Annotated in this window: 56 protein-coding genes and 2 tRNA genes (2 of these 58 only partly in view); 31 read left to right on the forward strand and 27 right to left on the reverse strand. The window is 63.8% G+C overall.

The genetic code is table 11. The annotated features are described in order from the left end of the window. A protein-coding gene (locus E4K64_RS09150; protein WP_135163205.1) for a PAS domain-containing protein crosses the window boundary here: on the reverse strand, positions 1-515 show its 5' portion. It extends 40 nt beyond the left edge of the window; only the first 515 of its 555 coding nucleotides appear in the window; its start codon is at positions 513-515; its stop codon lies off the left edge, out of view. Positions 516-965: 450 nt separating this feature from the next. On the opposite strand from E4K64_RS09150, the gene E4K64_RS09155 reads away from it, so the two are divergent. Then, positions 966-1787: a rhomboid family intramembrane serine protease gene (locus tag E4K64_RS09155; protein WP_135163206.1), complete on the forward strand. Its 822-nt coding sequence runs from the start codon at positions 966-968 to the stop codon at positions 1785-1787. A gap of 253 nt (positions 1788-2040) precedes the next feature. Next, positions 2041-2469 carry a CBS domain-containing protein gene (locus E4K64_RS09160; RefSeq protein WP_135163207.1) on the forward strand — a complete coding sequence of 143 codons (429 nt, stop codon included), beginning with the start codon at positions 2041-2043 and terminating at the stop codon, positions 2467-2469. Here the strand turns inward: E4K64_RS09160 and E4K64_RS09165 are convergent, their stop codons facing one another. Continuing rightward, positions 2470-3504 carry a patatin-like phospholipase family protein gene (locus E4K64_RS09165; protein WP_135163208.1) on the reverse strand — a complete coding sequence of 345 codons (1035 nt, stop codon included), beginning with the start codon at positions 3502-3504 and terminating at the stop codon, positions 2470-2472. 247 nt (positions 3505-3751) lie between these two features. On the opposite strand from E4K64_RS09165, the gene E4K64_RS09170 reads away from it, so the two are divergent. Beyond that, positions 3752-4825, forward strand: coding sequence for a hypothetical protein (locus E4K64_RS09170; RefSeq protein WP_135163209.1), 1074 nt, complete (start codon positions 3752-3754; stop codon positions 4823-4825). 322 nt (positions 4826-5147) lie between these two features. After that, positions 5148-5411, forward strand: coding sequence for a hypothetical protein (locus E4K64_RS40230; protein ID WP_235884619.1), 264 nt, complete (start codon positions 5148-5150; stop codon positions 5409-5411). Between the two features lie 137 nt (positions 5412-5548). On the opposite strand, the gene E4K64_RS09180 is transcribed toward E4K64_RS40230, so the two are convergent. Then, on the reverse strand, positions 5549-6541 hold the full coding sequence (locus E4K64_RS09180) for a zinc-dependent alcohol dehydrogenase family protein (RefSeq protein ID WP_167771898.1): 993 nt from the start codon (positions 6539-6541) through the stop codon (positions 5549-5551). 104 nt (positions 6542-6645) lie between these two features. Here E4K64_RS09180 and E4K64_RS09185 point away from each other — a divergent pair, with 104 nt between their 5' ends. Together E4K64_RS09185 and E4K64_RS09195 are read left to right on the forward strand one after the other, a co-directional pair. Continuing rightward, positions 6646-7506 carry a LysR family transcriptional regulator gene (locus E4K64_RS09185; RefSeq protein WP_135163210.1) on the forward strand — a complete coding sequence of 287 codons (861 nt, stop codon included), beginning with the start codon at positions 6646-6648 and terminating at the stop codon, positions 7504-7506. Between the two features lie 1171 nt (positions 7507-8677). Next, positions 8678-11140 (forward strand): putative bifunctional diguanylate cyclase/phosphodiesterase, encoded by a 2463-nt coding sequence (locus E4K64_RS09195; RefSeq protein WP_167771899.1) that lies wholly within the window; start codon positions 8678-8680, stop codon positions 11138-11140. Here E4K64_RS09195 and E4K64_RS09200 read toward each other — a convergent pair. The 3 genes from E4K64_RS09200 to thrS all read right to left on the reverse strand — a co-directional run bounded on the left by E4K64_RS09200 (position 11126) and on the right by thrS (position 15157). Beyond that, a complete protein-coding gene (locus E4K64_RS09200; RefSeq protein WP_135163212.1) occupies positions 11126-12394 on the reverse strand; it encodes a serine hydrolase domain-containing protein in 1269 nt (422 codons plus the stop codon). The two genes, E4K64_RS09195 and E4K64_RS09200, sit on opposite strands and share 15 nt — an antisense overlap. A gap of 63 nt (positions 12395-12457) precedes the next feature. After that, positions 12458-13021 (reverse strand): nitroreductase family protein, encoded by a 564-nt coding sequence (locus E4K64_RS09205; RefSeq protein ID WP_167771900.1) that lies wholly within the window; start codon positions 13019-13021, stop codon positions 12458-12460. A gap of 93 nt (positions 13022-13114) precedes the next feature. Beyond that, complete coding sequence (gene thrS, locus E4K64_RS09210) at positions 13115-15157, reverse strand: threonine--tRNA ligase (RefSeq protein ID WP_164718655.1); 2043 nt, start codon at positions 15155-15157, stop codon at positions 13115-13117. A 186-nt stretch (positions 15158-15343) separates the two neighbouring features. Here thrS and E4K64_RS09215 point away from each other — a divergent pair, with 186 nt between their 5' ends. After that, positions 15344-16516 (forward strand): MFS transporter, encoded by a 1173-nt coding sequence (locus E4K64_RS09215; RefSeq protein ID WP_135163214.1) that lies wholly within the window; start codon positions 15344-15346, stop codon positions 16514-16516. A 90-nt stretch (positions 16517-16606) separates the two neighbouring features. Further along, the gene (locus tag E4K64_RS09220) at positions 16607-16984 is read left to right on the forward strand and encodes a hypothetical protein (protein WP_135163215.1); all 378 of its coding nucleotides are present in this window, start codon (positions 16607-16609) and stop codon (positions 16982-16984) included. Between the two features lie 149 nt (positions 16985-17133). Here E4K64_RS09220 and E4K64_RS09225 read toward each other — a convergent pair whose 3' ends face one another. After that, positions 17134-18411 (reverse strand): alpha/beta hydrolase, encoded by a 1278-nt coding sequence (locus E4K64_RS09225; RefSeq protein WP_235884622.1) that lies wholly within the window; start codon positions 18409-18411, stop codon positions 17134-17136. Positions 18412-18765: 354 nt separating this feature from the next. Here E4K64_RS09225 and E4K64_RS09230 point away from each other — a divergent pair, with 354 nt between their 5' ends. Together E4K64_RS09230 and E4K64_RS09235 are read left to right on the forward strand one after the other, a co-directional pair. Next, entirely contained in the window at positions 18766-20133 is a 1368-nt protein-coding gene (locus tag E4K64_RS09230) for an APC family permease (protein WP_135163217.1), read from the forward strand. A gap of 2 nt (positions 20134-20135) precedes the next feature. Beyond that, a complete protein-coding gene (locus tag E4K64_RS09235) occupies positions 20136-21350 on the forward strand; it encodes a hypothetical protein (protein ID WP_135163218.1) in 1215 nt (404 codons plus the stop codon). On the opposite strand, the gene E4K64_RS41750 is transcribed toward E4K64_RS09235, so the two are convergent. Together E4K64_RS41750 and yidD are read right to left on the reverse strand one after the other, a co-directional pair. Beyond that, on the reverse strand, positions 21351-21575 hold the full coding sequence (locus tag E4K64_RS41750; RefSeq protein ID WP_135163219.1) for a hypothetical protein: 225 nt from the start codon (positions 21573-21575) through the stop codon (positions 21351-21353). Between the two features lie 84 nt (positions 21576-21659). Beyond that, positions 21660-21998, reverse strand: a complete 339-nt coding sequence (yidD, locus tag E4K64_RS09245; protein WP_135163220.1) for a membrane protein insertion efficiency factor YidD — start codon at positions 21996-21998, stop codon at positions 21660-21662. A gap of 246 nt (positions 21999-22244) precedes the next feature. Here yidD and E4K64_RS09250 point away from each other — a divergent pair, with 246 nt between their 5' ends. Next, positions 22245-23138 carry a COG3904 family protein gene (locus E4K64_RS09250; RefSeq protein ID WP_167771901.1) on the forward strand — a complete coding sequence of 298 codons (894 nt, stop codon included), beginning with the start codon at positions 22245-22247 and terminating at the stop codon, positions 23136-23138. A 133-nt stretch (positions 23139-23271) separates the two neighbouring features. On the opposite strand, the gene E4K64_RS09255 is transcribed toward E4K64_RS09250, so the two are convergent. Further along, complete coding sequence (locus E4K64_RS09255) at positions 23272-23727, reverse strand: iron-sulfur cluster assembly scaffold protein (RefSeq protein WP_126257965.1); 456 nt, start codon at positions 23725-23727, stop codon at positions 23272-23274. 253 nt (positions 23728-23980) lie between these two features. Between E4K64_RS09255 and folE the strand changes: the two genes are divergently transcribed. The 4 genes from folE to E4K64_RS09275 all read left to right on the forward strand — a co-directional run bounded on the left by folE (position 23981) and on the right by E4K64_RS09275 (position 27811). Then, a complete protein-coding gene (folE, locus tag E4K64_RS09260) occupies positions 23981-24670 on the forward strand; it encodes a GTP cyclohydrolase I FolE (RefSeq protein WP_135163221.1) in 690 nt (229 codons plus the stop codon). Positions 24671-24750: 80 nt separating this feature from the next. Further along, positions 24751-25173, forward strand: coding sequence for a phosphoribosyl-AMP cyclohydrolase (gene hisI, locus E4K64_RS09265; protein ID WP_135163222.1), 423 nt, complete (start codon positions 24751-24753; stop codon positions 25171-25173). A 115-nt stretch (positions 25174-25288) separates the two neighbouring features. Then, positions 25289-26350, forward strand: a complete 1062-nt coding sequence (locus tag E4K64_RS09270; protein ID WP_167771902.1) for a lytic transglycosylase domain-containing protein — start codon at positions 25289-25291, stop codon at positions 26348-26350. A 285-nt stretch (positions 26351-26635) separates the two neighbouring features. Continuing rightward, positions 26636-27811, forward strand: a complete 1176-nt coding sequence (locus E4K64_RS09275; protein WP_135163224.1) for a DUF2336 domain-containing protein — start codon at positions 26636-26638, stop codon at positions 27809-27811. A gap of 190 nt (positions 27812-28001) precedes the next feature. Here E4K64_RS09275 and E4K64_RS09280 read toward each other — a convergent pair whose 3' ends face one another. The 3 genes from E4K64_RS09280 to E4K64_RS09290 form a co-directional block, all read right to left on the reverse strand. Further along, positions 28002-28580: an Hpt domain-containing protein gene (locus E4K64_RS09280; protein WP_135163225.1), complete on the reverse strand. Its 579-nt coding sequence runs from the start codon at positions 28578-28580 to the stop codon at positions 28002-28004. 28 nt (positions 28581-28608) lie between these two features. Beyond that, positions 28609-29154, reverse strand: a complete 546-nt coding sequence (locus E4K64_RS09285; protein WP_008549760.1) for a response regulator — start codon at positions 29152-29154, stop codon at positions 28609-28611. Positions 29155-29253: 99 nt separating this feature from the next. Further along, positions 29254-30033, reverse strand: a complete 780-nt coding sequence (locus E4K64_RS09290) for an NAD kinase (protein ID WP_135163226.1) — start codon at positions 30031-30033, stop codon at positions 29254-29256. Positions 30034-30273: 240 nt separating this feature from the next. Between E4K64_RS09290 and E4K64_RS09295 the strand changes: the two genes are divergently transcribed. Beyond that, a complete protein-coding gene (locus E4K64_RS09295) occupies positions 30274-31839 on the forward strand; it encodes a S10 family peptidase (protein ID WP_135163227.1) in 1566 nt (521 codons plus the stop codon). On the opposite strand, the gene E4K64_RS09300 is transcribed toward E4K64_RS09295, so the two are convergent. Both E4K64_RS09300 and E4K64_RS09305 read right to left on the reverse strand, forming a co-directional pair. Next, entirely contained in the window at positions 31829-33214 is a 1386-nt protein-coding gene (locus tag E4K64_RS09300; protein WP_135163228.1) for a serine hydrolase domain-containing protein, read from the reverse strand. The two genes, E4K64_RS09295 and E4K64_RS09300, sit on opposite strands and share 11 nt — an antisense overlap. Before the next feature lie 110 nt (positions 33215-33324). Then, positions 33325-33867: a tetratricopeptide repeat protein gene (locus tag E4K64_RS09305; protein WP_135163229.1), complete on the reverse strand. Its 543-nt coding sequence runs from the start codon at positions 33865-33867 to the stop codon at positions 33325-33327. A gap of 250 nt (positions 33868-34117) precedes the next feature. Here E4K64_RS09305 and E4K64_RS09310 point away from each other — a divergent pair, with 250 nt between their 5' ends. The 4 genes from E4K64_RS09310 to E4K64_RS09325 all read left to right on the forward strand — a co-directional run bounded on the left by E4K64_RS09310 (position 34118) and on the right by E4K64_RS09325 (position 36654). Then, on the forward strand, positions 34118-34525 hold the full coding sequence (locus tag E4K64_RS09310; protein WP_135163230.1) for a His-rich protein BRANT: 408 nt from the start codon (positions 34118-34120) through the stop codon (positions 34523-34525). A gap of 203 nt (positions 34526-34728) precedes the next feature. Further along, the gene (locus E4K64_RS09315) at positions 34729-35163 is read left to right on the forward strand and encodes a hypothetical protein (protein WP_135163231.1); all 435 of its coding nucleotides are present in this window, start codon (positions 34729-34731) and stop codon (positions 35161-35163) included. Between the two features lie 286 nt (positions 35164-35449). After that, positions 35450-36157 (forward strand): outer membrane protein, encoded by a 708-nt coding sequence (locus E4K64_RS09320; protein ID WP_167771903.1) that lies wholly within the window; start codon positions 35450-35452, stop codon positions 36155-36157. A 254-nt stretch (positions 36158-36411) separates the two neighbouring features. Continuing rightward, on the forward strand, positions 36412-36654 hold the full coding sequence (locus tag E4K64_RS09325) for a DUF6719 family protein (RefSeq protein WP_135163233.1): 243 nt from the start codon (positions 36412-36414) through the stop codon (positions 36652-36654). Between the two features lie 27 nt (positions 36655-36681). Here the strand turns inward: E4K64_RS09325 and E4K64_RS09330 are convergent, their stop codons facing one another. Both E4K64_RS09330 and E4K64_RS09335 read right to left on the reverse strand, forming a co-directional pair. Continuing rightward, positions 36682-36936 carry a hypothetical protein gene (locus E4K64_RS09330; protein ID WP_135163234.1) on the reverse strand — a complete coding sequence of 85 codons (255 nt, stop codon included), beginning with the start codon at positions 36934-36936 and terminating at the stop codon, positions 36682-36684. Positions 36937-37266: 330 nt separating this feature from the next. Beyond that, positions 37267-37641 (reverse strand): hypothetical protein, encoded by a 375-nt coding sequence (locus E4K64_RS09335; protein WP_135163235.1) that lies wholly within the window; start codon positions 37639-37641, stop codon positions 37267-37269. A 99-nt stretch (positions 37642-37740) separates the two neighbouring features. Between E4K64_RS09335 and E4K64_RS40235 the strand changes: the two genes are divergently transcribed. Continuing rightward, complete coding sequence (locus E4K64_RS40235) at positions 37741-37902, forward strand: hypothetical protein (RefSeq protein ID WP_167771904.1); 162 nt, start codon at positions 37741-37743, stop codon at positions 37900-37902. 3 nt (positions 37903-37905) lie between these two features. Here the strand turns inward: E4K64_RS40235 and E4K64_RS41755 are convergent, their stop codons facing one another. Then, a complete protein-coding gene (locus E4K64_RS41755; RefSeq protein WP_347338622.1) occupies positions 37906-38268 on the reverse strand; it encodes a hypothetical protein in 363 nt (120 codons plus the stop codon). Positions 38269-38323: 55 nt separating this feature from the next. On the opposite strand from E4K64_RS41755, the gene E4K64_RS09345 reads away from it, so the two are divergent. The 3 genes from E4K64_RS09345 to E4K64_RS09355 all read left to right on the forward strand — a co-directional run bounded on the left by E4K64_RS09345 (position 38324) and on the right by E4K64_RS09355 (position 41567). Beyond that, complete coding sequence (locus E4K64_RS09345) at positions 38324-39037, forward strand: class I SAM-dependent methyltransferase (RefSeq protein ID WP_135163236.1); 714 nt, start codon at positions 38324-38326, stop codon at positions 39035-39037. 94 nt (positions 39038-39131) lie between these two features. After that, the gene (locus tag E4K64_RS09350) at positions 39132-40964 is read left to right on the forward strand and encodes an outer membrane protein assembly factor BamB family protein (RefSeq protein ID WP_167771905.1); all 1833 of its coding nucleotides are present in this window, start codon (positions 39132-39134) and stop codon (positions 40962-40964) included. 189 nt (positions 40965-41153) lie between these two features. Continuing rightward, positions 41154-41567 carry a GFA family protein gene (locus tag E4K64_RS09355; protein WP_135163238.1) on the forward strand — a complete coding sequence of 138 codons (414 nt, stop codon included), beginning with the start codon at positions 41154-41156 and terminating at the stop codon, positions 41565-41567. Positions 41568-41580: 13 nt separating this feature from the next. Here the strand turns inward: E4K64_RS09355 and E4K64_RS09360 are convergent. Together E4K64_RS09360 and E4K64_RS09365 are read right to left on the reverse strand one after the other, a co-directional pair. Further along, a tRNA-Thr gene (locus E4K64_RS09360) sits at positions 41581-41655 on the reverse strand. Positions 41656-41817: 162 nt separating this feature from the next. After that, complete coding sequence (locus E4K64_RS09365) at positions 41818-42276, reverse strand: hypothetical protein (RefSeq protein ID WP_135163239.1); 459 nt, start codon at positions 42274-42276, stop codon at positions 41818-41820. A 284-nt stretch (positions 42277-42560) separates the two neighbouring features. Here E4K64_RS09365 and E4K64_RS09370 point away from each other — a divergent pair, with 284 nt between their 5' ends. Both E4K64_RS09370 and E4K64_RS09375 read left to right on the forward strand, forming a co-directional pair. Beyond that, positions 42561-43043 (forward strand): hypothetical protein, encoded by a 483-nt coding sequence (locus E4K64_RS09370; RefSeq protein ID WP_126257985.1) that lies wholly within the window; start codon positions 42561-42563, stop codon positions 43041-43043. Positions 43044-43087: 44 nt separating this feature from the next. Further along, positions 43088-43561, forward strand: coding sequence for a hypothetical protein (locus E4K64_RS09375; protein WP_135163240.1), 474 nt, complete (start codon positions 43088-43090; stop codon positions 43559-43561). A 206-nt stretch (positions 43562-43767) separates the two neighbouring features. Here the strand turns inward: E4K64_RS09375 and rlmB are convergent, their stop codons facing one another. Beyond that, entirely contained in the window at positions 43768-44598 is an 831-nt protein-coding gene (rlmB, locus tag E4K64_RS09380) for a 23S rRNA (guanosine(2251)-2'-O)-methyltransferase RlmB (protein ID WP_167771906.1), read from the reverse strand. A 207-nt stretch (positions 44599-44805) separates the two neighbouring features. Here rlmB and E4K64_RS09385 point away from each other — a divergent pair. Continuing rightward, positions 44806-44891, forward strand: a tRNA-Tyr gene (locus E4K64_RS09385). A 1104-nt stretch (positions 44892-45995) separates the two neighbouring features. Here the strand turns inward: E4K64_RS09385 and E4K64_RS40240 are convergent. The 3 genes from E4K64_RS40240 to E4K64_RS09400 all read right to left on the reverse strand — a co-directional run bounded on the left by E4K64_RS40240 (position 45996) and on the right by E4K64_RS09400 (position 48005). Further along, the gene (locus tag E4K64_RS40240) at positions 45996-46538 is read right to left on the reverse strand and encodes a hypothetical protein (protein ID WP_167771907.1); all 543 of its coding nucleotides are present in this window, start codon (positions 46536-46538) and stop codon (positions 45996-45998) included. Between the two features lie 330 nt (positions 46539-46868). Beyond that, the gene (locus E4K64_RS09395; protein WP_135163242.1) at positions 46869-47171 is read right to left on the reverse strand and encodes a hypothetical protein; all 303 of its coding nucleotides are present in this window, start codon (positions 47169-47171) and stop codon (positions 46869-46871) included. Positions 47172-47789: 618 nt separating this feature from the next. Continuing rightward, on the reverse strand, positions 47790-48005 hold the full coding sequence (locus tag E4K64_RS09400) for a hypothetical protein (RefSeq protein ID WP_135163243.1): 216 nt from the start codon (positions 48003-48005) through the stop codon (positions 47790-47792). Between the two features lie 718 nt (positions 48006-48723). Between E4K64_RS09400 and E4K64_RS09405 the strand changes: the two genes are divergently transcribed. From E4K64_RS09405 to E4K64_RS09415, 3 genes are all read left to right on the forward strand, one after another. Next, entirely contained in the window at positions 48724-48966 is a 243-nt protein-coding gene (locus E4K64_RS09405) for a hypothetical protein (RefSeq protein WP_235884623.1), read from the forward strand. A 187-nt stretch (positions 48967-49153) separates the two neighbouring features. After that, positions 49154-50272, forward strand: coding sequence for a PqqD family peptide modification chaperone (locus E4K64_RS09410; protein WP_135163244.1), 1119 nt, complete (start codon positions 49154-49156; stop codon positions 50270-50272). Continuing rightward, a complete protein-coding gene (locus E4K64_RS09415; protein ID WP_135163245.1) occupies positions 50259-51332 on the forward strand; it encodes a nucleotidyltransferase family protein in 1074 nt (357 codons plus the stop codon). The genes E4K64_RS09410 and E4K64_RS09415 overlap by 14 nt, the downstream gene beginning before the upstream one ends. A gap of 126 nt (positions 51333-51458) precedes the next feature. Here the strand turns inward: E4K64_RS09415 and E4K64_RS09420 are convergent, their stop codons facing one another. After that, positions 51459-51842 (reverse strand): H-NS histone family protein, encoded by a 384-nt coding sequence (locus E4K64_RS09420; protein WP_135163246.1) that lies wholly within the window; start codon positions 51840-51842, stop codon positions 51459-51461. Between the two features lie 720 nt (positions 51843-52562). Between E4K64_RS09420 and E4K64_RS09425 the strand changes: the two genes are divergently transcribed. Further along, the gene (locus E4K64_RS09425; protein ID WP_126257996.1) at positions 52563-52931 is read left to right on the forward strand and encodes an H-NS histone family protein; all 369 of its coding nucleotides are present in this window, start codon (positions 52563-52565) and stop codon (positions 52929-52931) included. 51 nt (positions 52932-52982) lie between these two features. On the opposite strand, the gene E4K64_RS09430 is transcribed toward E4K64_RS09425, so the two are convergent. Together E4K64_RS09430 and E4K64_RS09435 are read right to left on the reverse strand one after the other, a co-directional pair. Further along, complete coding sequence (locus tag E4K64_RS09430; RefSeq protein ID WP_135163247.1) at positions 52983-54449, reverse strand: exopolysaccharide biosynthesis polyprenyl glycosylphosphotransferase; 1467 nt, start codon at positions 54447-54449, stop codon at positions 52983-52985. A gap of 168 nt (positions 54450-54617) precedes the next feature. Continuing rightward, positions 54618-55005 carry the 3' portion of a hypothetical protein gene (locus tag E4K64_RS09435; RefSeq protein WP_135163248.1) on the reverse strand. It continues 1592 nt past the right edge of the window, so the window shows 388 of its 1980 coding nt (coding positions 1593-1980); its start codon lies beyond the right edge, outside the window; its stop codon occupies positions 54618-54620.

The raw sequence follows: 55005 nt of genomic DNA on the forward strand, positions 1-55005 counted from the left end.
TGCAGTTTCCGGATCGCGCGCGGCAACAGTTTCTCCGGCTGGTGCAGATAGCGCCAGGAGGTGAGGGTGAAGGCTGAAAGCGCGCCGCATTCGTCGTCGAACGGCGCGAGCACGCCGGTCACGCTCACCGGCGTATGCGGGCGGGCGTTGAACGGCAGCAGCAACAGCTCGAGATAGGCCTTGCTGCCGTCCGCGCGCGTGGCCGTGACGCCGGCGATCGCACCCAACGCCTCGTCGGCGACGATGGTCGTGATCTCCTCGATCTCGCTGCGGCTCGCATCGTCGAACAGCGCCGCAAAGCTCGCGTCCTTGAGGTCACGCCCCGCCAGCGCGCAGACGCGCGTGCCGGCGACGCGGAACGGGAAGCCGAGGTTCGGCTCGCACGAGAGCACGAAGATGTCGCCGAGCAGGCCGCGGACCGCGCCCGGATCGATGTCGGCCCGGTCAGGGGCCCGTGCGGCGCCACGCTTGTCGTCCCAATACGCGAAGAACGCGCGGCTCGACGGATGTTTCATGTCTGAACGCTTACCCCGGGGTGCAACCTCGAAGGGACAGACCTGTCCCGCTTCAGTGCACCCGCGATCCCTTGTGTTGTTGTGCAGGAGGGGATTTGCAGCGTCCATGCCGCAGGCGCGTTTTCGCCTGCCTTAAGCCCGTCTTTGCGTCGTTAACGTTAAGTTAACTATGCGCTTTGAGCCGGCAGCGGCCCTGTTATGGTGATCCCAGTCGCAAGCCCCGCCGCTTTTCTCCAGGTTCTCGGCGAGGTCTGTACACAGGGCGTCAAACAGTTTGGCCACGGGCCGGGGAGGGGTGGGGATACACCTTCATTCCGGGCATCGGAAGGCCGACACGGACAGGCAGGGCTTTCCCAGGGCCCTGCCTTTTCCTTTTGTGCACTTGCGCAAGGCCGGGAAAGGCGACTATCTGCACGTGGATCGCTCCGATCGCCTGAAAGCGAAGCTGCCTTGGATTCCCCGCCGCACAATTCGTCGCAAGATCCTCCGCTCGACCTGCCTGCGGCCCATGAGGAGGCTCCGCGCGAGCCGGTCCTGACGCTGCCGCCGGCGCTGACCGCCTATGTCGTCCTGCTGGCGGTGATCCATCTGCGGGTGCTGCTGCCGCCGGAGCTCGAGAACTGGACCATCGACGTCTTCGGCTTCATCCCGAAACGCTACGATTCCTCCCTGCTCAATCTGCAGATCCCCGGCGGCACCGGGGCCAAGGTCTGGACCTTCGTCACCTATTCGCTGCTGCACGCCAATCTGACCCATCTCGGCTTCAACGTGCTGTGGCTGCTGCCGTTCGGCAGCGCGCTGGCGCGGCGCTTTGGCGCGGTCAGGTTCTTCCTGTTTCTGGCGGTGACGGCGGCGGCCGGCGCGCTCGCCCATCTCCTCACCCATGAGCACGCGGTGGCGCCGATGATCGGCGCCTCGGCCTCGGTGTCGGGCGCGATGGCAGCCGCGATCCGCTTCGCGTTCGTCCGCGGCAGCTTCCTGTCGTTCAACCGTTCGGACGCCGATACCGCAGCACGGGTCCCGGCGCTGCCGCTGTCGCGCGCGCTGCGCGACGGGCGGGTGATCGGCTTCCTCGCGGTGTGGTTCGGCGTCAACATCATCTTCGGCGTCGGCGCGATCGGCATCGATGCCGAAACCACGAGCGTCGCCTGGCAGGCGCATATCGGCGGCTTTTTCGCCGGCCTGTTGCTGTTCACCCTGTTCGATCCCGTGCCGCGCGTGCGAAACGATGCTGCGGATGCGTCATCACAGGACGTTTCAGACCGTATTTGAAGCAGCGCTTGCGGCGCGGCCCGAATTCATCCATCATTCCCGCGAAGAATGCTTCGAAGCGACAGGCCGCTCGAGCATGATCCGGAAAAGCGTCTAGCGGTTTTCCGGCAGGATCGTGCTCAAAATAGAACCTGGCCGCGACTCGCAAAGCGCGCGAGCGTGAAACCCGCGCCAAGCAAAACTGTTAGTTGAAGACTCGAAGAACAGGTCCGGACCGCCGAGAGGCGGGCGGCTCGGATTCAGGGAGGCGACAATGACGGTACGTTCCATTCTCAACACGAAGGGGCACCAGATCGTAAGCGTCGAGCCCGACGCCAAGCTGGCTGCCGCGGTCAAGCTGCTCGGTGAGAAGAAGATCGGTGCGGTGCTGGTGATGAACCAGAGCCGGCTCGAAGGCATCCTGTCGGAGCGCGACATCGTCCGCGTGCTCGGCGAGCGCGGCGCCGGCGCATTGGAGGAGCCGGTGGCTCAGGTCATGACCCGCAAGGTCGTCACCTGCAAGGAGACCGACACGGTCGCCGAGCTCATGGAGATTATGACATCGGGCAAGTTCCGCCATCTGCCCGTCGTCGACAACGGCAAGGTGGTCGGCCTGATCTCGATCGGCGACATCGTCAAGCGCCGGGTCCAGGAATACGAGTCCGAGCAGGAAGCCCTGCGCGACTACATCAAGACCGCCTGATCAGGCCTGATCGTCCGCTTTCGGCGCGGTTCCCGCCGGCGCCGGCGCGAGCACATGGATCGCCTCCTGGATCGACTCCAGCGCGCGCTCGGCGGCGCGCGTGCCATGTGCGATCAGGTCTTCAGAGCGGTGGAAGTCGAACCAGCCGAACTGGCCGACCCGCGGCGTAATCAGAAGGTCCGGCGGATCGCCGGCGAGACGGGCGCGGGTGATGCGATCCTGCATGATGTTGAAGGCGTCGACCATCACCGAGGAGATGCCGGGCCGTCCGTTGCCGCCGAAAAACTCGCGCTTCACCGTCTTCTCCGGCGAGAACAGCCGCGGGAAGCGCCGCTTGGCCGTCCGTTCCTCCGGCTCCGGCGCGACCGGGGTGGGCTGTGCGCCGTGCGAATAGATCGTCGTGGAATGGGTGAAGATGTCGCTGGAAAGGTTTGCCGCGATGACGATTTCGGCGCCGAGCGCGCGGGCGGCCGAGACCGGCACCGGGTTGACCAGCGCACCGTCGACCAGCCAGCGGTCGCCGATCAGGACGGGCGCGAAGATGCCGGGCAGGGCGTAGGAGGCGCGCATCGCGTCGACCACGCGGCCGCGCGTCAGCCAGATCTCGTGGCCGGTGCGCACCTCGGTCGCGACGCTCGCGAACTTGATCGGGAGGTCCTCGATCAGGATCTGTCCGATCGCCTCCTCGAGCCGGGTCGCCAGCTTCTCGCCGCCGAGCAGGCCGGAGCCGTTGAGGCGGATGTCGAGATAGCCGAGGATGTTGCGCATCCCTTGCAGGCTGCGCCCCCATTCCTCGAACGTATCGAGCCGGCCGGCAGCATGGAGACCGCCGACTACGGCGCCGATGGAGGTGCCGACCACGACATCGGGCACAATCCCGTTGGCAAGCAGGGTCCTCAGGATTCCGAGATGGGCAAAGCCGCGCGCCGCGCCGCCGCCCAGGGCAAGGCCAATGACCGGCTTGCGGATACTGCCGAGACCGACCTTCTCGCCATTCGAGCCGTTCGCGCCCCGACCTTTCAATCTGTCCAGCACCGAAACTCTCCTACGCCGGGGCCAGCCCCTATCTCAGACTAGGCATCGCACTCGCGCTCCGCCAGAACCAGGGCGAAGCATGGTTTATGCCGCTTTGGAGAGGGCACGGGGCAGGAGTATGGCGAGGGGGCGTTGCCTCCGAGGTAATCACGCAGGCGTCAACCGGGTTCCACAGAACCGTCCGGACCGTATTTCCTGGGGTTTCAGAGGCTTGAATTTGCCGCGTTTTCGGTGAAAAGCAGGAGGCATGACACGAGGGGGTGACGGCATCATCGGATGGCGGCGCAGCTTTAGGCTGCTGCCGGCGCTGATGCTCGTCGCGGCCCTCGTTACCTCAGGCCAAAACACTGCCCAGGCGCAGCTTTTCTCCGATCGTCCGCCGCCGGTCCCGCCGGCTTCGGTGCCCGACCCCGGCGGCGCCGTCAGCCTGGCGCCGCCCTCCGGGCCAGGCGCCGGTCCCCTGAGCCTGCCGCCGACCCTGATGCAGCCGGTCACGCCGAGCATGCCGCCGCCCGCGGTCACCACCGTGCCGCCGGCCGCGCCGCTCAATGCGGCCGTGCCCGGACAAGGCGTGCTGTCGCTGAGCGCGAAATACGGCAAGGACACGCCGGCGATCACCAGCGGCCTGGTCTGGCGTGTGTTTGCCGACCGTCCCGACGAGAACGGCACCTTCAAGCTGATCCGCGAGGATCGCAATGCCTCGCCCAACATCGTGCTGCCGCCGGGCAATTACGTCGTGCACGTCGCCTTCGGCCTGGTCAGCGCGGTGCGGACCGTCAGCCTGAAGGCCGAGACCGACCGCGAATCCTTCGTGCTGCCGGCCGGCGGCCTGCGCATCGAGGGCCGGGTCGGCACCAGCCGCATTCCGCAGAACCAGATCTCGTTCGCGATCTACAAGGGCAGCCAGTTCGAATCCGGCGAGCGCGCCTCGCTGGTGCCGAACGTCGCCGCCGGCGACGTCGTGCTGATCCCGGAAGGCACCTATTACATCATCTCCAATTACGGCGACGCCAACTCGGTGGTGCGCTCGGACATTCGCGTCCAGGCCGGCAAGCTCACCGACGTCACCATCACCCACCGCGCCGCCGTGATCACGCTCAAGCTGGTCAGTGACAGGGGCGGCGAGGCGCTCGCCAACACCGCCTGGTCGGTGCTGACCCCGGGCGGCGACGTCATCAAGGAATCGATCGGCGCCTTTCCGCGCGTGGTGCTCTCCGAGGGCGAATACCGCGCCATCGCCAAGAACGAGGGCAAGGTCTACGAGCGCGGCTTCAACGTCGTGAACGGCGTCGACGGCGAGGTCGAGGTCGTCGCGCGGTAGGGCTTGGGCGGTGATGCCGCCCGGCGGGACACCGGACCGATGCCCCTCGCCCGGCGCTTCTCATGCCGTGCACAATCGATCCATCTCCTATTACCACTCGCCCGGCGCGCTGGTGCACGGAGGCTCGTCGGCAGCAAATCCAGTATTGTGTTCTGAATACCCGTCAGCGCTCCAGGCTTCGTCGGGAGTCCATTAACACCGGCACCGTTGGCTTATTCCTGACGCCTCGCGCGTTCACCACGGCCGGTGGAAGATACCGATTTCCGATCATCAATCTTATTCTCTTTCCATCCCGCTGCGTTATATGTCGGGCCTCCGTCGAATGGAGAAGGCCGGAGCAGGTTTGTGCGTCTGCGAGACCGGCAGGGAGCAGGGGACCAAGCTCGTCGGCATGTTCGAAGTGATCCTCACCAGACGTAAGCGGTTCGGCTGGCGATGGCGCGTGTGCGACCAGTCCGGCAAGATCTTTGCCGACGGTTTCGAGCGCACCCGGCCATCGGCGAAATATCATGGCGAGCGCGCGTTGTTCTTCCTGTTGTCGCAGGCCTATTTGCGCAACCGCTCGGCGGCGTCCAGCGAGGACTAAAGCGCGATGCGATTAGGATGAATCGTCATCGCGCTTTAGGTTGTTGTTTGAGCATGATCTTTTCGGAAAACCGCTGCGCACTTTTCCGGATCATGCTTTTGCAGCGGGCGCGCTAGCTTCCGACCACCGGCTTCACCTCAGATATCGACGACCAGCTTGCCGTTCGTCGCGTGCTCGCGGATCAGCGCATAGGCATCGCCGACGCTCTCCATCGTAAAGCGCCTGGGATCGAGCAGCGGCACGAGCTTGCCGGCTTCGACCAGGCGTGTGGCTTCCGTCAGGATCTCCCCATGGTGCGCGCGGCCTTCGCCGGACAGCAGCGGCAGCAGCGTGAACACGCCGGAATAGGTGGCGGCGCGGAACGACAGCGGGGCAAGCGCATGCGTGCCCCAGCCCAAGGCACTCACCACATGACCGAAGCGGCGCACCGCTTGAAAGGAGGCGTCGAGCACCTTGCCGCCGACGGTGTCGTAGACGATGTCGAAGCCGCGGCCGCCGGTATGCTGCGCAACGTAGGCTTCGACCGCGCTGTCGCGGTCGATGAACACCGCGCCAAAGGCTTCGATGGTGCCGCGCTGCGGCGCCGAGCCCGTGGCGAACACGTCCGCCCCGAAGCCGCGCGCGATCTGAATCGCGACATGACCAACCCCGCCCGCGCCGCCGTGGATCAACACCTTCTGGCCCGCCTTCAGGCCGGCGCGGTCGATCAGGCCTTCCCAGGCCGTGATGACGATCAGGGGCAGGGCGCCGGCCTCCCGCATGCTGAGATTGGCGGGCTTCGATGCGAGAAGATCGGCATCGACCGCGGCGAATTCGGCCAGCGATCCCGGTACGCCGCCGACCCCTCCGGTCATGCCGTAGACCTCGTCGCCTGCTTTGAACCGCGTCACCTCGCTCCCGCTGCGCTCGACGATTCCGGCCAAATCAATGCCCGGAATCGCCGGCAACGGATGGCGCGCATGCGCGGCCGTACCGGCATGAATCTTGGTATCGAGCGGATTGACCCCGCTCGCCCGCACCCGCACCAGCACCTCGCGCGGGCCGATCTCGGGTCTGGAAATCGTCGAGAGGCGTAAGGGGCCGTTGTGAGCCTCCAGCACGCCGGCACGCATCGTCGATCGCGTCATCATGACCGTCTTGCTCCGTTGACGGCGCCCAATATGCCCATGAAATTTTGCATGGAAAGGAACGATCATGTACGGTCGACATGCAATTTTGTATGGATGGACTTGTGATGGACTGGAGCGATCTGCGCATCTTCCTGGCGATTGCCCGCGAAGGCACGCTTGGCGCCGCCGCGCGGAAAATCGGCCAGACCCAGCCGACGATGGGGCGTCGGCTTCGCGCGTTCGAAGCAGCGTTGGGGCAGACGCTGTTCCAGCGCACGGCAGATGGCTTCGTGCTGACCGACGAGGGCGCCGCCGTGCTGCGTCACGCCGAGCGGATCGAGGACGAGGCGCTCGCGCTGGAGCGCCAAGCCTCCGGTGCGACGACCCAGCTCGACGGGCTGTTGCGGCTGTCTTCGTCGGACTGGTTCGGCACGGTGATGCTGTCGCCGGTGATCGCCGCGTTCGGCAAGCGTCACCCCGCCGTGACGGTGGAGCTACTGACCGATGCGCGGCTCTACAGCCTGCCGCGGCGCGAGGCCGATCTGGTCTTCCGCATCAAGCCGTTCAGCGAGCCCGAGGTGATCTCCAGACGGCTGCTGCACATTCCCTACGCGCTCTATGGCAAGAAGGGCAGCAAACCGCCACGCGCCGGCGACGGAAGCGGCGTTCGCGTCGTGACCATGAATGCCGAGTTCGCCGACATGCCGGACGCGGTCTGGCTGAAGCGCATGCTGCCGAATGCGGACGTCGCCTCGCGCAGCAACAACAGGCAGGTGCAGGCCGAGCTTTGCGCGAACGGCGGCGGCCTTGCCGTGCTGCCGCGGCCGCTCGGCGACAGCGACCGCCGTCTGGTCGCGCTCGACATCGGCACGCCGCCGCCCGGCCGCGACACCCATGTCGGCTATCATCGCGACCTGAAGCGCCTCGCGCGTCTGCGTGCGCTGCTCGATCTCGTGATCGAGCGGCTGGCAGAACCGCGGTCGTAGCCGCTCCATCGGGGCTACAAGGCCTTGCGATGCCCGTCGGGCAAAACACCCGAGGCCTAGGTCAACGCCCGTCACCGAAAATATTCCGCTTTACCGAAATTCGGAAATGACGTATGTGTCGCGCAACCCGGCCCAGGAAAGAGGGGCGTATCGCGATCGTCACGAACGCGGGCCGGGGGGCGGTGGACGCCGATGGCATCGGCGCGAAGAGTTTTGCAGGGCGGAGAGCCGTGAGCGAAACGTCTCGCGCACACGACCGGTGCGATCGGCGTACGGCAAAATCGTGTGGTCCTGACGCCCGGGGTCTGGCGTCAAGTGTTGCGGTGATGTGGCGGCCCGACCGGGCACGCGCATCGATCAGCCGCAAGGCGACGGGGGCAATAGTGTCGCTCCCCGGGGAGAGCACGACATAAGCCGTCAAACCACTGCGCAGGGAAGGCCGGATGTTTGGCTCCACCTGTATGCCGCTGTGCAGCTTTTCTTAAGCACACGCTTTCGCACAGTGGACCGTGGGTGCCCGGCCGGCACCCGGTCTTCCCTGCGCCCTCTTTCAATTGAGGGTGAGGCGACCAAGCAAAGCTCGGGCGAAACAAGCCGCGAGGATGCGATGCTGTGTCCGCATGAAGGCGAGTACGTTGCAAACCCTATGCATCACCGTCACCCTGAGGTGCGCGCGCTGCGGCGCGATAGCGTCGCAGAGCAAGCCTCGAAGGGCGACGGCCCCGCCGCACCAGCTCGGCCGTTCATCCTTCGAGGCTCAGCATGCGATGCATTCGCATCGCACGCCTCGCACCTCAGGATGACGGATCAATTATTGTCGCGGCGGAGAGATTCTGACGATGCTGAGGCAGTATGCGCGAGGACTCCGCTCTCGTGCCCCGGACGCAGCGCAGCGTCCCTTCGACGATGCGCTGCTGAGCCGGGGCCCATGCACCAGCGAGCTCGCGGCTTGCTGGGTCTCGGCTCTGCGTAGCAACGCGAAGGGCGTCGCAGCGCGTCCGGGACACGCGAGCATCGCCTTCGCATCACCGTCATAGTCGCTAACACGCACTAACCAACACCCGACTTAAAACTGTCATAATCGCCGAACGGAACCCCTGCCTGCGCACTTTTTACAGGTCGTTAAGTGCGCCTGCATTGGATACGCCGGGAAAGTGCGTTGGGGACTGCCATGAATGCTGCGAAGAAAGTGTCGGGAAAACCGGCCGCCGAGATGTTCGACGACATCCCGGTGCTTCAGCGCAAATGGCGTGCGGCGTTGAAGGCGGGCGAGCGGCTGCCGCGCTACGAGGACGTCATGCTCGGCAGCCTTGGGCGGCTCGCCGATCACATCGCGCTCCTGAAGAACGACGGTGTGCTCGAACTGTCGCGCAGCGGACGTTACGTGCAGAAATGGCTCGGCGAGGAGCGCTGGGACATTCCCGTCGCAGAATTGTCGCCGGATTGCGCCACTGCGCTGTCGGAAGCAGCGACGAGCGCGCTTGCCAACGGACGACCGCACCATGCCAGCGCGCATTGCGTGCGCGACGGCATGGTGCGGACCTACGACGTGCTGGCGCTGCCGACGGCCTCGCGTTGGGGCGCCACGCTGGTCGGCGCCTATGTCAACGAGCGCGGCGCGCAGTACAATCTGCTGGACGCGATCTTCGCCTCGACCGACGACGCGGTGATCTCGCTGGTCACCTTGCGCGATGCCGGCGGCAAGCCGTTCGATCTCCAGATCGTGCATCACAATAGTAGCGCGAGCACGCTGCTGAAATTCGCGACCGGCAGCCTGCTGTGGCGGCGGATCGGCGAGGGAGCGACGCTGCTGGCCCTGCCCGAGATCATGGACTTTCTGCTCAAGGCCGTCGCGGGCGGCCGCGGCGAGCAGCTCGAGATCGAGAGCGAGGGCCGGCACCTCCGTCTCAGCGCCACGGCCTTCGCCGACGTGGTCTCGCTGACGATCTCCGATGTCACCGCGCTGAAGCGGCGCGACGCCTCCTTCCGCCTGCTGTTCGACAACAACCCGATGCCGATGTGGGTGTTCGATGCGCAGACCAGGCAATTCCTCGGCGTCAACGACGCCGCGGTCCAGCATTACGGCTACAGCCGCGCCACCTTCCTGCGCATGAAGCTGCACGAGATCTGGCCGGAGGACGAGTGGGACAGCCACGCCGAGGCGCTCGAACGCCTCGGCGAAGCCTACCATTCCTCGCGCAACTGGCGGCACCTGCGCGCCGACGGCAGCGAGATCGAGGTGCTCACCTTCGGCCGCCGCGTCGCCTTCGACGATCGCGACGGTTATCTGGTCGCGGTTGTCGACATCACCGAACGGCGCAAGGCCGAGGCGCGCATCGCGCACATGGCCCACCATGACGGGCTCACCGACCTGCCGAACCGCGAATATTTCCGGGAGCGCCTGAAGCAGGCCCTGGATCAGGCCGGGGACAAGCGCGTCGGCGTGCTCTACATCGATCTCGACCTGTTCAAGAACATCAACGATTCCTTCGGCCATCCCGTCGGCGACCGCCTGCTCAAGGACGTCGCCGGACGCCTGACCAAGGCGGTCCGCGGCGCCAATCTGGCGGCCCGGCTCGGCGGCGACGAATTCGCGGTGATCCTCGGCGCCGATGTCTCGCCGAACGAGGCCAGCGCCTGCGCGACCTTGCTGATCGACACGCTGAAGGCGCCTTATGACCTCGACGGTCAGGAGATGGTGATCGGCGCCAGCATCGGCATCGCGCTGTCGCCCGGCGACGGCACCACGCCGGAGGAGCTGATGCGAAATGCCGACATGGCGCTGTACCGGGCGAAGTCCGACGGCGGCGGCGTGCACCATTTCTTCGAGCGCGAGATGGACCTGCAGGCGCAGAAGCGCCGCGACATGGAGCTCGATCTGCGTCGTGCGTTCGCCAATGGCGAGTTCGAGCTGCACTACCAGCCGCTGGTGACGATCGCGTCCGACCGCATCTCCGGCTTCGAGTCGCTCTTGCGCTGGCGTCATCCGGACAAGGGCATGATCTCTCCGGCGGAGTTCATTCCTGTCGCCGAGGACATCGGCCTCATCACCCAGTTGGGGGAGTGGGTGCTGCGCGAAGCCTGCGCCGAGGCCGTCAAATGGCCTGGCGATATCAAGGTCGCGGTCAATCTGTCGCCGGCGCAATTCCGCAGCCGCAACCTGGTGCAGGTCGTGATCTCGGCGCTGGCGCAGTCCGGACTGTCGCCGCGACGGCTGGAGCTCGAAATCACCGAGTCGATCTTTCTGGCCGAGACCGATGCCAATCTCGCCATCCTGCATCAGTTGCGCGAGCTCGGCGTCGGCATTTCCATGGACGATTTCGGCACCGGCTATTCCAGCCTCAGCTATTTGCGCAGCTTCCCGTTCGACAAGATCAAGATCGACCGTTCGTTCGTCAAGGATTTGGCGCAGCGACCCGATTGTGGCGCAATCGTGCGCGCGATCTCGGGCCTTGGCCGCAGCCTCAACATCACCACGACTGCGGAGGGCGTCGAGACCGAGGACCAGCTCGACTGGCTGCGCGCGGAAGGCTGCAACGAGGTGCAGGGTTTTCTGTTCAGCGCGGCGCGGCCTGCGGCCGAGATCGCAAAGCTGCTCGCCGAGTTCGGCCAGCGCGCCTCACGGGCGGCGTAGCCGCTCGGGATAGCAGTCGTAGACCAGCGCCTTGAACGCGGGCGTGATGCGGCCGCGCTCGGTCTGGGTCTGCTGCATCATGAGGTAGACCATGTCGAGCTTGGGATCGACGCCGAAATAGGTGCCGCTTCCCGAGTCCCATTTCAACTCGCCCAGCGAGCCGGGCGGCGGCGGTTTTGCGTTGCCGGGATCGGTCCGTACCGCAAGGCCATAGCCATAGCCGAAGCCGTCCCCCGGAAAATAGAAGTAATCGCGTCCGACGCCGGAGCCGGGCCCGATGTGATCCGTCGTCATCGCCTTGAACACGGCAGGGCTCAGATAGCGTCTGCCCGCGAACTCGCCGCCGTTGAGCAGCATCTGCGCGAAGCGCTGATAGTCGGTGATGGTCGAGAGCAGGCCGCCGCCGCCGGACTGCCATTCGGGATGGTCGAGACGCTCGCGCTCGCCGGCAAGCAGGATGAGGTCGTTCGGCAGCGGCCGCGCCATCCGCGCCAGCTCGCCCTCCGTCGCGAGCACGAATTTGGTGCTGGTCATGCCAAGCGGATCGAAGAGGCGTGCTTTCAGGAACTCGTACAGCGTCTGGCCCGATACGATCTCGATGACGCTGCCGAGCACGTCGGTGGAATGGCCGTAGCGCCACAGCGTTCCAGGCTGACGCGCCAGCGGCAGTTCGGCGATGCGATCGGCGAACTGCCTGTTGTTGAAGTGACCGTTGAAAATGTTGGCCATCCTGTAGGCGTGCTCGACCCACTGGCTGCCGATGTAATCGTAACTGATGCCCGAAGTATGCCGCAGCAGGTCCTCGATGTTGACGGGGCGGTCCGGTGGGACGAGGTCCAGCTCGACCATGCCGCCGGGCAGGGTCACCTCGCGGCCCACCTTGGTCCCGGCGAACAGCGGGACGTATTTCGACACGGGGTCGGTCAGCGCAAGCTTGCCCTCGTCGATCAGCATCATCGCGCCGAGGCATGTGATCGGCTTGGTCATGGAGTGGATGGCGAAGATCGTGTCCGGCGTCATGGCAAGGCCGGTCCTGGTGTCGCGCACGCCGAAGCACTTCAGATAGACCGGCTTGCCGTGCTGCTGGACCAGGATCGCCGCGCCCGGCAGCCGGCCGCTTGTCACCTCGTTGTCGAAAAACGCCGTGATGCGATCGAGCCCCTCGGATGAGGGAGCGGGAATATCGGCAGCACGGCTTCGCGCCATCGCACCGGCGAGCATCGCGGCCCCGACAAGAAATTCACGCCGTCGCATCCGAGCTTCCTCCCTCGCCGGGATCAAAGCCGCACAACGTTCGGGACGTCAACAAGCCTTCGGTTAAAAACGCGTCACGATTTCCGAAAGGAACGGTCGCGGACGGTCTTCGCTCGGCTTGGTCGGCGTGCCGATATGGATGAAGCCGGCGAGCTTCTCATCCGGCTTGAGGCCGAGGCCATCGAGCACGTCGCGGTCGAACGAGAACCAACCGGTCAGCCAGCAGGCGCCGTAGCCGAGCGCGGTCGCGGCCGTGACGATGTTCATGGCGCTGGCGCCCGCCGACAATTCCTGCTCGAACGCCGGTACCTTCGGATGCGGCTTGGTGAAGCTGACGATGCCGATTACCAGCGGCGCGTCCATGAGTCGCTTACGCTCGGTCTCGACGTCGGCCGCCGGCGCGCCGGGATTCTTCCGCGCAAAGACCTTTGCGATCACCTCGCCGGCGCGCTGGCGGGCCTCGCCCTCGAAGACGATGAAGCGCCAGGGGACCAGCTTGCCGTGGTCGGGCACGCGCGCTCCGATGGTGAGGATCGTCTCGAGCTCGGCCGGAGAGGGGCCGGGCCCGGTCATCTCGCGCGGCTTGACCGAGCGGCGGGTTTTCAGGAGTTCGATGGCGTCGGGCACTGCGATATCCTCTTCAACGGGTCTGCGGGCGTGCCATGCCGAGATAAGCATGCACGCCCGCAACCGGAAGCGAGTTTAGATCGATTTCAGGGATCAGAAGGCGCCACGCGCCCGCCGGACATCCGGCGGGGTTGCCTCGTCGACCAGCGCGGCGATCGCCTCGGCGGTCGTCATCACCTTCTGGCCGTCGCTGCCGAGCCGGCGGACCGAGACCGAATGCGTCTCGGCCTCTTTCTTGCCGACCACGAGCAGCGCCGGGATCTTGGCCAGCGAGTGCTCGCGGACCTTGTAGTTGATCTTTTCGTTGCGCAGGTCGATCTCGACCCGCAAGCCCGCGCGCCGTGCCTGCTCCAGCACCTGCTTGGCGTACTCGTCGCCTTCCGAGGTGATGGTGGTGACCACCGCCTGCACCGGAGCCAGCCAGAGCGGGAAATTGCCGGCATAGTGCTCGATCAGGATGCCGATATAGCGCTCCATCGAGCCGCAGATCGCACGGTGCACCATCACCGGCGGCTTCTTGCCGCCGTCATGGTCGATGTAGAACGCGCCGAACCGCTCCGGCAGGTTGAAGTCGACCTGCGTGGTGCCGCACTGCCAGTCGCGGCCGATGGCGTCGCGCAGCACATATTCGAACTTCGGCCCGTAGAAGGCGCCTTCGCCCGGGTTGATCTCGGTCTTGATGTGGTTGCTCTGCGACTGGATCTCGCGCAGCACCGTCGCCATCACGCGTTCGGCGTGATCCCACATCTCGTCCGTGCCGACGCGTTTCTCCGGCCGGGTCGACAGCTTCACGGTGAGATCGCCGGTGAAGCCGAAATCGGCATAGGTCGACAGGATCAGATCGTTGATCTTCAGGCACTCCTCGGCGAGCTGGTCCTCGGTGCAGAAGATGTGCGCATCGTCCTGGGTGAAGCCGCGCACGCGCATCAACCCGTGCATGGCGCCGGACGGCTCATAGCGATGCACCACGCCGAACTCGGCGAGGCGCAAGGGCAGGTCGCGGTAGCTCTTCAGGCCGTGCTTGAAGATCTGCACGTGACCCGGGCAGTTCATCGGCTTGAGCGCAAACCAGCGCTTGTCCTCGGCCTCGTCGCCGGCCGATTGCGCCGCGAACATGTTCTCGCGATACCAGCCCCAATGGCCCGAGGTCTCCCACAAGACCTTGTCGAGGATCTGCGGCGCGTTGACCTCGCTGTAATCGCCGGTCAGGCGGCGGCGCATATAGGCGATCAGCTGCTGGAAGATGGTCCAGCCCTTCGGGTGCCAGAACACGACGCCCGGACCTTCCTCCTGGAAGTGGAAGAGGTCGAGCTCGCGCCCGAGCTTGCGATGGTCGCGCTTTTCGGCCTCCTCGATCTGCTTGAGGTAAGCGTCGAGGTCCTCCTGCTTGGCGAAGGCGGTGCCGTAGATGCGGGTCAGCATCGGGTTGTTGCTGTCGCCGCGCCAATAGGCGCCGGCCACCTTCATCAATTTGAAGGCGTTGCCGACCTTGCCGGTCGAGGTCATGTGCGGGCCGCGGCAGAGGTCGAACCAGTCGCCCTGGTAGTAGATCTTGATCGGCTCGGTGCCGGGAATGGCGTCGACCAGCTCGACCTTGAACGCCTCGCCCTTGTCGCGAAACACCTGCTTGGTCTTTTCGCGGTCCCAAACCTCTTTCGTGAAGGGTTTGTCGCGCGCGATGATCTCGCGCATCTTTTTCTCGATCGCGGCAAAGTCTTCCGGCGTGAACGGCTCGTTGCGGAAGAAGTCGTAGTAGAAGCCGTTCTCGATCACGGGACCGATGGTGACCTGCGTGCCCGGCCACAGCGTCTGCACGGCTTCGGCCAGCACGTGCGCGCAATCGTGGCGGATCAACTCGAGCGCGCGCGGATCGTCACGATTGACGAGCTCGATCTTGGCGTCGTCCTCGATAGGATCGTTGAGGTCGGTCAGCACGCCGTCGAGCGCCATCGCAACCGTGCGCTTGGCCAGCGACGGCGAGATGCCCTTGGCGATGTCGAGGCCGGTGATGCTCTTGTCGTATTCGCGCCGGGCGCCGTCGGGGAAGGTGAGGGTGACTTTGGCGGCGGGGGTCACGGGCTTGAGATTGGACAGGCTGTACTGGAAGCCGGACTCGGATTTGGGCTGATCGGTCATTGCTTTTCTCCTGAGGCTCACTCCTGCGAACGAGCGCAGGTAAGCGGGAACGAGCGATATAACAGGCGATTCGGCCTGCGCAATCCGGCAATTCCAAGAAAGTGGCGCGCAAAAGCCGGGACCTTGCACCAACTATTTCGAGCCGCGGCCTTTAACGGTTGGCGGGCGCGCTCTACATGCATCTGCATGGAAAAATCCCCTGCCTCCGGCCGTTTCGCGCCAACCGCCCTGATGCTTGGCAATCTCGTCACCGGCTGCTCGGTGCTGGCCCCGGCGGGCATGCTGCCGGAATTGGCAAAGGGCCTCGACGTCAGCATTCATGCCGCCGGGCTGCTGATCACCTTCGGCGCGGTGACGCTGTGCATCGGCTCGCCGCTGACGGCCTGGCTCACCAGTCGCATCGAACGGCGGACGCTGCTCACCGCGACGCTCGCCGTGCTCGCCTTGGGCAATCTCGCCTCGGCCTTTGCGCCTGACTACACCAGCCTCCTCGTCATCCGCCTCGTCATGCTCGCGGTCGGTGCGCTCTACACGCCGCAGGCCGCCGGCACGGCGGCGCTGATCGTGCCGGCCGAGCGGCGGGGCAGCACCATTGCGTATATCTTTCTCGGCTGGTCGCTAGCCGCCGCCGTCGGTCTTCCGCTGATCACCTTCATCGCCAGCCGCTATGGCTGGCGGGCAGCCTATGGCGAGATCGGCGTGCTCGGTTGTCTCAGCTTCGTGCTGTTGCTGCTGCGATTGCCGGCGGGCTTGCAGGGGGTGCCGGTGGATTTGAAGACCTGGCGCGACGTCGGCCGCGACAAGACAATTCTGCTGCTGCTTGCGATCACCATGCTGCAAATGTCGGGACAGTTCGTGGTGTTCACCTTCATGGGCCCGCTGCTCAACAAGCTCACCGGCGCCGGCCCCGACGCGATCGGCACGGTGTTCGCGCTCTACGGCGTCTGCGGCTTCCTCGGCGTCGTCATCGCCACCCGCATCGTCGACACCTCGGGGCCCTATCGGACCTCGTTGCTGTTCACCTGCCTGCTGCTGGCGGGGATCACGGGCTGGGCGCTCGGCGCCGGTACGCTTGCTTTCATGACGTGCGGGGTCGCGATCTGGGGCCTCGGCTTTGCCTCGACCAATTCGATGCAGCAGGTCCGGCTGGTCGCCGCCGCGCCGTCGCTGGCATCGGCGACCGTCGCGCTCAACACCTCGGTTCTCTATATCGGCCAGGCGGTCGGCTCCGCCATCGGCGGATTGTTGTTCGCCCGCGAGCTCCTGCACACGCTCGGCTTCGTCGCGGTCGGTTTCGTCGTGCTGGCGCTGATCCTGGTGGTCCTGACCCGGCCCCGTCGGGTCGCTGCCCTGGCCTGACTCCCGCTTCTGGCGTGCGCAAGGTGCTTGGCAAACAGCGCGCCGGAGCGCTAGAAGGCCGGTCATGGGGACCAAAGAGAGTTGACTGAAATGAGGATGATTCTGGCGGTTGCCGCGGTGCTCTATTCAGCCTCCGCGTTCGCGCAAGCCGACAAGCCACCGATGGTCGGGGACAAGCCCTTGGTGCAGGTCAAGCCCAAAGGAGCCAAGGAGGCGGCGGCGAAGCCGGCCGCGGCGCCGAAGGGCAAGCCGCAATCCATCGCCGTGCGGCTCCAGGCCTGTCTCGAGATCGACGACGGCACCAAGGACCGCCTCAACTGCTACGACGCCGTGATCCCGCCGGCCCCGAAGCCGAAGCCTGCGAAGGCCAAGGGCTACGCCGATTGCCGGTTCTTCAAGGAAGAGGACGAGCGCCTGACCTGCTTCAACGGTTTTGCCGAGAGCATTCCGAAGCTGCCCAAGAACTGATGCTGTGCGGGACATGCTCAGCTGCTGATCCGGCTGAGCGCCGCACGGCTAAAGCATGATCCGGAAAAGTGCGCAGCGGTTTTCCGAAAAGATCATGCTCAAACGGCAACCTAAAGCGCGATGACGATTCATCCCAATCGCATCGCGCTTTAGCGGCTCGAGGCCACGCGCGTCAGCGCCAGCGACGGCGTCGCCGCCATCTTCACCAGTACGTCCTTGAGCGGATCCTGCGTCCAGGCGCGGGTGACATAGTCGCGATGGGTGATGCCGTCGGCGGTCTCGACGAACACCACGCTGCCTGGACGAAGCGGCTGATCCATGTCCTCGGCGACGCCGATGCCCTTCTGGCGGAGCATGCTCATCAGCTCGCGGTCGCGCCGCGCGGTGTGGCGGGTATAGGCGCTGACGAAGAAGCCGGAGCGGTGGCTTTCGATCCAGGACGCGAACTTGTCCAGTTCGCCATAGACGGCATCGAGCAGCACGACGCCGCGGACGCGGTCGCTGATGCCGCCGACCTCTAGGCTCCAGGCCGTCGGCAGGAAGCCGCCGCTATAGCCGACGATCACGATCGGCATGTTGGCGAAGGCGCGCGTGCTGTTGGGATCGCCGGTGAGGCGGGCCAGGTGGGTCGCCGACTCCTCCATGAAGCGCTTGAAGCCGCCCGGTTGCCAGAACTTGCCGGCGCTGGAATCGGCGGCATTGACCGCCATCTGCGGGGCGAGCAGCACGGCGTTGACGCCGGAATCGGTGATCTGCTTGGGCACCAGCTGGCGATCGCGCACGTCGCGTTCGAGCGTTGCGCCGTTGCCGTGGAAGAACACCACGATCACGCCCGGCTTGCGCACGTCGAAATGCTCGGGCACGTGCACCAATACGCGGCTGTCATTATAGGTCTCGTCCTGCCAGAACACGCGACCGGAATAGCTGCGGTGGCCGCGACGGTCGCCCTTGGCAATGTTGAGGAACGGTGCGTCGGAGGCGGGGTTGTTGCCGAAATAGGGAAAGGCCGACGACTTCATGCTGACGAGGGTCGTCAGGTCCTCGCGGGCGGGGCGCTTGTAGGGCACCTGCGGCTCGAGCGAGGCGACCTTGTAAGGTGCCTGCTCCGGCTGCTGCTGCACAGCGCGCTTGGGCGAGAAGTCCGACATCTGCCGCTGCAGAAGGCTCTCGCTCGCCGACGGGAAGCGCTCCTTAAACTGCGGGGCCGGAAAGCGATCCTCGAACGTGTCGCCGCTCGCCACTTTCTGGTTTGTCTGGTTTGTCTTCGCAACGACCTGGACGTTCGCCTGCGAGTTCGCCGCGAGCGCCGCCGGGTTTGGCGCCTTGCCGCATTGAACCAGCGTCAGCGACAGCGGCACCAAGGCTGAGATCAGGCCGCGCCGGAGCGCACGACCGCGCGCATCGGAGGGTGTCCGATCGGCACGCATGTCAGCTCTCGGTTTCGGAACGGCCCCGACCATCCACCCATGACCCCAAAGTCACGTCCAATCGGCATCTCTAGACAATTGAGCCGACCGACGTTTAGGCGACGTTAAGCGTCCGGAGAAACTTCCCCACATCCGGAACGCTCAAAAGGACCATGCAATCGTGTCCTGATTGTGGGGAAGGGGGACGGGACTTTCCGGGGCCTATGCCGCTTTTTCTCTCGGCAACGGGAATAGTGGTGCTCAAATACCCCGTTTCCGTTGCCTCATTTAACCCTTGTTAACCCTGCTTGAATTCACTGGGGCAAACTGCACGATGCGCCCCGCGAGGCACCACGCCTCAGGTTAAGGACCCCGATGACGGCATCAGATGCGGGAACCGAACCCTGGACTGGCCGGCTGACCGGAAGCGGGACAGGGGTCTCGGTTCTGGTCGCGACCGCCATCGTCGTGGCCGACATGATCGGGGTCGGCGTCTTCACCAGCCTCGGCTTCCAGGTCAAGGATATCCCGTCCGGCTTCTCGATCCTGCTGCTGTGGACCGTCGGCGGCATCGTCGCGCTCTGCGGGGTGTTCGCCTACAGCGAGCTCGGGGCGATGTTTCCGCGCTCGAGCGGCGAGTACAATTTCCTCGGCCGCGCCTATCATCCGGCTTTCGGCTTTCTCGCCGGCTGGGTGTCGGCGACGGTGGGCTTCGCAGCGCCGGTCGCGCTTGCCGCGATGGCGTTCGGCGAATACGCCAAATCGGTCGTGCCCGATCTGCCGCCGATCCCGCTCGCCATCGCCGTGGTGTGGCTGGTCTCGCTCGTGCAGCTGACCGGCGTCAGGCACTCCTCGACCTTCCAGCTGATCTCGACCATCATCAAGGTCGCGCTGATCGTCGCCTTCCTGGTCGCCGGCTTTGTCATCGGCGTGCCGCAGCCGATCGCCTTCACGCCGCAGCCGGGTGATCTCGCCCACATCGTCAGCGCGCCATTCGCGATCGGGCTCGTCTTCGTGATGTATTCGTTCTCGGGCTGGAATGCCGCGACCTACATCATCGGCGAGATGAACACGCCGCAGCGGAGCCTGCCGCGCGCGCTGCTGACGGGCACGCTGATCGTGCTCGTGCTGTATGTCGCGCTGAACGCGGTGTTCCTCTACACCACGCCGGTGAGTGCGCTTGCCGGCCAGCTCGACGTCGCCAGCGTTGCCGGCAGCGCGATCTTCGGCAGTCTCGGCGGCCGGATCGTCGGCGCGATGATCTGCGTCGGCCTGATCTCCTCGATCTCTGCAATGATGTGGATCGGTCCTCGCGTCATGATGACGATGGGGGAGGACATTCCGGCGCTGCGCGTGTTCTCGAAGCGATCGGGGCGCGGCGCGCCGGCCTATGCCATCCTGTTCCAGCTCGCGGTCGCGACGCTGCTGCTGTTCACGCGCAGCTTCGAGGCGGTGCTCGACTTCATCCAGTTCGCACTGTTGTTCTGCTCGTTTTTCACGGTCGCCGGCGTCATCAAGCTGCGCATCACCGACCCCGATTTGCCCCGGCCCTATCGCGCCTGGGGATACCCGTTCACGCCGCTGGTTTTCCTGCTCGTGACTGCGTTCATGATGTACTACCTCTTGACCGAGCGGCCGGTGCAGTCGCTCTCGGGGATGCTCGTCATGCTGTCGGGCCTGTTGATTTATGCCGTTTTCCGCAGGCGGCCGGTCGCCGCCGGCAATTCACACAATCGCGAATAGATATGTTTCGATCCCTCAGAATTGCGGTCGCCGCTCTTGCCCTGCTGGCTGCGGCCGTCTCGTCCGTCCGCGCCGCCGAAGTCACCTTCGATGACACCGCGCGCTTCCTTGCGGGCATGCAGCCTTCGGCGGACTCGCCGCTGCTGCCGCTCACAAGGGAGCCGGGCTGGCAGCGCCATGCCAAGTTCTTCGACGGCGCCTTCGCCCAGCTCGAGCAGCGCCAGCTTTCGAAGATCCGCGACTGGGCCGACGTCAATCTCGCCGCGCCCCGGCCGACCATGTTCTACATGTTCAGCGGCCCTGATTTCCTCTACGCCAACGCCTTCTATTCCAAGGCCAGCACCTACGTGCTCGGTGCGCTGGAGCCGGTCGGTGCCGTGCCCGATTTGACGCGGCTGCCGCGCGGCTCGGTCGGCGCCGCGCTCTACAATATCGAACGTTCGCTCGGCTCGATCCTGAGCTTCTCGTTCTTCATCACCAAGCAGATGAAGGTCGACCTGCACGCCAATCAGGTCAACGGCACCTTGCCGATCCTCTATGTCTTCCTCGCCCGCTCCGGCAAGACCATCCGCAACGTCGAGATGGTCGCGCTCGACGCCAAGGGGGGAATGCATGCCGCAGGCGACAATCCGGGACCGAACGCCACCCACGGCGTCCGCATCACCTTCGCCGGCAGCGACGGCGAGGCGCGCACGCTGTACTATTTCTCCACCGACCTTTCCAATGCCGGTGCGCGCAACACCGGATTCCTGAAATTCTGCGAGACGCTGGCGCCCGGCAACAGCCTGCTCAAGAGTGCGTCCTATCTCATGCACTCCGGAAATTTCACCGTCGTCCGCGACTGGCTGCTCGCCAACAGCGCCACCATCATCCAGGACGATTCCGGCATTCCGCTTGCGAATTACGGCGCACGGCAGTGGCGGTTCTTCCCGTTCGGCCGCTATCTCGGGCCGATCGACGAATTCCCCGGCCGCTACCAGGAGCGCTACGCCGAATTGTTCACACGCGCCCAGCCGATTGATTTTGGCGTCGGCTACCGCTGGCGCATGCACGAGTCGAATTTGCTGCTGGCGGTGAAAGTGCCGGGCAGCGAAACGCCGCCAAGCGGGGAGGCGACCTCGTCGGCCGATCCGACGCCAAAGCCGCCGCGTCCGAAACGGCTGCGACCGCCCGAGTCGATCCCGCCGTCGCCCGGGCGCTTCTACTGGTTCCGCTGATCACCAGTGCACGCTCTGGCTCGGTACGATGAACGCCGTCGTGCTTGGCGGCGTCGCAAGGCTAGATGCAAGGTACCAGCCCGAGCCGAGCACGAGCGCCAGCAAGGCGACGATCGCGAGCAGGTCCATGGTGCGGGGGTCGTGGTGCCGCCTGGAGCCGGGGGCGGGGCCAAGCCTGGTGTGAAAAAGCCTGGTGTGAAGATGAGGGCTGATTTTCCAGCGCATTGTTGTTTCCTCCCGAAGGGGAGCATCAAAACAACGCGGGAGCAAAGTCCAAGGTTCCACTCAGGCTCAGGAGCATCGCATAGCTCAGGATGCGTTGACACCACGCCATCGGCCATAGCGCCATGGCAGATACCAGCGCGCGCCTTTCGGTGCGGCAAGCGGCACGTTGTCGATGCCTGAGGTGCCGAAGGGATTGCAGCGCAGCAGTCGTGCGAGCGTCATCCAGCCGCCGGCCCACAGCCCGAACCGTTCGATCGCTTCGTCGCCATAGACAGAGCAAGTCGGCAGATGCCGGCAATTGTAACCAACCAGGGGCGACAGCGTGTGCCGGTACAGCCAGATCAGCGCGCGGCCGAATCGGCGTGGGAGCCGAAGCGCCCCATCGAGCGAACTGGAACAGTGCGCGCAGACTGAATGCTTCATGTGCACAATGCTGTCATGGTGAGCGAGGTATTGCACGGTTCCGGCGCAGGGAACTGTAAGCTGTTGTTTATGCGCCATATTTTGCATGCTTTTTGGGAGCAGTGCAGCAAGTACTTGTGGACGATCTGTATTCCCACGGATACCATTTTTGTGACGTCCATGTGAGAAACATACGCCTGTATGATGGACTCAGCGGGCGCTACCAAGGATTGTTGGGGACCTTAGGGGCTTGGGGAAGGAACCAGATTGAGACTTCTGAACTCCCTTAATCTTCGCGGTTGGTTGCTGGTGGGAACCGCCGCGTGTGGAATCGTGCTGGCTGGCGCCGTCGCGACACTCGGGTCGTCGGCTCGAGCGGGGAGCGCGCTCGAAGAGCGCAAGCTGCCGATGAAGTTCAGCTGGGTCGCCTGCGAGCCGAATTGCCGCGGCTGGGTCAGCGCGGTCGGCGTCATCACCGCCGACACACCGAAGGATTTCGAAGAATTTTCTCGCGGACGCCAGCTTGGTGGCGCCACCGTGGTGCTCGATTCCAGCGGCGGTTCCGTCAATGACGCAATCACGCTTGGCCGACGTTTCCGCAATCTCGGCCTGCTGACCACGGTCGGCGTGAGCCTGCGCGGCGGGCAGTCGGCCCGCCCGACGGTCGCGCCTGAGGCCTATTGCGAATCCATGTGCGTGTTCCTGCTGCTGGCCGGCAAGAAGCGCTACGTGCCGGAAGCCGCCCATGTCCGCGTCCACCAGATCTGGATGGGCGACCGCGCCGATGATGCTAAGGCGGCGAGCTACAGCGCGCAGGATCTGATGATCGTGGAGCGGGACATCGGCCGGCTTGCCAAATACACCTTCGACATGGGCGGCGCCGGCGATCTGCTGTCGCTCGCGCTCAGCGTTCCGCCCTGGGAAGATCTGCACGAGCTGGACGCCGGCGAGCTCAAGCTCACCAATCTCGTGACGACCGATCTCGTTGCCGACGTGCTGCCGCATGTGGAGATTTCCGCACCGGCGATGGCGGAGCTTGCCGCGAAGACGCAGGCAAGGTTCGGCGTGGAACCGGAGCAGTCTGCGAAGTCGACCAAGACGGCGGAAGCCGTGGTGCCGACGGGCGGTGTGGCCGCGCCGGCTGCAGCGACGCCGAAGTAAGCTCCACCCATTGTCATTCCGGGGCGTCGCAAAGCGACGAACCCGGAATACAGATTGAAGCGCGAGATTCTCAGGTGCGCAATCGCGCACCAGGTTTCGCGCTGGCGCGCGCCCCGGAATGACAATATTGGGCTCAGCCCTGTGCCGCAGCCGGCTGCTTGGCTTTGGCCTCGATCTGGCCGATTGCGTCAACCACGGCATCGAAGGTCAGCAGCGTCGAGGCATGGCGCGCCTTGTAGTCGCGGACGGGCTCGAGGAACTTGATCTCCTCCCATTTGCCTTCCGGAGGCGCACCGTTCTCCTTCAGCATCTTGCGAACAGTCTCGCGTAACTCACGGAGTTCGCTCGCAGTCGAGCCGACAACCCGACTTGCCATGATGGATGAAGAAGCTTGTCCGAGCGCGCACGCCTTCACGTCATGGGCGAAGTCGGTGACGGTGTCCCCGGTCATCTTGAGATCGACCTTGACGGTCGAGCCGCACAGCTTGGAGTGGGCGGTGGCGGAGGCATCGGGGTCCGGCAGCCGCCCGAGGCGCGGAATATTTCCGGCCAACTCGATGATCCGCTTGTTATAAATGTCGTTCAGCATGTGATGGAGTCCAGCGCGTCCATGCCCACTTCGGCACCCGATCGGCCTTGGCGGGCGTCGCCCAGGGTCCTATATAGGGTCGGAACTGGTGGAAATACAGTCCAGCGGTACGGGGCGGTGATCCGGATCTATGCCGTCAGCGTTTTGAGCTCAGGACCCTTTCCGCCGAAACTGTTCTGTTCAGGCGTCCGGCGGCTTGGCCGCCCCGTCTGCCGGTGACACTCCGGCCGCAAGGCCGTCGAACGGAGTCGATATGGACGCTGCAATCAAATCCCTCCGCCCGGGCAAGCCCTCTGACCGGCAGCCCGAGGGCCGTCCGGCCGAGCTTGATCCCGCTGAATTCCTCGCCGCCGCCGTCCGCGCCGACCAGCCGCGCCCGGCGCGCGCCGAGGCGGAAGCGGCGGTGAAGACGCTGCTCGCCTATATCGGCGAGAACACCGAGCGCGAGGGCCTGCTCGACACGCCGCGCCGCGTCGTCGAGGCCTTCGACGAGCTGTATCAGGGCTATCACCAATGTCCGGCCGAGGTGCTCGACCGCACGTTCGGCGAGACCGCCGGCTATGACGATTTCGTGCTTGTGCGCGACATCGAGTTCACCTCGCAGTGCGAGCATCACATGATGCCGTTCTACGGCAAGGCCCATATCGCCTATACGCCGGTGGAGCGCGTCGTCGGCCTGTCGAAGCTCGCCCGCCTCACCGACATCTTCGCCCGCCGGCTCCAGACCCAGGAGCATCTGACGGCGCAGATCGCGGCAGCGATCGACGAGGTCCTGAAGCCCCGCGGCGTTGCCGTGCTGATCGAGGCCGAGCATACCTGCATGTCGGTGCGGGGTGTCGCCAAGCATGGCGCCTCCACCTTCACCAGCCGCTTCACCGGCATGTTCCGCGACAATCCTGCGGAGCAGGCCCGCTTCCTGTCCCTGGTGCGAGGCACGCGCTGACCTCGCGATGGTCATGTTGGGCATGACCTTGTCGGAAAACCGCTGCGCACTTTTCCGGGTCATGCTCTTGCGAGGTCGTCGTGTCCGCTCACTCCCATGAGATCGAGGAAGGCCTGTCCTTCCAGCCGCGGTTCGACGCGGCCGGGCTCGTGACCTGCGTCGCGACCGACGCCGCCACCGGCGACGTGCTCATGGTCGCGCACATGAACGAGGAGGCGCTGCGCAAAACGATCGCGACCGGCGAGGCCTGGTACTTCAGCCGCTCGCGCAATGCCTTGTGGCGAAAAGGTGAGACTTCGGGTCAGACCCAGCGCGTGATCGAAATGCGCACCGATTGCGACCAGGACGCAGTCTGGATCCGGGTCGAGCAGATCGGGGCTGCCTGCCACACCGGGCGGCGGTCGTGCTTCTATCGCAAGGTCGAGGGTGAGGGCGGAGGAGCCAAGCTGGTCTTCGCCGATGCGGCGCGGCTGTTTGATCCGGACGCGGTCTATAAGAAGTAACTCGCTGTTGCGATGGATTCCGGGCTCGCGCTTCGCGCGCCCCGGAATGACACCGGGGCTCAATTAACCCCGCATTAACCATACCTGTCCCACGGTGAGACGACAGGCGTCCGAATTGCCGGCGCCGCTCAACGCCGCGCGGGGCGGGCACTTCATCATGTCGGTCGACAATTCCAGCGCCACGCAGACGGCCGGTCTCGATCCGGCGCGGGCGCGCGTCGCCGGTGCGATCAAACAGGCCTCGAACATCAGCGGCGTCAGCTTCCAGTACATGCTGACCACCGCCAAGATGGAATCGGATTTCGATCCCACGGCAGGGGCCACCACCTCGTCCGCGCATGGGCTCTACCAGTTCATCGACCAGACCTGGCTCGGCACCGTGAAGGAGGCCGGCACCCAGCTCGGCTACGGCACTTATTCCGATGCCATCACCAGGACGTCGTCGGGCAGCTACACCGTCGATGATCCCGTGATGAAGCGGTCCATCATGAAGTTGCGCGACGATCCGCAAGCCGCTTCCAGCATGGCGGCGGCGCTGACGCAGTCGAACAGCTTCAAGCTGACCGGTCTGCTCGGGCGCAGGCCGAGCGACAGCGAGCTCTACATGGCGCATTTCATGGGCGTCGGAGGCGCCGCGAAACTGATCGCCAATGCCGAGGACAATCCGCAGGCGGTCGGTGCGCGGCTGTTTCCGAACGCAGCGTCCGCCAATCGTTCGATCTTCTACGCGAAGGACGGCCGCGCCCGCAGCGTCTCCGAGGTCTATTCGGTGCTGGACGCGCGCTATGCCAGCGCGGCCAATTCGAAAGTGACCCGCAGCGCGATGGCGATGTATGGCGGCACGCTGTCGACCACCGAGGTCGCGAGCGCAAGCGGCGTGCAGCCGACCGCGCCGGTCATCGACAACGCCAGCTATCTCCAGACTTTCCCGAATACACGCGCGGCGACGCCCGTCAGTGCGACATCGCCGACGACGGTCGCGGACAATGCGCCGACCACACCGGCCTTCCGTTCGATCTACCAGCCCGGCGACACCACGCAGCCGGTCTCGACCACGGTGCAGAAATTGTGGGGCAACAACGCCTCGCTGACGTCCGTCGCGTCAGCCGCGCCTGACGTGCGTCCGCCGCAACCGCTCGATCTGTTCAGCGATCGCAGCGGCACGTTCTCGAGCTAGTCGCCGTCTCGTGTCCCGGACGCGCTGCAGCGTGAAACGCGCTGCGCTGAGCCGGGACCCAGTGCTGCGAATTCCTCTCGAAAATTTCTGGGCCCCGGCTCAGCAGCGCATCACTGACGTGCTGCGCTGCGTCCGTGCACGCATCGCGGGCGGTTTTGTTCCCTTAACAAAACGTCAATAAAACCAGCCAGTTATGGTGAACGCTTTGTTAAGCGTCGTGGTTTATTTTGTGTTGCAGGTGACGAGCCGCCACCCTTTTCGTTTGTTGTGTAAGCCGGAAGCAGGATGATTGTTCGGCAGTTCATTAATTGGATCAGGACGGCGTCCGCCGGCGAGCGGGCCGAGGCAACACGGGCGTTGGCCCGGGCCTGGCTGATCTCAGACCTTTCGACAGAGGACCGCGTCGCCGCCGAAGGCGCGCTGTTGATGCAGCTCGACGATCCCTCGCCCTTGGTGCGGCAAGCGATGGCCGAGGCCTTTGCGCGCAGCCTCGACGCGCCGGCATCGATCGTGCGGGCGCTCTCGGCGGACCAGCCGACGGTCGCGCTGCCGGTGCTCGAACATTCCCCGCTGCTGATCGACGCCGACCTCGTCGACATCGTTGCAACCGGCAATGACGAGGTGCAATGCGCGGTCGCCCGCCGCGTCGCGCTGCCGGTCTCGGTCTGCGCCGCCATTGCCGAAGTCGGCTGCGCGGCGGCCGCGCTTGAGCTGATCGAAAATCCCCATGCCGAGCTTGCGCCGTTCTCGTGGAATCGCATCGTCGAGCGCCACGGCCATCTCGCGGCGATCCGCGAGGCGATGCTGGTGCTGGATGACTTACCGTCAGCAACCCGCGCCGCGCTGGTGGCAAAACTCTCCGAGACGCTGGCGCAATTCGTCGTGGCGCGGAACTGGCTGAGCGCCGATCGTGCCGATCGCATCACGATCGAGGCGCGCGACCGCTCCACCATCAACATCGCGGCGCGCTCGCGCGGCGAGGACATGCAGGGCCTGGTGCATCATCTGCGCGTCACGGGCCAGCTGACCGCCGGTCTGATCCTGCGCGCGCTGTTGTCGAGCAATCTCGATCTGTTCGACGCGGCGCTGGCCGAGCTTGCCGATCTGCCGCTGGCGCGCGTCACTTCGCTGCTGCACGATCGCGGCGGCAACAGCCTGCATGCGCTGCTCCGGCGCGCCGGGCTGCCCGAGGCGACGTTTGCGGCGTTCCAGGTCGCGCTCGATGCCTGCCATGAGCAGGGCTTTGTCGGCAGCGACGACGGTGCGGCACGGCTGCGCCGCCGCATGGTCGAGCGCGTGCTCACCCATTGCGAGACCGACCGCGGCGCCACCGAGCCGCTGATGGTCCTGCTGCGCCGCTTCGCCACGGAATCGGCACGGGAAGAGGCAAGACTGTTCTGCGACGAGCTGGTCGCGGACGATGCAATCGATCCGCTCTACGACGACCTGATCGCGGCGTAGCGAGATGCCGTAGGGTGGGCAAAGGCGCGAAGCGCCGTGCCCACCATCTATCCGCGCAGCTCAAAATCGATTGGTGGGCACGCTTCGCTTTGCCCACCCTACGATACTGCCCGTCTGGATGGAGCGGGCTCACATTCCGTCGTTGCTTCGTCGCAAGTGCTGCGCGCAATGACGAGGAGGGAGCTGGAGCTTACTCCCCGGGCGCGATGCTCGGCGCCAGGATCACCTCGAGATGTTCGGGGCGGTCGCGGTTGACGTGCGCGAGATAGTCGTCGGCGATCTTGCGCAGGCGGCGGTTGAGCTCGGTGGAGACGCTGATGCTGTCGAGCCTGGTATTCTCGTGCACGATGGCGAGGATGGCGTTGATGTGGTGCGTGAACAGTTCGGCCGGGACCTTTTCCAGATCGGGCGCGTGCTCGATGACACGGCACAGGCTCTCGGCGATTCCGGCCGCGGCCGGATAGCCGAACGTCACGGCGTCGCCCTTGATGTCGTGAGCGGCGTGAAACAGCTCGTCGCGCCTTTCCTTGGTGAAGCCGTCATTGCGGATGGCGACATAGGCGGCCGACAGACGGTTGACCTCGGTCGTCATCCAGTGCTTGAACTCGCCGGAAAGGCCCGCGAGCGCCTGCTCGGCGCGGCCGATCGGATCGTCCATGTCCTTGTCCTCGACCCGGCGCAGAACCTTGCGCAGCGGGTTCGGCTGCGTGATGATCTGATGCGTGGCGAAGGCCTTGACCTCGATGTCCTTTGCGCTGTTCTTCGCCATGTTGCCTGCCTCGCCTGAAGACGTTGCGCTAGATGCTGGAGCGGGCCTTGTCGAGCAGCGAGGGCTGCTGGAGCACCTCGTGCTTTTCGCCGACGCGGCGCTCGGGACCCATATAGGCGGAATTGGTATTGCGGCGCCGGTCCGGCCCGAAATAGGTCTTGGTCTTGATGAAGGGGCGGGGATTGGCGACGACGTTGAGGATGCGCTGATAGAGCCCCTTGGCCGAGATCGGCTTGGCCAGGAATTCGGTGACGCCGGCATCGCGCGCGACGGTGACGCGGCGCTTCTCGGAATGGCCGGTCAGCATGATGATCGGCGCGTAAGGGTTGCCCTTGGATTCCGGCTGCCGGATCATCTGAGCGAGTTCGAGCCCGTCGAAGATCGGCATCGCCCAGTCGGTGATGACGATGTCGGGCACATAATGGCTGTACATCTCGAGCGCCGTGGCGCCGTCCTCGGCTTCATAGACTTCGCGCGCGCCGAAGGAATGCAGCAGCGTCCGCAGGATGCGGCGCATGTGCGGATTGTCGTCGCAGACGAGGAAGCGCAGCTTGTTGAAGTCGATACGGAACATGACGCCCGGGCCAAAAGCGGTCAACCTTCGTTAACCATATCGCGGCGGAGGTTAACGAAGGGTTGCGACCGAAGCTGCGCGGCCGGCCGCGAGATGGTTCTAGTAGCCGAACTGCTCGCGCAGGATGCGCTCTTCCAGGCTGTGGCCGGGGTCGAACAGCATGCGCATCGAGATGGTCTTGTCGGTCAAGACCTCGACCCGGCGAACGTCGCGCACTTCGTCGTGGTCGGCGACCGCTGCCACCGGTCGCTTGTCGCCCTCCAGCACCTCGATGACGACATAGGCCGTGTTGGGCAGCAGGGCGCCGCGCCAGCGCCGCGGGCGGAAGGCGCTGATCGGGGTCAGCGCCAGCAGCGCCGCGTTGATCGGCAGGATCGGTCCCTGAGCGGACAGATTGTAGGCGGTGGAGCCGGCCGGCGTTGCCACCATGATGCCGTCGGCGATCAGCTCGGGCATGCGCTCGCGCTCGTCGATCATGATCCGCAGGCGCGCGGCCTGGTAGGTCTGCCGGAACAGGGCGACCTCGTTGATGGCGTGGTGCAGGTGGACGCAATCGTTGACGTCGGTCGCGCGCATCAGGAGCGGATTGATCTCGGATTCATGCGCGGCCTCGAGCCGCGCGCGCAGGTCGTGGGTCGAGTATTCGTTCATCAGGAAGCCGACGGTGCCGCGATGCATGCCGTAGATCGGCTTTCCCGTGCGCATGTTCTGGTGCAGCGTCTGCAGCATCAGCCCGTCGCCCCCGAGCGCGACCACGATATCGGCCTCCTTGGGGTCGCAATTGCCATAGTCCCTGGTGAGCTGGTCAAAGGCGACCTGCGCCTCGTTGCTCGAGCTGGCGACGAAGGCGATCCGGTCGTATCGCTGGGGCTTGGTCATGGCTTGTCGGGCACGGCCGCTGCTGGAGGAAGTTCCGCCGGGCTCGTCTATACGAGGTTTGGCTCCATTGTCGAGGATGACCGCCTTTCGAGACAAACGGGCCATTGTCGATCCAGAGAACAAAACGGGTTGATTTGGGCCCGGCGGGGATGCGCTATCCACTGGTGATCCCGCAAACGGTCGCAATTCCTCGCTAGCTTCGCTGCGTCTCGGCTATGACGGCCGGCAGGGAGAACGATCATGCCCACGATCTTGCCGACGCTGCGACGAACCGGGGTCGTACTGGCCGTGGCCCTGGTCGCATTCGCAAGTGTTGCGCGGGCGGAGGATCCGCCGCAGCCGCGCGCCGAGACGGCGGCGCCAACCGGACAGAAGGGTGGGCGCGGCAGCGGTGCGCAAAGCGGGCCGCAGAGTTCGTCCTCGGCCGAGCCGCACCGTCTCCCGCCGGATTCGACCACGAAGCAGACCCTGGCGCTGCCCGGCCGTACCCTCGACTTCGCCGCGACCGCCGGCTCCATTCGCGTGTTCGACGGCAAGGGCGAGCCGCTGGCCGACATCGCCTATACCTCCTACCAGCTCGACGGCGCCGACCGCGCCACGCGCCCGGTCACGTTCCTGTTCAACGGCGGACCCGGGGCATCCTCGGCGTGGCTCCAGTTCGGCGCGGCCGGTCCATGGCGGCTGCCGTTGGATGGCGATGCGCTGTCGCCGTCGGCCTCGCCCGAGGTGAAGCCGAACGCCGCGACCTGGCTCGACTTCACCGACCTCGTCTTCATCGATCCCGTCAGCACCGGCTACAGTCGCTTCATTGCGAGCGGCGAGGACGCACGCAAGTCGTTCTATTCCGTCGACGGCGACGTCAATTCGATCGCGCTCGTGATCCGCCGCTGGCTCGAGAAGCACGACCGGCTGACCTCGCCGAAATACGTCGCGGGCGAGAGCTATGGCGGTATTCGCGGACCCAAGGTCGTGCGCCAGTTGCAGATCCAGCACGGCGTCGGCGTCCGGGGCTTGATCCTGGTGTCGCCGCTCCTGGATTTCCGCGAGTTCACCGGTACCAGCCTCCTGCAATATGTCGCGACGCTGCCGAGCTATGTGGCGGTGGCGCGCGAAGCCAAAGGGCCGGTCAAGCGCGCCGACCTCGCCGACGTCGAGGCTTACGCGCGCGGCGAATTCCTGGCCGACCTCGTCAAGGGCGAGGCGGACAGGGAGGCCACCAATCGTCTGGCCGACAAGGTCGCCGAGCTCACCGGCATCGACCAGGCGGTGAGCCGCCGCCTTGCCGGGCGCTTCGACGTCGGCGAGTTTCGCCGCGAATTCGACCGCAAGAACGGCAAGGTGACGGGACGCTACGACGGCTCCGTGCGCGGTTTCGATCCCTATCCGGATTCGAGCAGCTCGCGCTTCGGCGACCCCTCCGGCGATGCGCTCCAGGCACCGCTGACGAGCGCCGCGGTCGACGTGCTCTCACGCAAGCTCAACTGGAAGCCCGACGGCTCCTATGAGGTCCTCAACGGTGCCGTCGAAGGTCACTGGGATTTCGGCCGCGGCATCAACCCGCCGCAATCGGTGTCGGAGCTGCGCCAGATCCTCGCTACCGACGCGAAGCTGAACGTGCTGGTCGCGCACGGCCTGTTCGACCTTGCCACGCCCTATTTCGGAACCAAGCGGGTGCTCGATCAACTGCCCGCCTTCGTGACGCAGCGCGTCAAGTTCGCGGTCTATCCCGGCGGCCACATGTTCTATTCGCAGGGCGGCTCGCGGCAGGCGTTGCGCAGCGAGGTCGAGCGATTGATCAGGGAGTAGGCCGCCGTTTGCGCGGCGGATATCGGCGGGAGATCTCCTTCGCCACGACGCGCTCCGGCTTCACGTTCGCGCCGGCGATCCAGATGTCACTGACCTTGCCGCGCTTGTCGCGGATCCGGCGCACCGGCTCGCCATGGCTGGAATAGCCGGCGGCCCAGGCCAGCTTGCCGACGTCGCGGCCGGTGACCTCGATCTCGGCGGCGTCCATGAACGGATTGTTGAACTGCGGATTGGCGACCAGCACGCGGTTGCCGGCGGGAACGAGGTCGCTCGCGCCCCAGATCGTCCACCAGCGCCCGGTCCAGTCGCGCAGGCGGCGGTCAGGCGCGCCGCGGGTCTGGAAGACTCGCAGGATCTGCATTGCGCCGTCCATCCAGAACGGCGCGGCACCGTCGATCGAATTACTGAGGATGCTGATCGAAAGCTCGCAAGCCGGGATTGCGCAGGTCCGCGAGATGTAGCCCTGGAAGCCGCCGCCATGGCCGAACCAGTCCCAGCCGTCGGTCTTGCCGGCATTGACGCCCAAGCCGTAGTAGCCCTCGAGGCTCTGCGGGATGCGCCAATGATGCCGCGTCATCTCGCGGCGGCTTGCGACTGACAGCACGCTCTTTCTGGCATTGGGCGCAAGCTGCGCAAAGAAGCGCGCGGTGTCGGCGGCGGTCGCGGCGAAGCCTGCGGCCGCAGCCATCGCCTGCGCCGGATTGTCGCCGGGGATCACGCAGCGTTCGCCCAGCGGAACCTTTCGCGTGTGGCCGCGCGCGAACGGCGCGCCCTTGGCAAGCGGCGCGTCCGGCTCGGTCTCGCGCAAGCCGGCGGGCTCGATGACCTCGCGCTTGATCCAGACCGAGTAGGGCTCGGTCGTCACGGCTTCGATGACGAGACCGAGCAGGCCAAAGCCGTGATTGGAATATTTGAAGCGGCTGCCGGGCTCGATCGCGGTCGGCAGCTTCAATTCCGCGAGGAGCTCATTCGCATCGAGATAGGGGCGGCGGTCGATGAACTGGCCGGAATCGACGCCGTCGCGCGTCAGCCCCGCGCTGTGCGACAGCACCTGCGCGATCGTCGTCTCGGCGACGCGCGGATGCAGGCCGCCGACATATTGGCCGATCGTGTCGTCGAGCCGGAGCTTGCGCTGCTCGCGCAGCTTCATGATGCCGGCCGCGGTGAAGCTCTTGGAATGGGAGGCGATGCGGAAGCGATGGCGCGGGGTGAGCTTCTCGCCGGTGTCGAGATTGGAAAGGCCGAATGCATGCTCGGCGACGATCTCGCCGCGATGGGCGAAGGCGACGATGACGCCGGGCTGCTGGATTGTCGTCAGCTGGAATTCGATCCAGGAGCCGATGTAGTCGATCGCGGATCGCAGCCACGGGTCCATTGCGCTACCAATTTGCGAGGGGGAGGTTGGTGCGGCAGGCTAGCCGAGAAAGCGGAACGGGCACAACCCGTAAAGGTTGTGCCCGTTCGCTCCATGAAGATGCGATGTCTTCAGTACACGAGCGTCGCGCCGGTCGGCTTGTCGAGCGCGGCGGCAAGCGAGCGATATTCGGAGCTGTCGGTGCCGGCGAGCGAAGCGATCTTGTTCAGATGATATTGCGCCTGTTCGCGGTTGCCCTGCTCGAGCTGCCAAAGGCCGTAATACTGCCAGGTGCGGACGTGGTTCGGATCGTCCTTCAGCGCCAGCTCGTAATAGACCTTCGACGACTGGTAGTCGCCGAGCTTGCGATAGGAATAGCCGATCAGATTGGCGACGTCGGCGACGTCATCGCGCTTCAGCGACTTCAGCTGGCCGATCGCGCCGGCGTAGTCGTGGTTGTCGTAGATCGCGGTATAGGCGGTGCGATAGGCGGCGAGGAACTTGGGATCGTTAACGGAAGAGCTTTTCTTCTTGCCCTTCTTGGTCGATGAGTCCGAGCTCGGCGGCGGCGAAGGGGAGTCGCCGCCCGCGGCATAGGCGCTGGACAGCACCGGTGCGGCGGCCAGCGACATGGCGACCAGTCCCGGCACGACAAGCATTGAGAGTTTGCGCATCTAAATTCTCCCGTATGGAACGTGGCGATCCTACACGATTGCCCGAAGACCGAAACACCCGTCTGGCGGAAACATTCCCGCTTCGCACGATCTGTTCGCCCAGCTGCAGATGACAAACTTGTCATCGAGATGAACGGAAGCCTGCCAGGGGCTTCAGACTGGGTTCAGTGCGTCGCCTCTAGGTTCCGACCTACGATCGAAGGGTAGGCGAGAGGGCGCCGCCTCGAGATCCTTCCAAGAGGAGACCACCATGCTGAAGACCATTTCCGCAGCCTTGCTCGCAGCTTCCGTGATCGCAGCCCCGGCCGTCGCCGCCGAGGCCGGCAAGACCACCACGACCGCCCCTGTGATCAAGGCGGACCAGAGCCAGACCAAGGCGTCCACCACCGCCGCAAAACCGGACGCCGGCGTCAAGCCCGACGCCAAGGCCGCTGACGTCAAGCCCGCTGATGTCAAGCCCGCCGACGTCAAGGCGGACGCCAAGGTGGATACCAAGGCGGATACCAAGTCGAAGGCGATGAATGCCAACGCGGCGGTCACGGACGAGCACAAGACGGTGCGCACGCATCGCCATCACCACAAGCATCTGTCGGCCAAGAAGTCGCAGAAGGTGCAGCCGGACCTGACCAAGCCGGCCACCAGCGAGAAGCGCAGCTAACGTCTGATTCCGCGCGGCGGCACCTTGCATTGCCCGCCGCCGTGTACGGACTTCAGGCCCGTCCCGGCGCCTGTGCGAAAGCGCAGGCGCCGGCGGCGGTGCGGTGCGTTGTTGACGGTACCTTCCGCGCAGGACCGAATTCCCTTTGCGCGACCTTGGGGCTAGAACATGACCTGAGTCTGTGCGCGTGGAGAGCGTGAGCTGTGGGGCGATTGGCGAAACGTGCGGTGCGCTCGGCATCGGTCCTGGTATTGCCGCTGGCGCTTGCGGCATGTTTCGGCAGCGATGGTGACCGTCCGACCTTCATGGGCGGGACCCAGGCCGGGGGACCGCAGCCGTTTCCCGACAATTTCCGCAGCGACACGCTGGCGCTGATGCGCACCTATCTGAACAACCCGGTCGGCGTGCGCGAAGCCAGCATGGCCGAGCCGGTCCAGCGCGAGGTCGGCGGCCGGCAGTTCTATGTGAGCTGTCTGCACTTCACCCCGCGCGAGACCGACGGCAGCTACAAGGCCATGCGGGAACGCGCGGTGATCTTCGTCAACGGACGAGCGGACCGCGTCGTCGACCGGACCAGCGAGCTCTGTGCCGGCGCGGTTTACGCACCCTTTCCGGAACTGGAAAAGATGACGCGGTAGCGCAAAGCCGGCCTTCATGGCCTGGTGCTAGAACAAGGATCGCCGGAGTCGCTGGATCACATTTCGGCGAGCTTTGAACGGGGCGATTTGGCGTTGCGACAAATTGGTACAGCAGGTCTTGCGCAGGCGACAAAACAGTCGGCGTGGGGCGGCGGGATGGAACAAAATCGCGATGTTGCCACCCCGTCACAGTAACGAAAGATCAACGTTCCGGCATCGCCGCGAAGCAACCCAATTCACGCCACGTTGTTTCCTGAGTGTCGTACGTGAAAGAACGGGGATGATCATGAAATCGATTTTGCTGGGTGCAGCCGCTCTGCTTGCGCTGGCCGCGCCGGCGGCGGCCGCGGACGTGCAGCCGCGCACCTATACCAAGGCGCCGGCCTATACGCCGCCGCAGGTGATCTATAATTGGACCGGTTTCTATATCGGCGGTCATGTCGGCGGCGCGTTTGCCGGCGACAGCAGCTTCCAGTCCAGCGACGCCCGCTTCATGGGCGGCGTGCAGGGCGGCTTCGACTACCAATTCGCCCCCAATTGGGTGGTGGGTATCGAGGCTCAGTACTCCTGGCTGCCGACCAACAACAACGGTGTCACGTTCCCGCTGGGCACGCAGGTGACCTCCAACACCGACCAGATCGGGTCGGTGACCGGCCGTATCGGCTACACCTGGGGACCGACGCTGCTCTACGCCAAAGGCGGTTACGCCTGGCGTAACAACAATCTCGGCGTCAACATCGCCGGCGTGCCGCAGGGCTTCACCACGACCGGCAACAGCAAGGACGGCTACACGGTCGGTGCCGGCCTCGAATACATGTTCGCGCCGAGCTGGTCCGCCAAAGCCGAGTACCAGTACTATAATTTCGGCAACACCACCTTCACCTCGGGGCCGGCCGACATCGTCGGGGTCCGCGGCCGGGAGGACGAGCATACCGTCAAGGTCGGTGTGAACTACCGTTTCGGCTGGGGCGGTCCGGCAGCCTCGCGCTACTGATCCTCCGCCAGCGATCACGCTCTGACAAAGGCCGGCTCTGCCGGCCTTTCGTTTGTCCGCGAGGCGCCGTCGGCCAGCCCTGCATTTGCAATGCGTGAACCATCTGGCGCGTCATTTGCAGGCAAACATTCCGGCGCGCGCCTTCTCACGCGCGTCATGGGACCTGGGTAAAGCAAAAATAATTTTTGCCGCTTACGGAACTCGTGCTCCGGAAGGCGTTATATGGGAATTACCGGGCTGGTGGGACGACGGACATGCGTATCTTGGTGTCGGCGGCGGTGCTCTCGTGCTTCTTTGGCCTGCCGTGCTCTGCACAGACAATCCTCAAATCCGAGCCTCTGATGTTGGCACCTTACGAGGTGGCTTTCGTCAAGGACGCCGCGTGTCCGTCGGGCAAGGTGCTGAAGGTCACCGGCGCGATCCGCGGGCTGCACCGCCGCAAGGCCTGCGTGGCGATGCCTGGTGAGCAGGCCTCGCTGGCGACCGCGACGCCCTGATCCCCTGCGGCTTCCGCCGGCAGTCCCTCACGAATTCAGCTCAAGCTCGATCCTGGACTGGCGCTCGGCCTCGGCCTTGTTCTTGGCGGGATCCTCGCCCTGGGCAGCCCGGCAGGGTTTGATCTCGTAATCATTATCGAGCACCCGGCGCGGCCCCGGACGATCGTGGTCGGCGCTGACATCCACGACCAGGCCACTCCGCTGCGCGAGCTTCCAGACGTCGGACTCGCTCGGATAGGCCTTGCTGATCTGGGCGTCGTTGCAGAACAGGGCGTAGGGCATCTCTTCCCGCTCCCGGAAAGCCCATTAACGACCTCATATGCCGGCGGGTTCAGGCAGCGGTCGATCACGGACCCGTGATCGGGCTCGCCGGGGCCTGAGTCCTTAACGAGTCCTGAATCGCGAAAAAAAGAATCCCTGGGACTCATTTGGCGGAATCAGGGGATGTTTTCCGCCATGACGAGCGACCTGAACACCTCCTGTGGGCACATGCTCCTGCCGCTGACGCTGGCGCTGTTCGGCGCCTGCGCGGCCAATCTTTGGCTGGTGTGGTCCTGGCTGTAGGTACGGCTGTAGGTCTTTGCTGTAGGCCTTCGGACGGGAGGGGCGGCCTTACTTTTTGGCCAGTGGGCCGGGGGCGTCGCGGAGGGCGGCACGTAGTTTGGTCAGGGTTTCGGCACAATATTCCTCGCGCTCGCGCTCGAACCGCTCCTGATGCTTGCGGAAATTGGCGATGCGGGCCTGCATCTCGGTGCGGAAATCGCCGATCGCCCGCGGCGACGAAAGCTGGGTGGGCTGAGGCTGCGGAGGGGGCTGGAGCGCCTCGGTCTCGACCATCGCAGCCTCGACCGCGACGATCTCGACGGTCGACGCCGAAGCATCGGACGGCGCGCCCGGCCGCAGCAGGTCATCCTTCCTGCCGGTCACCGATTGGACGAAGGCCAGTGTCTGCGCGATCAGCTCGTCGCGTTCCCTGATCCATTTCATGATCCACCTCAGCCGCCGCCATTCCAGCAAAGCGGCTGAGCCGAATCAAGATGGTTGACAAGGGTTGCATATTTTTCCCGGTCGCCCGAAAGTGGGCGCATGGATTCCGGAAAAGAACGTTCGGCCGAAGAGGGCCTGAGGCTCATCCGCGCGTTCCTGTCGCTTCCGCCCGACAAGCGGGCGGAGGTGATCGCGTTCGTGGAGGAGTTGGCGCGTGCCCATGGCCGGCCCGAGGAGGGCTCGGAGGCATCGCCGAGGTGAGCGCTATCGCTCGCGCGGGTTGACGTTGGGCTCGAACGGCGCGCCCACCACCCGAACCGGCGTCTGATCCGATATCCTGATGACGTCGATCACCGCCCGCTCGGCGAGCTGCCTTTCGGGGGCCGGCTGAAACACCGGCTCGAGCAGCGTCAACGTGCCGGCCACGGCGCCACAGCATAGTGTCACCATCGCCAGCAGAATCATGTTCCGGTTTTCTTCCTGAATTCGCATGGGTCGTGAACGAACAACGTGCGTCGTTGGTTCCGAGCGGTCCCATATTCGGGACGCGAGCGCCGTCGACAGCGCCAGCAGAAATCCGATGCGATGACGAACCGCACGGCCGTCATCACGATGGCCGTAACCCATCGGCGGTGTTCGCTGTATAATGTCCCGTATCGCAATTTCGACTCGCGCCCGTCAGATGATCGTCAATCGTCCCCCCGTGCTCGCCCACGAACGCTTCGTCGCCGACCGGGACAATTTCGCGGGCCTCGATCTCGCTGCGCGGTTCGAGCGGATCGAGCGGACCAACCTCTGGGGCGCGGCCAGTTCGGTATCCGGGCTCGGCTCGGAGGACACCGCGACCGCCGCCATTCGGGAGGCGCTTCCGCCATTGTTGCAACGGCTCGGCGCGCGCTCGCTGCTCGATGCGCCCTGCGGCGATGCGGGCTGGATCGGCCGCATCAAGCTCGATCTCGACTATATCGGTATCGACATCGTGCCCTCGCTGATCGAGGCCAACAACCGGCGCGTGGCGGACGGCGAACTGACCGGCCGATTCCTGGTTGCCGATATCACGCGCGATGCCCTGCCGCGCGCCGATCTGATCCTGTGCCGGGACTGCCTGGTGCATCTGAGTTTTCAGAACATCGCCCGCGTCACCGCCCGCTTTCGCGAGAGCGGGGCGCAATTCCTGCTCGTCACGACGTTTCCGGAAGTCGAGCACAATCGCGATTGCGAGGACGGCGACTGGCGCGCGCTCAACATGACGAAGGCACCGTTCGACTGGCCCGCGCCGCGGGAGTTGGTCGACGAGCGCTGCGAGGAGGGCGATGGCGGCTGGCGCGACAAGAGCCTCGCCCTGTGGCGGCTGGACGAGTTGCCGGACCGTGACCGCATGGCGACGGGTGTGTGACGGCTGCGGGCGCAACTCCATTGCGTCCGTGATGGCGGCGGCGGTAGACTTCAGGTTGTGTGAAACAATTTCCTCTCGCATGCCGGAGCTCAGCATGAGCGTACGTGCCGTCTTGGCCGCGTTGTTGATCTGGTGCAGCGCGCCGGCGCTGGCCCAACAGGAGGGGGCCGCGCTCTATGCCGCGCATTGCGCGCAATGCCACGACGGCGATGCGCAGACCCGCGTGCCGGGCCGCGGCGCCATGCAGGCGATGTCGTTCGACCATGTGCTGGCGACCTTGACCTCAGGCAGCATGGCGGCGATGGCAAAGGACCGCAGCGACGCCGAACGCCGCGCGATAGCGTCCTTCGTCACCGGCAAGATCGCGGCTGACGGCATTGCAGCCGACGCGGAAGGCCGCTGCACGCAGCATGCGAGCGGCTTTCCGCAAGCCCTCGACGGTCCGCATTGGAACGGGTGGGGCGTCGACGCCGGCAACAGCCGCTTCCAGCCGGCCGACATGGCCGGACTGACCGCAGCGCAGGTGCCGCATTTGCGGTTGAAATGGGCTTATGCCTTTCCCGGCGCTTCGGTGTCGTTTGCGCCGCCGACCATTGTCGGCGGGATGCTGTTCATCGGCGGTACCGATCGCAAGATGCACGCGCTCGACGCGCGACGCGGCTGCACGCTGTGGACGCTGGCGCTTGATGCGGCGGTGCGCGCCGCGATCACTTTTGCGCCGCTTCCCGGCACCGATCAGTTCGCGATCTTCTTCGGCGATTTGCGCGCCAACGCCTATGCCGTGAACGCGCTGACCGGCGCGCTGATCTGGAAGACGAAGGTGGAGGAGCATGCGGCCGCACGCATCACCGGCGCGCCGACGCTGCATTCCGGCGTGCTCTACGTGCCGGTGTCCTCGATCGAGGAAGCAGCGGGCTCGCAAGCCGGTTACGAATGCTGCACCTTCCGCGGCAGCGTCGTGGCGCTGGATGCGGCGACCGGCAAGGCGGTCTGGCAGGCCTATACGATTCCGGAAGTACCGCATCCGACCGGCAAGAATGCCAGGGGCACGCAGCTGTTCGGTCCCTCCGGTGCCGCCATCTGGTCGGCGCCGACGATCGATGCCAAGCGCAATGCCGTTTATGTGGCGACCGGCAATTCCTATTCCAATCCGCCGGCCGCGACCGCCGATGCAATCCTCGCTTTCGATCTCGCAACCGGGAAGCTGCTCTGGAAGCAGCAGGCGACGCCCAAGGATGCCTTCGTCGTCGCCTGCTTCACTGCAGACAAGACCAATTGTCCCGACGAGCACGGGCCCGATCACGATTTCGGACAGTCGCCGATCCTCGCGACCTTGCGCGACGGCAAGCGCGTTCTTGCCATCGCGCAGAAGTCCGGCGTGGTGCATGCGCTCGATCCTGACGACGGCGGCAAGATCCTGTGGCAGACCCGGATCGGGAAGGGCGGTTCGCTCGGCGGCAGCGAATGGGGCTCGGCCGCGGACGGGGAGCGCATCTATGTCGCCAACTCCGACGTGCGGTTCAAGCGCGACGGCACGCGGCAGCTCGATTCCACGCAAGGCGGCGGCCTGTTCGGCCTCGACCTTGCCAGCGGGAAAGTCGTGATGGAGGTGCCGCCTGTCGCCTGCGGCGAACGCCCCCAATGCAGTCCTGCGCTGTCGGCGGCGGTGAGCCTGATTCCAGAAGTCGTGTTCTCCGGCGGCGTCAGCGGCTTCCTGCGCGCCTACTCCACCGACGGCAAGCTCTTGTGGGAGTTCGACACCGCGCGGGATTTCAAGGCGGTGAACGGCGTCCCCGCCCATGGCGGCGCGATCGACGGCCCGGGGCCCGTGATCGCCGGCGGCATGCTCTACACCAATTCCGGCTACGGCCAATGGAGCGGCGTCGCCGGCAACGTGCTGCTGGCGTTCGAGGTCGGGACCGAGTGAGGATCTTGCCGTCGTGTCCCGGACGCGCTGCAGCGCTTTTGGGGATGCAGCGCTGAGCCGGGACGGCACCGAGACATGCGGCGCAGTGGGCCCCGGCTCTGCAGCGCATCGCCGAAGCGGCGCTGCACTGCGTCCGGGACACGCGTCGCCTTTCCAACTCGCATTCGAAAAACATGGAGAGCAAATTCGATGATCGATGCCAGATGCAGCTGCGGTGCTCTCGCGTTGTCGCTCCCGGGACCACCGCAGCTCGTCGTCGCCTGTCATTGCCTCGACTGCCAGCGACGGACCGGCGCGCCGTTCGGTGTCGGTGCCTTCTATCCGGCTGAGACCGTCACGATCTCAGGAACGCCGAAGGAATACGTTCGGACAGCCGCAAGCGGCGGCAAGGTGCGCAGCTATTTTTGCCCCGACTGCGGCTCGACGGTCTATTGGCAAGCCGACAATCTGCCGGCGATGATCGGCGTTGCCGTCGGCGCGATCGCGGATCCGGATTTCCAGGCGCCGATCAGATCGGTGTTCGAGCAGTCGAAACATGGCTGGGTGGAGATGTCAGGTGCCGAGCACTTCCAGCAAGGCAGCGTGGCGACGCGCTCGGCTTGAGGATGTCAGAAGATGGTGCCGGCTGAGGGGATTGAACCCCCGACCTTCGGTTTACAAAACCGCTGCTCTACCGCTGAGCTAAGCCGGCGACGCCTGAAAGACGCGGGCAGGGCCGGCAGGTGCCGGGGCTGTCCGTGCGCGTCGCAATACCAGACTTGATTGGAAAGTGCCAGAACCCGAAAGGTCGTCGCACCAGCATGAATCAGGCGGCCCTCGGGGCCGCCTGATCTCTCGCATCGATTTGGATCGTCTACTGGCAGATGTGCCGACGGCCGTCTTGTCCCTTGAACCAGGTGCCGGGCGTGCAGACGAAGCCGTTGCGCTGGGCGTAGGTGCGGTTGTCCCAGGAGTTATTCCAGCGATTGTCGTAGGCGTAAGAATTGTCCCAGGCGCGGAACGGCGCGGTCGCGATGGCGCCGGCGGTGCCGATCGCGGCGCCGGCTACGCCGGCCGCGACGTCGGTCGGCCAGAAGCCGGTGCGGCTCCTGTTCCAGTCGTTATTCCAATCGCCATTGGTCTGGCGGTAGGCCACGCGGCGATGGCGATAGCCGCGATCAGTGTGGGGGTTTCCGGGGCCGAGATTCTGGCAGTTGGCGTTGGAAAATTGCGCCGAGCAGCGGCCGGGTTCATTGACGACGGTCTGCGCCATGGCAGAGCCCACCAGCATGGTCGCCGCAATCGCCGTCGCTCCAAGAAGTTTGATCGTCATGGTTGTTGGCTCCCATTTTGTTGACGAGAGCTAAACGCTCACGGCGCCGGACGTTCCGGTGAAACCGGTGAATTTTCGAACGCCAAACGCTCAAACCGAGGTGAGCGCGCGGCGCGGTTCCGTGCGGCCGCGCCCTGCGCCGTTAACGCTTCGCTAGCCCGCTTTGCAGCATTTGAGCGGCGCGCAATCCCTACACGTTAGGCTTACCAGAAGTTGGCGAGCGGGCCTTAACCCTCTCTGCGTCGTGATCGGCTAGGTTGCAGCCGCATAACCGGGGTCTCCTCATGCGCGCTGTAGCGCTCGCCGCCTTTCTGATCGGACTGCCTGCGACGGCGTTTGCCGGCGGCTTCGACGTCGTCATTCCCGGCCGTCCCGGCGTGCCGATCATCATCAACAACATCGACGCGTCCTATGCGGTGGTCGAGGGTGTCTGGGGCCTGGGCAAGAACCAGCAGGTGCAGCCCACGATCTATGGCGGACGCTATATCGCCGAGCGGCAGCCCGACAATGTCGGCCACTATTATCCGACGCTGGGCCTGCGGCCCGGCTACGGCCGGCTCGAGGTCGAGCCCCCCGCAAACCGCAAATTGCCGAAGCCGGCCGAGAGCTATCACCAGAGCTGGGGCGCGCAATCGGCGCCGCTGCCGCCGCAGATGGACGTGCCCGTCGATCCGCCGCCGGTGATCCTCGCGCCCGAGATCAACAATCGTCCGCGGCCACCGCGACCGCGGCCGCATGTCGAAGTCCCCGGCAAGCCGCCGGGTTAAGAAACGTCGAAATCCTACAAAACGAAAATCAACAGGAGAGAGTAATGCGTCAGATGATTTCGGGATTGGTCGCGGCGGCTGCCGTGATGTTCGCCGCCACCGCGCCGGCCGCGGCCTGCGGCTTCAATCCGTGCCAGCCGGTCGCGCCGGTCTATTCCGGCTGCAACACCGGCTGCGGCGGCTATGGGTACGGCTATGGCGCCTATGAGCGTCTCGCCGAGCCGACCACGCAATATTACTACGTCAACCAGGGCCCGACCTACACCGGCCCGGGCGCCTTCGCGCCGTATCCGACCTACCGCGAAGACGCGGTCGTCGCGCCCGCCAATTACGGTTATGGCTATCGCGCCGCCGTGGCTCCCTATCACCGCCCTCACTACCGTCCGTACCGTTACGGCTACGGCCCGCGCTATGGCTATCTGCCGCGCGTGCACTACGGCCACGCTCCGCGCTACGGCTACGCCCACCGCCACGCGCCGTACTACGGCGGCCACCGTGTGCTGCGCCGCTATTACTGATCTCTGATCGGTTCAGTTATGAAACGCCCGTCCGCGATGCGGACGGGCGTTTTGCTTTTCTTCACCTCGCCCCGCTTGCGGGGAGAGGTCGGATTGCATCGAAGATGCAATCCGGGTGACGGCCGTCCTTGTGGAGACTCCCCCTCACCCCAACCCTCTCCCCGCAAGCGGGGCGAGGGAGCGCAGTTGCGTCCGTGGCTCGCGGCCTACCGCTTCATCAGCCCCAGCCGGCTTGCCCCGACATAGAGCGCGAGCACGGCGGCATTCGACACGTTGAGGCTCTTGATCTCGCCGGGCATGTCGAGCCGCGCCACCACGCTGCAGGTCTCGCGGGTCAATTGCCGCAGACCTTTTCCTTCGGCCCCTAGCACCAGCGCGAGCGGCTCGCGCAGCGCGACATCCGAGAGATCCTCGCTGCCTTCGCTGTCGAGCCCGACGGTCTGGAAGCCGCGTTCGTTCAGCTCGGTGAGCGCACGGGCGAGGTTTTGCACGGTGACCATTGGCACCAGTTCGAGCGCGCCTGAAGCGGCCTTCGCCAGCACGCCGGTCGCTTCCGGACTGTGGCGCGCGGTGGTGACGATCGCCTTGACCGCGAACGCTGCGGCCGAGCGCAGGATGGCGCCGACATTGTGGGGGTCGGTGATCTGGTCGAGCACCAGCACCATGCCCTCCTGCTTCAGGGTCTCGATATCGGGCGAGGGCAGGGGATCGGCTTCGGCGAGCAGGCCCTGGTGCACGGCGTCGGGCGAGAGCAGACGGTCGATCTCCTGAGGCCGAACGATCTCGGGCGTGACTGGGGTCGCGATGTTGTCGTCCGCGAGCCGCTTCGCCGCGTTCTCGGTCAGCGTCAGCTTGCGGATCCGCCGCTCCGGATTGGCCAGCGCCATGGTGACGGTGTGCCAGCCATAGAGGATGGCCGGCCCGTCGGGGTGCGAATCGCGGTCCCGCCAGGCTGGCCGGCCGGCCGATTTGCCTGGTCTCTTGAAGGGCTTAGCCCCGCCGCGGGGACCCTTTGGTGCGAATTTTCGATCCTTCATGGGCTCGCTTGTGTCACGGGTCCCGGAATATGGCAATTTGAGTGCCCGCGAGGGCGATTTTAGCTGTTCGCCTCGGTTGACTTTGCCCCACCGCATCGCCCATAAACGCGCCCGGTCGCACCCCCATCCGGGCTGTCGCGGCCTTCACGTTCCATGGCCGTCTTCGGTCCGCCGGCAAGGTCCGGCCCGATTGTGCTGCCGTCGAGCGGGGGAGTGTCCCGAGTGGCAAAGGGAGCTGACTGTAAATCAGCCGCCTCATGGCTTCGCAGGTTCGAGTCCTGCCTCCCCCACCATCTAACTATATGTGAATACGGATATATTTAGATTTTCGGATGTGGTGCTTGAGCGCGGAGCGGTTGACCCGACGACCTAGGTCAGCGCTGTCGCGCCTGGTGCCCTAGTGCTATCGAGCTCCGTGAAATGTAAGCAGGCAGACCGGCGGGCTGAATTTTTCGGATCAGCTCCTAGGATTTTGTATTCCGCACATGGGCTCTGCATTGTTCGATTGACGGCATTTGCGCTCCTCCACGTGGCCAGCCTCAGGAAACCGTTGGGAAGCTCAAAGTTCAATATTGCTCTAGGGCTGTGGTCTTGAAGCAAAGGCTGATATCCGCCCCCTTCAAGAGTCTAGATGCTTTCTCTGAATGACCTCCATTACGCGCTCTTTCAAATCATGGAGCTCCGTAGTCGACATCTGCTGTGCATCGAGGTGCCATAACCTGGCTTGCTCCTTTGGCTGAGCCCCCGATAGCGTTTTGATCTGAATCGACCGGGTCATGGGCGGAAAGAGGTGTTTTAAGGTGCAAACTAGCTTGGAATGAAGGCGCTTTTGCATGCGATCCCCGTTCCGCTGAACAAGCGGCAATCGGGAAAAGTTGGCATATGCCGTCTTTGCAGGATGGTCAATTTTGCTCACTTTCAACGGGCAGACCGGATTTCGCCGGCGCCTGCCGCTCCTGAAACTCCGTGGGTATTCCTCCGCAAATTTTTCAAAAGCGCTTCCTTTGAGCCCGGTCACCCGTGAGCGCCGCTTGCTGACGTGCCGCCGCTTCAAGCCGGCGGAGTTGTGCGGGGGGTAGTCTGCATGTCGCCTGCTTTCATCGCAGCGGCGGAATCTCGTTTCGATCGCGGTGGCGATCGGCATGTCAGTCTGGCGGGCGGCTGCGGCCAAGAACGTCGAGACCTATGGTTCGGCGCGCTCGCAATTGAGCAGTTGCCAGAGTTGTTGCGGCCTCAGCAGCGGCAGTGGCCCAGGACCGGTCACTAGCTGGGCTCGGGGCAACGGGGCCACTGCGCTTTCTTCAATAGCAGGCATTGCAACCCTCGCCCAGATTGAGGGCCATTGGCTGGCGTTAGAGTAGCGACGAGCCGTTAGGCCAACGGTCGTGCGAACTGTTTCAACCCGCACCACGAGGATTGACAACCGTATAGCCACGCAATGATCGTGGATGCATTCTCGTCGCGCGTCCGCCTGAGTTGGCGTCATACGCCATCCAAACATCGCCTTCGAGATGCTGTTCCAGAACGAAGACATGCCCGCGCCGCGCCGCGACCATTCCGGGCGCGGGCGAGGTGCGCGGGAAGCGTAGCCAATTGGCGGCGAGATTTAATTCAGGCACGACACGACCAAACACTCGCAGCGCTGCGCCACAACCGCAGAATGAAGACGGGCAGCCGGCCGGCCGACCGCCGACGATCCGGGTCTCAGCACGGGCATTCACCCCCGCTGCGCTGCTCGACGGGGTTAGTGCGAGTTGCTTTGAGCGATACGCCTGCAGTGAGTGGTGTAAAACTTGTTGGCGGCGCGCCTGCGTGGACGAGAAGTCACATGGCATGATGACATTGCACTCGGGCGCTTGGCTGATGCGGTAAGGTCTTGCTTCTGAACAGATCGTGCTGATGACAACGAAGAAACACGCAGGAAATACTTGTTTGAACATTGCAGGACTCCGAGCTGAGATCCTGCCCCGCCCCAAGCAACAACTAATTTTTGGGCTGAAAAGAGGCTAAAATGACAGCAATCCCGCTACGGGCTTGTCAATCCTCACGGCCAGACGGGAGAACTCGCTGAGGGAGTGCGCCTTGAATCCTTTGCACTGACCAAGCCTCCCGCGGGTCAAAGCGTTGATGCGCTCCAGGCCAGCCAACACCCGGTTTGCTCTCAATCGCGGACACTGAGAGCGCTCAGCTTTGCTATCGGCAGGCGGTCGACTGGAGTGGTTGGCGTGGAAAATTCGCGCGCCTGGCGACTATAGCGCGGCGAATTGCGATCACTGCATTTTTCGCCCGAGGTCTCTCAGCAGCGTGTGGAGAAAGTCGCTGGCATGGTCGTATTGAGCGTTGCCGTTCGTGATTTGACGAACGAGCGGATCCTTTAACCGACCGACGGCTTCGGAGCCGACCAGCTCAGTTCTGTCCGACCACTGCAGCAGTAAAGTATCGGGTACATCCTCTGCAGATCCGAACAGCCTTAAGCAATGTTCGCCCTGAGACTTATGATCGTGATGAGCCTTCGCCGCATAGAAAGCGAGCAGCCCACGGAAAGCATCACGGGAAACAGCAGGTCTTCCCATTTGAAGTACCCCCGGAAAAATAGATTCTCAGTAATAGATTCTCAGTAAAAGCAATCTGCAGCCTCAGCGCGGGAAAATCTAGCAAAAATTCAATTCGCCCAAGGCTCCATTAAAGTACTTCATGATCGCGATTAAACCGAACGGTCAGTGCTCATTACCTGTTTTATAAAAAGCCTCTCTCGAACACATCGGTGCTGGTTTTAATCCAGCCAGCATCTGGGAATCCCGCGCGCCCGATCCCTCGCTGCTCGGGACCCTCGCGCGCGCGGCGACGACGCTGACCGCCGTTCTTCCGAGCGCCGTGCTTCCGCCCTTCGGACTCTCTCGCGGAGTCGCTTCAATTGAGCCAGCAGGCCAACGAGTTCGGTCCTTGTGTCATTCAGAACAACCAGGCTGCACACCTTACCACTCACTAAAACACCCTCTGCCGAATTCCGTGACGGGAAGCTTGGCTGCGTGATGACGGCCAAGAACGTCTAAGCGATGGAGTCTCGAGCGTCCGTTCGCTCTACGACGATACCCCGAAATGTTTCCGATGTTCCGATGCGTTGCAACCGAAATGCCTGCACCGAGAACATGGGAATGAACGCACTCTCTCAAGCGGCTCCGGCATTTGCATCAGCACGAGGGAATAGCACCAAGCACATCCGACGTCCGAACGAATGGCTCGTCGACCCAGGCCTCGCGGGCGAACCAGTTGTGATTGGCCTCACAGATTGGACAACGAGTATTGCCGAAAAAGACGATGCTCCGAAGGAAAGTCTCGCGATCGGACTTGATGCCGGTAGGAATGGCGCGACCCGTTTGCGGACAGTTGACCATGATCATACCCATATGTGCCTCCCTCAAACATATTGCTGAACAAAAAGGGCCGGTCGGCTGGAGTGCGCTTTCGTCGGTGCGGGTGACTTGGGGGGCATCGCACCTGGGGTCGTTGTTCGAGCAATGGGCAGCTTGCTCGTGACGACGCTTCTCCAACCGACCGGATCTCCTGCTTGGCGAATTCCTGGGATACTGCCGACTTGGGGCTCGGCAAGCCTGAATGATGCTTCGACCTCAACCGAAAGCTTCTGGGAGGTCCCTCACAATTATCTTGTCCAAATCCTCGCGACTCGAGATCCCCGCGACTCGAGTCGAATATTCTGCTCGCAACGAAACCATTATCTTCTTGACGGAAAGATCAGCCCACCGGATCACTGGTCGCACTCCCCTCGCACGCGGTTCGTTAATATTTCTCTGTTTGCATTTAATGTGCAAATCAAATCTGCGCTGTCGGTCCGGTTTGCGACTCTCGGCCGATTTATTTTTTGCGGCGGCGCGGGAGCGATGTCATCGATCGAAAACGTCGGCCCATTCCAGCAAATTCGGTATCTCCGATTCTTGGCCATCGGTCCGGTGCGCGCCGATCGAGCCTTTTGGTAGCGGAGGGTCGGTGCGCGGTTCAAATATGAAATAAATTTTGATTATATGGTAAAGCGCGTAAATCTCGTTGTTAATGGCTGCCGTTCACGTAAGCTGAGCTCGTCCCAGGTTCGTTCGGCTGGAGGAGACAATGTGGAATTTAACTCTTGGCGAGTACGACCTCGCCCCTGATGCCCCGCAGTTGGCCCAGATGCGCGCGGAATTGGCAAGTATCGGCGAGAAGGAGCGCATTCTGCGAGAACGCGGTGCCGATCGTGAGGCCTATCGGTATCTCTTGGATGCTCATCGGTTGAGCGCGAGCGAGCTTTCGTTGAGAGCAGGTGTTGAACATTTCTCCGCGGGGAGGGACGAGGGCCGGTCAGCCGCGGCATGACTGACCGGAATTGTTATTTCGAAACGAGACCGATTGGGCGAGTTGTGCCCGGCAGACGGGAATTGCCGGGCCGCGACCGGTCAGATTGTACTTCGTTCGGTGCCGAGCGCCGCGACGACAGCGTCCCAGACGCTGGCGTCGCCGCATCGGTACTGGCGAGGCGGATTTCTTCACATTGGTTGGAGCCATGCTGAATAGATCGTCGGCAGAGCTGGTGTTGAGACCGGCTTCGGATGCAGTGTTCGCGCTGCTGAACGGTCGATCAACGCTCTTCAGCGAAGCAGGGCAGAAAATCTTTGAGCTGGACCGAGTAGGAGCATTCATCTGGTGTAAGCTGGCGCAAGGCGCCTCGTTGGAAGACGCCCATCAGGAGCTTAGGGCGCTAGGCATCGACGAGCACACGGCACGCCAGTTCACGCGACAGCTTGTAGATGTCTGGATCGATCGGGCGTTGCTCGAGGTCGACTGGCGAATGCCGGCCGATTTTGCCTTCTCAGCGGTTCTGGGCTCGCTCAGAATAGGAGTCCGGGCTGCAAATCGGGAGCTCTTAAGCCGGCTGTGTTCGCTGTTTTGTGTTTCCGACCAGAGCGCCCGCGGCGACGACGACATAGCCATCGAGGCGATGATGCTGGACGAGCAAGTGTTGTTGCGCGGAGAGAATTCCAGCATCTCCAGATGTGAAGTCGAAGCACTTGCACCCACGGTCAAAGCTCACATCACCGAGCGGCTTATTCGAAGCAATCGCTGGACCTTCTCTCTTCATGCCGCTTCTCTCGTGAAAGACGGTGTAGGCCTGTTGTTGTGCGGCCAGCCAGGAGCTGGAAAGTCCACCCTCACACTGCAGCTGGTGGACGCCGGACTTCGGTATGCCGGGGATGACGTTGCGCTGGTTGGAGCTGACGGAACGATCTGCGGCATTCCGTTTGCTCTCACCTTGAAGGAGGGGTCGTGGGACTTGCTCTCGCGACTACATGGTGACCGGTACGACACGACGCATTGCCGCGCGGACGGCATTTCGGTGCGCTACGTGCCGATTCCGGATGCGCACAACCAAAGCGTTTCCGCGAGTTGGCTCATCTTCTTGAACCGGGTCGAGAGCGGTCCGGCCGAATTGACCGCGATAGACCAGCTGGACTCGATGAGGCGGCTCATTGGGAACGCATTTGCCGCTGACGGAAGACTTTCGCAGGCCGGCTTCTTAGCTCTGAAGCGGATAGTCACGGGCGCGCGATCCCTTCAATTGACCTACTCCGAAGCCGTGGAGGCTCGGCGCGTGCTTATGGATCTATGCAATGGCAAGGCATAGCGCGGCGCTAACGACCCTCTGCAATTGCCTGCAAGGCCTGCCACCTGTCGATATCGAGTGGACTTCGGTCATAGGGCTTGCAAATCAGACTCTGACGACGCCGGCGCTCATCGATTTTGTCGATAAGTTTGCATCGATCCTTCCGGAGGACGTCAGCCAATACATTCGGCAGATCCACGGCCGAAACGTGCTGCGCAACAATCGGCTCCTCCTTCAACTCGAAGAAGCCGTCGTTGCGTTGAACGGCTACGGCATTACGCCAATCCTGCTCAAGGGGGCATCAACGCTGGCGACCGCGCACGAGGCGCGACGAGGCGTTCGATTGATGTCCGATCTGGATATCATGATCATGCCAGATGAGGCCAGGACGGCAGTCGCCGCTCTATGTGCAATTGGTTACGATATTCATGCCCAGGCCCCGCCCGAAAGCCAGCGGTGGCATGTCGATTTGAATCGCTCGCAGGATGTCGGGGCCATCGACCTGCAAACGGCAGCTCCAGGTCCCGCGTACCTCTATCAGAGCTTCGGGCAGGCGCTGGACCATTGCGTCCCTGCGCCGCTGGGGCAGGGACGCGTTTACATCCCCACGCCTATCTACGGCGCCCTCATGTTGATCATCCATGATCAGTTTCAAGACTATGGTTATTGGCTCGGCGATCTCGACCTGCGGCACCTTGTTGAATTGCGCGATCTAAACAATTCTGTCGGTGGGCTCGATTGGAGGGAGCTTGCCTCTCTTGTCCCGGGCGAATTGATGAAGAATGCGGTTGAAACCCAGCTGCTCGCTCTTGCCGAGTTGCTTGGCGTCGATCTTCCGCGAGAGTTGCGCTCTCGGCTGATTCCCCGTCTGCAGTTCGTGCGACAGTTGATGCAGGCGCGCTTTCCAGCCACTCGTGTGCCCTTCCTCGCGATGATGGTGCTGGATATTGGAAACTACCGAAAGGTGGCGAACGGCGCCATCCCACCCGCGCGCCGGCGCGGGTTGTGGTCCTTGCCGAGGATGGGAACCCTGCAGTTTCTGTTGGAGGCGGCCGTCGCGGTGCGCGCAGGGAAGGCCTAAACCACTTCGTCGTTTGCGGCAGATGCCCTCGGCGGGCGCTTCAATCACAGCGTTCGGAGCAGTTAGCGGGCTTCCAGATCCGTGGGCCGGATATCGCGCATGCCGGCATTTGCCGTGGCAGGGCTATCAATGCTCGTGACCACCAGCATCCCGGTGGGAGGCTTCGCTGTTCTCGTGAATCCTGAACTCGTCCAGCGTGTGCCCCGAGTGGAGCGCGGCGACCAGCCAGCGCGGCTGTTTACCACGCCCAGACCAAGTCTCTGTCGGTTTGAGGGGGTTGAAGTATTTCGGTACGACCTTTGGGTATTTGCGGCGAGGCGGCTGGCCCGAGCCCGTGGCTGTCGCCCCGCCCTCCGCCCCACCGAATTGATCCGGTTGATTGAGTTGCGCCAAGCGCTTCTCCAGCTCCCGCTTTTCGGCTGTGATCTTTTCAGCAAGAATCTTTGTTAGCTCCTCGTGGAGGAGCCATAGCTCTTCGAAATCCATGGCTTCGAGATCCTGCCTGCGCATAACATTCTCGGCACCGTTCGACCATCGCTCCCCTGCCTGTCGTCTCACGCCGAATATCGCTTTTCGAGTGGCGAACAACATTGGCAGGGCAAGGGTTGGTCTTTCAAATTGACGCGACAATAAATAAATAATATATTATTTAATATATATAGCGAGGATTATTTTTATCTGTTTATTTGATAGGTGAGGGAATCTTGCTGGAAGCTCCAAGAGAAACATTGGATATCATCGGCTGCCCGCTGGGGCGTATTCGAGCGGCGGTGAGTCGGTTTATCGCTCCCTCGGCTTCATCGAGCGACATCCGGGCTTTGAAGCTACAAATCCAGCTGCGAAGGCTTGCTCTGAGAGACATCGCAGTCATAAGCGCCCGGTTGCAGCGTGCCGATAGCCGGAGCTCAGGCGGATTGCCAGCAAAGGCCGGCCTGGCGCACCGGTCATATTCGCCGAGAGCGCGGCGTGGCAGATCGATCGCGCGCCCCGTTTAACAGCCAATTTCCGCTTGAGGTGAGGCGCCGGTGCACGTAAAGCGCGTGTTCTTAGTCTGGCTGTTATTAAATTGAGCGGATAATGCATTTTTTGGTCTTGATTGGAACCGGCGGCGCAGCTATGTGGAGGGCGAACTTTCTGCCGGTTCCACATATTTCTGCGTAGAACCCGACACTGGGGGCTTGATTATCGGGCAGGGGCGATATTAAATGGGCGCAACTACAGGATGCTAGCATGTCTACCAAGAAGCTCGAACTAGAAGCGATGTCCATCGACGATCTATGGTCGCTTCATGAGGAAATTAGCGGCATTTTGTCGGATCGGATAAAGGCGGAAAAGCAGGAGCTGGAGAAGCGTTTGGCGGTTCTCGGCGGCGGGATGGCTATGTTGGCCGAGGCAACCGGGCCGGGCGTCTCTCCGACCGGCAAGCAAAGGCGGAAATATCCACGCGTACTGCCGAAATATCGTAACCCGCAGACTTCCGAAACCTGGTCGGGACGAGGCAAGCGGCCGCGTTGGCTGGTCGCTGCCATGAAATCCGGCCGTCGGATCGAGGATTTCCGTATCGGGGAAGCGGCTCCGAAGCTTCGGCAGCGGGCGTGAGAACTTGTTGCGCCAGCAGGCTGGCGCAACTTGGTGTATGGCGATCGGGTCCTAGTAAGCATTGCGCCCCCGCAAAACTTCCAAAGGAGTTCGCAACAGGATTGCGAGATCCAGCCGAAGGCTCCAGTTGTCGATATACCAGAGATCGTATTCAACGCGTCTCTCTACCATGGTCGCTGTAGGCGTTGGTCCACGGCAGCCATGGATTTGAGCCCATCCTGTCAATCCCGGTCTCACTCGACGTCGGAAGGCGTACTTCCGGACGAGCTTGTCGAACTGTCCGTCGTGGGCCAAGGCGTGGGGACGCGGGCCCACCAGCGACATATTGCCCTCAAGAACATTTAGCAGCTGTGGCAGTTCGTCGAAACTCGTCCGACGCAACCATTTGCCCACCCGGGTGACGCGTTGGTCCAGTGGGGTGGCCTGAGCGATTACGCTGCCGTCCTCGAGCACATGCATGGTCCGAAATTTGCGGATTGAAAATATTCGGCCATTGAAGCCGCATCGTCGTTGCTTGAAGAGGATCGGGCCGGGAGAATCCAGTCGGATCGCGACGGCAGCTATCGCGAGAAACGGTGCAAGGACTGTCAAAGCAAGTCCCGCACCGATAATATCAATTGTTCGTTTGCTCGCGCGCTCGATTGCGGTGAGGGGGCCGGGCTGGATCTCTACGCAAGCGGCACTTCCCAAGCTCCTTGCCGGATGTCGAAGCAATTCCGATGCAGCGCCAACCGGGACGAACATGATGGGGAATGGCAGCACTCTCAGATCTGAGATAAAGGCACGAAGGTCGGCCCATCGTGCAGGATTGGCCTCCAGCACGATCTTATCGACTTCGGAGTTACGAATATGTTCGATCACGCGGGAGCTCAGCTGTTTTCTGGAACCGGGGTCTGAGCCCATCGCAGGCAAATCAAAGCGGCCTTTGACGCAATAGCCGAGAACCGCAAGAGTCTCCGACAGACCAGCATGACTCGACGGCGGCTGATCGGTGATGAGGACGAGACTCGTCCGCGCGAACCTCCTGCCACTGAAGCATTTTATCAGAAGTTTCCTGGCAACGCACCGTTGCACAATCAAAGATGCCAGGCCGAGTACCGCAAACAGGAGGCCGGCGCCTCGGAAGAAGCTCGGATTGTCATCGAGCATCTCCACAGTGGCGGCCAGGACATGCAACAAAATCCACGTGAGGCAAATGCCGCGAACCTGGCTTCGGAGTACCAGGAGTTCGGTTGGCCGATACAGTCCCCTGCCTTTCAGAATGTAGACCAAACACACTGCTGCTGCCGCCGCGTAGCCGAATGCTTGGATTAGACCGGCTTGTGCCGGGCCGCCGGGTGAAAGTAGCGCGGAAAGGAAACCGGCGAATAGAATGGTCACGATATCGGCGCAGATCACGACAAGCTCGACCGAGTCGTACCGGACGGGCCATTTTCCTTCATCAGCAATGGGCGATTGTGAGTTGACGAGAGTTAGAGCGCTCCCATCGTCTGCGATATGCCGGTTGATAAAATTCATGGCTAACCAACAAAAAACGCAAGGAAGATTTAATATACTATAATTTTAAATCTAATAGCAATTGAATCCGAGGATTCAATAAAATTAATAGGAGCTATTCATGCTGACGCGATATCAAATAGGCTCGACCTGGGCGCGATCGTCCCGAGGCACGTTGCCGAAAAACGGCTATGGGCTTCGCGAGCGTAACTTCTGAACGTAACCAGGATCGAGCTCCAAAATCGAGCTATCGGCAAACGCCCTGCCGTCTGCCGATGCCGACTGGTATGCGGCGGCGATGGCTGGCTGGAGTGGGGTCCGGCCAGTGATAGCAACCTTAAGGTCGCGCCGGATAAGATCTCGAAGCTCAGGCTCCTTGATCGCCGCATCAGTGCCGAGAGCGACGGAAAGCCGTAGCGGAATAAGTTCCACCGCGTTTGGTGCAGTATAGTAGGACATCTTAAGTAAGCTTGTCGTGTCATAAGGCGCCGCGTGCTGCTTTGAAAGCGCCGCAAGCATGAGCCAAACGTCGCCCCGAAGGGGTGAATATTGCAGCACCGCAGAAAGAGCGTTCAAG

The sequence above is a fragment of the Bradyrhizobium frederickii genome (assembly GCF_004570865.1).
In the GTDB taxonomy this organism is placed as follows: Bacteria; Pseudomonadota; Alphaproteobacteria; order Rhizobiales; family Xanthobacteraceae; genus Bradyrhizobium; species Bradyrhizobium frederickii.

What these genes read in the sequence shown, in the direction of transcription:
- E4K64_RS09160 (WP_135163207.1), top strand. Translation starts at nt 2,041, where the DNA reads ATGACGGTACGTTCCATTCTCAACACGAAGGGGCACCAGATCGTAAGC.
- E4K64_RS09170 (WP_135163209.1), top strand. Translation starts at nt 3,752, where the DNA reads ATGACACGAGGGGGTGACGGCATCATCGGATGGCGGCGCAGCTTTAGG.
- E4K64_RS40230 (WP_235884619.1), top strand. Translation starts at nt 5,148, where the DNA reads ATGGAGAAGGCCGGAGCAGGTTTGTGCGTCTGCGAGACCGGCAGGGAG.
- E4K64_RS09180 (WP_167771898.1), bottom strand. Translation starts at nt 6,541, where the DNA reads ATGATGACGCGATCGACGATGCGTGCCGGCGTGCTGGAGGCTCACAAC.
- E4K64_RS09185 (WP_135163210.1), top strand. Translation starts at nt 6,646, where the DNA reads ATGGACTGGAGCGATCTGCGCATCTTCCTGGCGATTGCCCGCGAAGGC.
- E4K64_RS09195 (WP_167771899.1), top strand. Translation starts at nt 8,678, where the DNA reads ATGAATGCTGCGAAGAAAGTGTCGGGAAAACCGGCCGCCGAGATGTTC.
- E4K64_RS09200 (WP_135163212.1), bottom strand. Translation starts at nt 12,394, where the DNA reads ATGCGACGGCGTGAATTTCTTGTCGGGGCCGCGATGCTCGCCGGTGCG.
- thrS (WP_164718655.1), bottom strand. Translation starts at nt 15,157, where the DNA reads ATGACCGATCAGCCCAAATCCGAGTCCGGCTTCCAGTACAGCCTGTCC.
- E4K64_RS09215 (WP_135163214.1), top strand. Translation starts at nt 15,344, where the DNA reads ATGGAAAAATCCCCTGCCTCCGGCCGTTTCGCGCCAACCGCCCTGATG.
- E4K64_RS09220 (WP_135163215.1), top strand. Translation starts at nt 16,607, where the DNA reads ATGAGGATGATTCTGGCGGTTGCCGCGGTGCTCTATTCAGCCTCCGCG.
- E4K64_RS09225 (WP_235884622.1), bottom strand. Translation starts at nt 18,411, where the DNA reads ATGCGTGCCGATCGGACACCCTCCGATGCGCGCGGTCGTGCGCTCCGG.
- E4K64_RS09230 (WP_135163217.1), top strand. Translation starts at nt 18,766, where the DNA reads ATGACGGCATCAGATGCGGGAACCGAACCCTGGACTGGCCGGCTGACC.
- E4K64_RS09235 (WP_135163218.1), top strand. Translation starts at nt 20,136, where the DNA reads ATGTTTCGATCCCTCAGAATTGCGGTCGCCGCTCTTGCCCTGCTGGCT.
- E4K64_RS41750 (WP_135163219.1), bottom strand. Translation starts at nt 21,575, where the DNA reads ATGCGCTGGAAAATCAGCCCTCATCTTCACACCAGGCTTTTTCACACC.
- yidD (WP_135163220.1), bottom strand. Translation starts at nt 21,998, where the DNA reads ATGAAGCATTCAGTCTGCGCGCACTGTTCCAGTTCGCTCGATGGGGCG.
- E4K64_RS09255 (WP_126257965.1), bottom strand. Translation starts at nt 23,727, where the DNA reads ATGCTGAACGACATTTATAACAAGCGGATCATCGAGTTGGCCGGAAAT.
- folE (WP_135163221.1), top strand. Translation starts at nt 23,981, where the DNA reads ATGGACGCTGCAATCAAATCCCTCCGCCCGGGCAAGCCCTCTGACCGG.
- E4K64_RS09275 (WP_135163224.1), top strand. Translation starts at nt 26,636, where the DNA reads ATGATTGTTCGGCAGTTCATTAATTGGATCAGGACGGCGTCCGCCGGC.
- E4K64_RS09280 (WP_135163225.1), bottom strand. Translation starts at nt 28,580, where the DNA reads ATGGCGAAGAACAGCGCAAAGGACATCGAGGTCAAGGCCTTCGCCACG.
- E4K64_RS09285 (WP_008549760.1), bottom strand. Translation starts at nt 29,154, where the DNA reads ATGTTCCGTATCGACTTCAACAAGCTGCGCTTCCTCGTCTGCGACGAC.
- E4K64_RS09290 (WP_135163226.1), bottom strand. Translation starts at nt 30,033, where the DNA reads ATGACCAAGCCCCAGCGATACGACCGGATCGCCTTCGTCGCCAGCTCG.
- E4K64_RS09295 (WP_135163227.1), top strand. Translation starts at nt 30,274, where the DNA reads ATGCCCACGATCTTGCCGACGCTGCGACGAACCGGGGTCGTACTGGCC.
- E4K64_RS09300 (WP_135163228.1), bottom strand. Translation starts at nt 33,214, where the DNA reads ATGGACCCGTGGCTGCGATCCGCGATCGACTACATCGGCTCCTGGATC.
- E4K64_RS09305 (WP_135163229.1), bottom strand. Translation starts at nt 33,867, where the DNA reads ATGCGCAAACTCTCAATGCTTGTCGTGCCGGGACTGGTCGCCATGTCG.
- E4K64_RS09310 (WP_135163230.1), top strand. Translation starts at nt 34,118, where the DNA reads ATGCTGAAGACCATTTCCGCAGCCTTGCTCGCAGCTTCCGTGATCGCA.
- E4K64_RS09320 (WP_167771903.1), top strand. Translation starts at nt 35,450, where the DNA reads ATGAAATCGATTTTGCTGGGTGCAGCCGCTCTGCTTGCGCTGGCCGCG.
- E4K64_RS09325 (WP_135163233.1), top strand. Translation starts at nt 36,412, where the DNA reads ATGCGTATCTTGGTGTCGGCGGCGGTGCTCTCGTGCTTCTTTGGCCTG.
- E4K64_RS09330 (WP_135163234.1), bottom strand. Translation starts at nt 36,936, where the DNA reads ATGCCCTACGCCCTGTTCTGCAACGACGCCCAGATCAGCAAGGCCTAT.
- E4K64_RS09335 (WP_135163235.1), bottom strand. Translation starts at nt 37,641, where the DNA reads ATGAAATGGATCAGGGAACGCGACGAGCTGATCGCGCAGACACTGGCC.
- E4K64_RS40235 (WP_167771904.1), top strand. Translation starts at nt 37,741, where the DNA reads ATGGATTCCGGAAAAGAACGTTCGGCCGAAGAGGGCCTGAGGCTCATC.
- E4K64_RS41755 (WP_347338622.1), bottom strand. Translation starts at nt 38,268, where the DNA reads ATGGGTTACGGCCATCGTGATGACGGCCGTGCGGTTCGTCATCGCATC.
- E4K64_RS09345 (WP_135163236.1), top strand. Translation starts at nt 38,324, where the DNA reads ATGATCGTCAATCGTCCCCCCGTGCTCGCCCACGAACGCTTCGTCGCC.
- E4K64_RS09350 (WP_167771905.1), top strand. Translation starts at nt 39,132, where the DNA reads ATGAGCGTACGTGCCGTCTTGGCCGCGTTGTTGATCTGGTGCAGCGCG.
- E4K64_RS09355 (WP_135163238.1), top strand. Translation starts at nt 41,154, where the DNA reads ATGATCGATGCCAGATGCAGCTGCGGTGCTCTCGCGTTGTCGCTCCCG.
- E4K64_RS09365 (WP_135163239.1), bottom strand. Translation starts at nt 42,276, where the DNA reads ATGACGATCAAACTTCTTGGAGCGACGGCGATTGCGGCGACCATGCTG.
- E4K64_RS09370 (WP_126257985.1), top strand. Translation starts at nt 42,561, where the DNA reads ATGCGCGCTGTAGCGCTCGCCGCCTTTCTGATCGGACTGCCTGCGACG.
- E4K64_RS09375 (WP_135163240.1), top strand. Translation starts at nt 43,088, where the DNA reads ATGCGTCAGATGATTTCGGGATTGGTCGCGGCGGCTGCCGTGATGTTC.
- rlmB (WP_167771906.1), bottom strand. Translation starts at nt 44,598, where the DNA reads ATGAAGGATCGAAAATTCGCACCAAAGGGTCCCCGCGGCGGGGCTAAG.
- E4K64_RS40240 (WP_167771907.1), bottom strand. Translation starts at nt 46,538, where the DNA reads ATGTTCAAACAAGTATTTCCTGCGTGTTTCTTCGTTGTCATCAGCACG.
- E4K64_RS09395 (WP_135163242.1), bottom strand. Translation starts at nt 47,171, where the DNA reads ATGGGAAGACCTGCTGTTTCCCGTGATGCTTTCCGTGGGCTGCTCGCT.
- E4K64_RS09400 (WP_135163243.1), bottom strand. Translation starts at nt 48,005, where the DNA reads ATGGGTATGATCATGGTCAACTGTCCGCAAACGGGTCGCGCCATTCCT.
- E4K64_RS09405 (WP_235884623.1), top strand. Translation starts at nt 48,724, where the DNA reads ATGTGGAATTTAACTCTTGGCGAGTACGACCTCGCCCCTGATGCCCCG.
- E4K64_RS09410 (WP_135163244.1), top strand. Translation starts at nt 49,154, where the DNA reads ATGCTGAATAGATCGTCGGCAGAGCTGGTGTTGAGACCGGCTTCGGAT.
- E4K64_RS09415 (WP_135163245.1), top strand. Translation starts at nt 50,259, where the DNA reads ATGGCAAGGCATAGCGCGGCGCTAACGACCCTCTGCAATTGCCTGCAA.
- E4K64_RS09420 (WP_135163246.1), bottom strand. Translation starts at nt 51,842, where the DNA reads ATGCGCAGGCAGGATCTCGAAGCCATGGATTTCGAAGAGCTATGGCTC.
- E4K64_RS09425 (WP_126257996.1), top strand. Translation starts at nt 52,563, where the DNA reads ATGTCTACCAAGAAGCTCGAACTAGAAGCGATGTCCATCGACGATCTA.
- E4K64_RS09430 (WP_135163247.1), bottom strand. Translation starts at nt 54,449, where the DNA reads ATGAATTTTATCAACCGGCATATCGCAGACGATGGGAGCGCTCTAACT.